General features: G+C 64.2%; 47 protein-coding genes (1 of these 47 cut by a window edge). 36 read left to right on the top strand and 11 right to left on the bottom strand.

Going from position 1 to position 57,671, the window contains the following annotated elements; genetic code table 11:
• Nucleotides 1-420 precede the first annotated feature (420 nt).
• Both BGI01S_RS23430 and BGI01S_RS23425 read left to right on the top strand, forming a co-directional pair.
• Nucleotides 421-855, top strand: coding sequence for a CHRD domain-containing protein (locus tag BGI01S_RS23430; protein ID WP_042328468.1), 435 nt, complete (start codon nucleotides 421-423; stop codon nucleotides 853-855).
• Nucleotides 856-980: 125 nt separating this feature from the next.
• Complete coding sequence (locus BGI01S_RS23425) at nucleotides 981-1,943, top strand: alpha/beta hydrolase (protein WP_042328467.1); 963 nt, start codon at nucleotides 981-983, stop codon at nucleotides 1,941-1,943.
• Here the strand turns inward: BGI01S_RS23425 and BGI01S_RS23420 are convergent.
• Nucleotides 1,940-2,779, bottom strand: a complete 840-nt coding sequence (locus BGI01S_RS23420) for an EcsC family protein (RefSeq protein WP_042328466.1) — start codon at nucleotides 2,777-2,779, stop codon at nucleotides 1,940-1,942. The two genes, BGI01S_RS23425 and BGI01S_RS23420, sit on opposite strands and share 4 nt — an antisense overlap.
• A 153-nt stretch (nucleotides 2,780-2,932) precedes the next feature.
• Here BGI01S_RS23420 and BGI01S_RS23415 point away from each other — a divergent pair, with 153 nt between their 5' ends.
• Both BGI01S_RS23415 and BGI01S_RS23410 read left to right on the top strand, forming a co-directional pair.
• On the top strand, nucleotides 2,933-4,528 hold the full coding sequence (locus BGI01S_RS23415; protein WP_042328465.1) for an MDR family MFS transporter: 1,596 nt from the start codon (nucleotides 2,933-2,935) through the stop codon (nucleotides 4,526-4,528).
• A 30-nt stretch (nucleotides 4,529-4,558) separates the two neighbouring features.
• Nucleotides 4,559-5,077, top strand: coding sequence for a MarR family winged helix-turn-helix transcriptional regulator (locus BGI01S_RS23410; RefSeq protein WP_042328464.1), 519 nt, complete (start codon nucleotides 4,559-4,561; stop codon nucleotides 5,075-5,077).
• Between the two features lie 85 nt (nucleotides 5,078-5,162).
• On the opposite strand, the gene BGI01S_RS23405 is transcribed toward BGI01S_RS23410, so the two are convergent.
• Nucleotides 5,163-6,440 (bottom strand): amino acid deaminase, encoded by a 1,278-nt coding sequence (locus BGI01S_RS23405; protein WP_042328463.1) that lies wholly within the window; start codon nucleotides 6,438-6,440, stop codon nucleotides 5,163-5,165.
• Between the two features lie 146 nt (nucleotides 6,441-6,586).
• Between BGI01S_RS23405 and BGI01S_RS23400 the strand changes: the two genes are divergently transcribed.
• The 3 genes from BGI01S_RS23400 to BGI01S_RS23390 all read left to right on the top strand — a co-directional run bounded on the left by BGI01S_RS23400 (nucleotide 6,587) and on the right by BGI01S_RS23390 (nucleotide 9,426).
• Nucleotides 6,587-7,477, top strand: a complete 891-nt coding sequence (locus tag BGI01S_RS23400) for a MurR/RpiR family transcriptional regulator (protein ID WP_042328462.1) — start codon at nucleotides 6,587-6,589, stop codon at nucleotides 7,475-7,477.
• A 3-nt stretch (nucleotides 7,478-7,480) separates the two neighbouring features.
• Nucleotides 7,481-8,962 (top strand): N-acyl-D-amino-acid deacylase family protein, encoded by a 1,482-nt coding sequence (locus BGI01S_RS23395; protein ID WP_042328461.1) that lies wholly within the window; start codon nucleotides 7,481-7,483, stop codon nucleotides 8,960-8,962.
• A gap of 77 nt (nucleotides 8,963-9,039) precedes the next feature.
• Entirely contained in the window at nucleotides 9,040-9,426 is a 387-nt protein-coding gene (locus BGI01S_RS23390) for a RidA family protein (RefSeq protein ID WP_042328460.1), read from the top strand.
• A 51-nt stretch (nucleotides 9,427-9,477) separates the two neighbouring features.
• On the opposite strand, the gene queF is transcribed toward BGI01S_RS23390, so the two are convergent.
• Genes queF through ilvA form a run of 3 tightly spaced genes read right to left on the bottom strand, consistent with a single transcriptional unit; the run spans nucleotide 9,478 to nucleotide 12,799 of the window.
• Entirely contained in the window at nucleotides 9,478-10,302 is an 825-nt protein-coding gene (gene queF / locus BGI01S_RS23385; RefSeq protein WP_042328459.1) for an NADPH-dependent 7-cyano-7-deazaguanine reductase QueF, read from the bottom strand.
• Entirely contained in the window at nucleotides 10,299-11,201 is a 903-nt protein-coding gene (locus BGI01S_RS23380; RefSeq protein WP_042328458.1) for a 5'-nucleotidase, read from the bottom strand. Before BGI01S_RS23380 ends, queF begins: the two co-directional genes overlap by 4 nt.
• A 32-nt stretch (nucleotides 11,202-11,233) precedes the next feature.
• A complete protein-coding gene (ilvA, locus tag BGI01S_RS23375) occupies nucleotides 11,234-12,799 on the bottom strand; it encodes a threonine ammonia-lyase, biosynthetic (protein ID WP_409372099.1) in 1,566 nt (521 codons plus the stop codon).
• A gap of 500 nt (nucleotides 12,800-13,299) precedes the next feature.
• Between ilvA and BGI01S_RS23370 the strand changes: the two genes are divergently transcribed.
• From BGI01S_RS23370 to BGI01S_RS23280, 19 genes are all read left to right on the top strand, one after another.
• Nucleotides 13,300-17,394: a DUF3683 domain-containing protein gene (locus BGI01S_RS23370; RefSeq protein WP_042328456.1), complete on the top strand. Its 4,095-nt coding sequence runs from the start codon at nucleotides 13,300-13,302 to the stop codon at nucleotides 17,392-17,394.
• A 34-nt stretch (nucleotides 17,395-17,428) separates the two neighbouring features.
• Nucleotides 17,429-17,857, top strand: coding sequence for an HIT family protein (locus BGI01S_RS23365; protein ID WP_042328455.1), 429 nt, complete (start codon nucleotides 17,429-17,431; stop codon nucleotides 17,855-17,857).
• A gap of 7 nt (nucleotides 17,858-17,864) precedes the next feature.
• A complete protein-coding gene (locus tag BGI01S_RS23360) occupies nucleotides 17,865-18,278 on the top strand; it encodes a gamma-butyrobetaine hydroxylase family protein (protein ID WP_042328454.1) in 414 nt (137 codons plus the stop codon).
• Between the two features lie 67 nt (nucleotides 18,279-18,345).
• The gene (gene ubiE / locus BGI01S_RS23355) at nucleotides 18,346-19,077 is read left to right on the top strand and encodes a bifunctional demethylmenaquinone methyltransferase/2-methoxy-6-polyprenyl-1,4-benzoquinol methylase UbiE (RefSeq protein ID WP_042328453.1); all 732 of its coding nucleotides are present in this window, start codon (nucleotides 18,346-18,348) and stop codon (nucleotides 19,075-19,077) included.
• Nucleotides 19,078-19,115: 38 nt separating this feature from the next.
• Nucleotides 19,116-20,111, top strand: a complete 996-nt coding sequence (locus BGI01S_RS23350) for a Tim44 domain-containing protein (RefSeq protein WP_042328452.1) — start codon at nucleotides 19,116-19,118, stop codon at nucleotides 20,109-20,111.
• Nucleotides 20,112-20,264: 153 nt separating this feature from the next.
• Nucleotides 20,265-20,909 carry a ubiquinone biosynthesis accessory factor UbiJ gene (locus tag BGI01S_RS23345; RefSeq protein WP_042328451.1) on the top strand — a complete coding sequence of 215 codons (645 nt, stop codon included), beginning with the start codon at nucleotides 20,265-20,267 and terminating at the stop codon, nucleotides 20,907-20,909.
• Nucleotides 20,910-20,924: 15 nt separating this feature from the next.
• On the top strand, nucleotides 20,925-22,502 hold the full coding sequence (gene ubiB, locus BGI01S_RS23340; RefSeq protein ID WP_042328450.1) for a ubiquinone biosynthesis regulatory protein kinase UbiB: 1,578 nt from the start codon (nucleotides 20,925-20,927) through the stop codon (nucleotides 22,500-22,502).
• A 44-nt stretch (nucleotides 22,503-22,546) separates the two neighbouring features.
• A complete protein-coding gene (locus BGI01S_RS23335; RefSeq protein WP_042328449.1) occupies nucleotides 22,547-23,170 on the top strand; it encodes a class I SAM-dependent methyltransferase in 624 nt (207 codons plus the stop codon).
• A gap of 163 nt (nucleotides 23,171-23,333) precedes the next feature.
• Entirely contained in the window at nucleotides 23,334-23,735 is a 402-nt protein-coding gene (locus BGI01S_RS23330; protein ID WP_042328448.1) for an FmdB family zinc ribbon protein, read from the top strand.
• 74 nt (nucleotides 23,736-23,809) lie between these two features.
• Entirely contained in the window at nucleotides 23,810-24,463 is a 654-nt protein-coding gene (locus tag BGI01S_RS23325; RefSeq protein WP_042328447.1) for a DUF502 domain-containing protein, read from the top strand.
• Nucleotides 24,464-24,539: 76 nt separating this feature from the next.
• Nucleotides 24,540-26,339, top strand: coding sequence for an aspartate--tRNA ligase (aspS, locus tag BGI01S_RS23320; RefSeq protein ID WP_042328446.1), 1,800 nt, complete (start codon nucleotides 24,540-24,542; stop codon nucleotides 26,337-26,339).
• Nucleotides 26,340-26,496: 157 nt separating this feature from the next.
• Nucleotides 26,497-27,036: a dihydroneopterin triphosphate diphosphatase gene (gene nudB, locus BGI01S_RS23315; protein ID WP_408638591.1), complete on the top strand. Its 540-nt coding sequence runs from the start codon at nucleotides 26,497-26,499 to the stop codon at nucleotides 27,034-27,036.
• Nucleotides 27,037-27,059: 23 nt separating this feature from the next.
• Nucleotides 27,060-28,286, top strand: coding sequence for a cardiolipin synthase ClsB (gene clsB, locus BGI01S_RS23310; RefSeq protein ID WP_232624378.1), 1,227 nt, complete (start codon nucleotides 27,060-27,062; stop codon nucleotides 28,284-28,286).
• Nucleotides 28,287-28,531: 245 nt separating this feature from the next.
• Nucleotides 28,532-30,091 (top strand): tetratricopeptide repeat protein, encoded by a 1,560-nt coding sequence (locus BGI01S_RS23305; RefSeq protein WP_042328444.1) that lies wholly within the window; start codon nucleotides 28,532-28,534, stop codon nucleotides 30,089-30,091.
• Nucleotides 30,092-30,534: 443 nt separating this feature from the next.
• The gene (locus tag BGI01S_RS23300) at nucleotides 30,535-31,134 is read left to right on the top strand and encodes a TetR/AcrR family transcriptional regulator (protein ID WP_042328443.1); all 600 of its coding nucleotides are present in this window, start codon (nucleotides 30,535-30,537) and stop codon (nucleotides 31,132-31,134) included.
• 97 nt (nucleotides 31,135-31,231) lie between these two features.
• A complete protein-coding gene (locus BGI01S_RS23295; protein ID WP_042328442.1) occupies nucleotides 31,232-33,019 on the top strand; it encodes an acyl-CoA dehydrogenase C-terminal domain-containing protein in 1,788 nt (595 codons plus the stop codon).
• A gap of 133 nt (nucleotides 33,020-33,152) precedes the next feature.
• Nucleotides 33,153-35,588: a 3-hydroxyacyl-CoA dehydrogenase/enoyl-CoA hydratase family protein gene (locus BGI01S_RS23290; RefSeq protein WP_042328441.1), complete on the top strand. Its 2,436-nt coding sequence runs from the start codon at nucleotides 33,153-33,155 to the stop codon at nucleotides 35,586-35,588.
• Between the two features lie 295 nt (nucleotides 35,589-35,883).
• A complete protein-coding gene (locus tag BGI01S_RS23285; protein ID WP_042328440.1) occupies nucleotides 35,884-37,083 on the top strand; it encodes an acetyl-CoA C-acyltransferase in 1,200 nt (399 codons plus the stop codon).
• A 115-nt stretch (nucleotides 37,084-37,198) separates the two neighbouring features.
• Nucleotides 37,199-37,969: an enoyl-CoA hydratase gene (locus BGI01S_RS23280; RefSeq protein WP_042328486.1), complete on the top strand. Its 771-nt coding sequence runs from the start codon at nucleotides 37,199-37,201 to the stop codon at nucleotides 37,967-37,969.
• A gap of 96 nt (nucleotides 37,970-38,065) precedes the next feature.
• Here BGI01S_RS23280 and fdhD read toward each other — a convergent pair whose 3' ends face one another.
• Nucleotides 38,066-38,905: a formate dehydrogenase accessory sulfurtransferase FdhD gene (fdhD, locus tag BGI01S_RS23275; protein WP_042328439.1), complete on the bottom strand. Its 840-nt coding sequence runs from the start codon at nucleotides 38,903-38,905 to the stop codon at nucleotides 38,066-38,068.
• 159 nt (nucleotides 38,906-39,064) lie between these two features.
• On the opposite strand from fdhD, the gene BGI01S_RS23270 reads away from it, so the two are divergent.
• Complete coding sequence (locus tag BGI01S_RS23270; RefSeq protein WP_042328438.1) at nucleotides 39,065-39,541, top strand: nitrate reductase associated protein; 477 nt, start codon at nucleotides 39,065-39,067, stop codon at nucleotides 39,539-39,541.
• Between the two features lie 197 nt (nucleotides 39,542-39,738).
• Complete coding sequence (locus BGI01S_RS23265; protein ID WP_042328437.1) at nucleotides 39,739-42,855, top strand: sensor domain-containing protein; 3,117 nt, start codon at nucleotides 39,739-39,741, stop codon at nucleotides 42,853-42,855.
• A gap of 82 nt (nucleotides 42,856-42,937) precedes the next feature.
• On the opposite strand, the gene BGI01S_RS23260 is transcribed toward BGI01S_RS23265, so the two are convergent.
• Entirely contained in the window at nucleotides 42,938-43,552 is a 615-nt protein-coding gene (locus BGI01S_RS23260) for a glutathione S-transferase (protein WP_042328436.1), read from the bottom strand.
• Between the two features lie 159 nt (nucleotides 43,553-43,711).
• On the opposite strand from BGI01S_RS23260, the gene BGI01S_RS23255 reads away from it, so the two are divergent.
• Nucleotides 43,712-44,644 (top strand): LysR substrate-binding domain-containing protein, encoded by a 933-nt coding sequence (locus BGI01S_RS23255; protein WP_042328435.1) that lies wholly within the window; start codon nucleotides 43,712-43,714, stop codon nucleotides 44,642-44,644.
• A 223-nt stretch (nucleotides 44,645-44,867) separates the two neighbouring features.
• The gene (locus tag BGI01S_RS23250) at nucleotides 44,868-45,197 is read left to right on the top strand and encodes a DUF4148 domain-containing protein (RefSeq protein WP_042328434.1); all 330 of its coding nucleotides are present in this window, start codon (nucleotides 44,868-44,870) and stop codon (nucleotides 45,195-45,197) included.
• Between the two features lie 130 nt (nucleotides 45,198-45,327).
• On the opposite strand, the gene BGI01S_RS23245 is transcribed toward BGI01S_RS23250, so the two are convergent.
• Entirely contained in the window at nucleotides 45,328-45,723 is a 396-nt protein-coding gene (locus BGI01S_RS23245) for an acyl-CoA thioesterase (protein WP_042328433.1), read from the bottom strand.
• A 317-nt stretch (nucleotides 45,724-46,040) separates the two neighbouring features.
• Between BGI01S_RS23245 and BGI01S_RS23240 the strand changes: the two genes are divergently transcribed.
• Nucleotides 46,041-47,927, top strand: a complete 1,887-nt coding sequence (locus BGI01S_RS23240) for an ABCB family ABC transporter ATP-binding protein/permease (protein ID WP_042328432.1) — start codon at nucleotides 46,041-46,043, stop codon at nucleotides 47,925-47,927.
• A gap of 20 nt (nucleotides 47,928-47,947) precedes the next feature.
• On the opposite strand, the gene murU is transcribed toward BGI01S_RS23240, so the two are convergent.
• The gene (gene murU, locus BGI01S_RS23235) at nucleotides 47,948-48,673 is read right to left on the bottom strand and encodes an N-acetylmuramate alpha-1-phosphate uridylyltransferase MurU (RefSeq protein WP_408638590.1); all 726 of its coding nucleotides are present in this window, start codon (nucleotides 48,671-48,673) and stop codon (nucleotides 47,948-47,950) included.
• Between the two features lie 9 nt (nucleotides 48,674-48,682).
• A complete protein-coding gene (locus tag BGI01S_RS23230) occupies nucleotides 48,683-49,795 on the bottom strand; it encodes an aminoglycoside phosphotransferase family protein (RefSeq protein ID WP_042328430.1) in 1,113 nt (370 codons plus the stop codon).
• 222 nt (nucleotides 49,796-50,017) lie between these two features.
• Here BGI01S_RS23230 and BGI01S_RS23225 point away from each other — a divergent pair, with 222 nt between their 5' ends.
• The 4 genes from BGI01S_RS23225 (at nucleotide 50,018) to rsmA (ending at nucleotide 55,932) form a co-directional block, all read left to right on the top strand.
• Nucleotides 50,018-52,384, top strand: a complete 2,367-nt coding sequence (locus tag BGI01S_RS23225; RefSeq protein ID WP_042328429.1) for an LPS-assembly protein LptD — start codon at nucleotides 50,018-50,020, stop codon at nucleotides 52,382-52,384.
• 67 nt (nucleotides 52,385-52,451) lie between these two features.
• The gene (locus BGI01S_RS23220; RefSeq protein ID WP_084585470.1) at nucleotides 52,452-53,816 is read left to right on the top strand and encodes a peptidylprolyl isomerase; all 1,365 of its coding nucleotides are present in this window, start codon (nucleotides 52,452-52,454) and stop codon (nucleotides 53,814-53,816) included.
• Between the two features lie 16 nt (nucleotides 53,817-53,832).
• On the top strand, nucleotides 53,833-54,843 hold the full coding sequence (pdxA, locus tag BGI01S_RS23215; RefSeq protein WP_042328427.1) for a 4-hydroxythreonine-4-phosphate dehydrogenase PdxA: 1,011 nt from the start codon (nucleotides 53,833-53,835) through the stop codon (nucleotides 54,841-54,843).
• 249 nt (nucleotides 54,844-55,092) lie between these two features.
• Entirely contained in the window at nucleotides 55,093-55,932 is an 840-nt protein-coding gene (rsmA, locus tag BGI01S_RS23210; protein ID WP_042328426.1) for a 16S rRNA (adenine(1518)-N(6)/adenine(1519)-N(6))-dimethyltransferase RsmA, read from the top strand.
• Nucleotides 55,933-55,989: 57 nt separating this feature from the next.
• On the opposite strand, the gene BGI01S_RS23205 is transcribed toward rsmA, so the two are convergent.
• The gene (locus BGI01S_RS23205; RefSeq protein WP_042328425.1) at nucleotides 55,990-56,928 is read right to left on the bottom strand and encodes a DMT family transporter; all 939 of its coding nucleotides are present in this window, start codon (nucleotides 56,926-56,928) and stop codon (nucleotides 55,990-55,992) included.
• Nucleotides 56,929-57,404: 476 nt separating this feature from the next.
• Between BGI01S_RS23205 and BGI01S_RS23200 the strand changes: the two genes are divergently transcribed.
• Nucleotides 57,405-57,671: the 5' end (the start) of a porin gene (locus BGI01S_RS23200; protein WP_042328424.1), read on the top strand. It continues 843 nt past the right edge of the window; 267 of the gene's 1,110 nt are visible here — the first part of the coding sequence; its start codon is at nucleotides 57,405-57,407; the stop codon falls past the right edge of the window.

The following is a 57,671-nucleotide window of genomic DNA, read 5'->3' as shown; positions in this document are numbered from 1 at the left end:
CCTCGATGAAGGAGTCACTTCTCGCAGGCGGAAGCATAACCGGATGCCGCGATTTGATTCACTCCAAAATTCGCAAATAATTGTTCGGATAAATCGTGCAAAGCGTGGCAAAGACAATGCAGGTCGACGGCTAATTTGATTACACGTGATGCCCTGGAATGCGTCGACGTCCAGCGTTTTGCGCTCTCCTTTGCGAACGCATAGGCACCGACGGACCAGCACGAATCGCTACGGACAACTACGAATCCGGCCCACGCTGCAAACACCAGGGCAAAAGCATCGCGCGATTCGCATGAACTCCACGGCTCGTCCGCGCCGCCGCGCGCAGACATGCCCGAAGGATTTGCACTAGTATGTGGTGGCTCCGCACGCGGCCGAATCGTCGGTGCGGCGGCGCATCAAAAAAGTCCGGAGAAGACCATGATTTCGCTGCGAAAATTGAATGTGGCCGTGGTGTTGTGCGCGTTGGCGTCGGGCGCCGCGTTTGCGGACACGGTGGCGTTGAAGGCGGACCTTCAGCCGTCGAGCGAAGTGCCGCCGCGAGTGAGTCACGGGCACGGCATGGTGAATGCCACCTTCGATACGAAGACCCAATCGCTGCAATGGACCGTCACCTACGAAGGTTTGAGCGGCCCACCCACCGCCGCGCATTTCCACGGCCCCGCGCCGGTCGGTCAGAACGCGAAGGTCCAGGTGCCGATCGACAAAGGCGCGCTCGCGAGCCCGATCAAGGGATCGGCGGCGCTCACCGAGCAGCAGGTCACCGATCTGATGGCGGGGCAGTGGTACTTCAACGTGCACACCGCACAGAATCCGACGGGCGAGATTCGCGGCCAGGTTTTGCCGGCGAACTAGACGACGCGCCAAGCCGGTCCGGTCCGGCCCGGCGCAGCGTTCGCCGCGCATTAGAAGCCGCCGCCCACCGGCGTAGCGGCGAACGCAAGTACGATGACGGGACATTATCGAAGGAGCGTGTCCTGATGAGTTGGCAAAGCGCACTCGCATGCTGGTATCTGCGCAGGCAGTTTCGACCGGAAACCCTCAAGCCTCGTATCGATGTCGCGAAAGCGCGTGCGCTGACCGCGAAGCGCGTCTGGTCGCCGCGTGTGCCGCGCGACTGGCGTCTGCGCGAAACATATCGCGTGCACGATGCGCCACTGCGCGGCGAGTGGCTGGAGCGCGTCGATCACGCGTCGACACGCAACGCGACGCCGACCGTGCTGTACTGCCATGGCGGCGGCTACTATTTCTGCTCGCCGGCCACGCACCGCTCGCTTGTGTTTCCACTGGCGACGCGCGCCGATGCGCGGGTCTTTTCCCTCGACTACCGTCTTGCGCCCGAGCATCGCTATCCGGCGGCGCTGGAGGATGCGCTCGCCGCATATCGGCAGTTGCTGGCGATGGGCATCGCACCCCAGTCCATCGTGATTGCGGGCGATTCGGCCGGCGGCGGCCTCGCGCTCGCGACGCTGGTGGCGCTGCGCGACGCCGGCGATCCGCTGCCGGCCGGCGGCCTGCTGTTCTCGCCGTGGACCGATCTGGCCGTGGCCGGCGCGAGCATCCGCGACAACGACAGCGCCGATCCGATGTTCTGCGGCGCGTCGATCGCGCGGGCCGCGAAGGTCTATCTCGGCGACGCGCCGGCCACCGATCCGTACGCGTCGCCGGTCTATGCCGACCTGCGCGGTTTGCCGCCGCTCTTCATCATGGCGGGCAGCACCGAAGTGTTGCTCGACGACTCGCAACGCGTCGCCGACAACGCGCGCGCGGCGGGCGTCGACTGCGAATTCGAAGTGTGGAAGAAGATGCCGCACGTGTGGCCGATGTTCGCGCCGTTCATCCCCGAAGCGAACCGCGCGCTCGATCACGCGGCCGCTTTCGTGCGCCGCGTGACGAGCCGAGTTGTGAACGCGGCACACGCGTCGGCGGAACCGGCCGCTTAGCTGTCGAGCGCAACGTCGAGAGTCTGATACACGGCCTCGATCGTTTCCTGGCCGTATTGCCGTTCCAGCCGCCGCACGGTGAAGTGGCCGTGCGCGACCTGCTGGAAGTGATCGATGAACACCGTGTTGACCATGGCGCCGAGCACCGCGCCGATCGCCGGGATCGATTTGGCGGCGATCTGCTCGCTCACCTGCACCGAGAAGCGCGCGGCGATCGCGTGCAACAGCCGCAGCAGCGCCGCCGAGCCGTGCGAGCTAAAGCCCTTGGTCGCGATCTCGGACGATGCTTTCGACACCGCCTGCGCAAGCGCGCCGCGCATGAAGAAATAGCCGAGCTCGGCGTCGTCGTCCTCGCTCGACGTGCCGCCCATGCCGAGCACCGTCAGACACTGCAATTGCGTGTCGATCGACGACAGATCCTCGCCCTCGCTGCGCGCGATATCGCAGATCGAGCGGAACATCAGCGTGGTCGTGACCGGCAACTCGACCGGCAGCGCGAACAGGCCGAAGGCGCCGCCGGCCGCGCCAGTGGTGGCCACCGCGAACTTGTGCAGCAGATTGCTCGGCTTGTCGGGCGCGATCAGGGACGTGGCGTCGCGCCGGCCCAGCGTGCGCAGTGCGATCGACAGGCATTTGCGCAACGCCAGTTCCGTCGCGTCGGCGACCTTGGTATTGGCGAACGCCGGTAGCCGCGACATCAGTTTCTCCAGCGGCGCACCGACGACGCTTGCCAGCTTCATCGCCAGCGCGGGGCTTTCGAGCTGGTGTTTCGCGCGCCGCAGCGCGTTCAGGTCCTGCTCCGATAAGGATGGTGCTGTGAGCGAACTCGGCTGCATGTGCCTCCCTGGCGTCATGTCGTGTGCATTCTTCGGTCGATTGCCGCCGTGCCGAAGCGTGGCGGCGCGTCCGGATTAGAGCGCCCGACCGTGGTATGATTCCCGATCATTTGACGAGTCAACTGTTGCTTTAGCAAAAGCTCCATTAAAAAAATGGCTGTCCATACCGCGGCCCACCACTCGAGTGGGCAAGTTTTACCTTTTCGTGAATCCTTGCTGGCGATGCTCGGCATCTCGTTCGTCACGATGCTGGTCGCACTCGACCAGACCGTAGTCGGCACGGCGTTGCCCACCATCGTGTCAGAACTGCGAGGCTTCGAGTTGTACGCGTGGGTCGCCACGTCGTATCTGCTGACCTCAGTGATCACTGTGCCGGTCTTCGGCCGCCTCGGCGACTACTACGGGCGAAAGCCGTTCGTGATCGCGTCGATCGTCGTGTTCACCGCGGCGTCGGTGCTGTGCGGCGCGGCCAACAACATGCTGTTTCTGGTGCTTGCGCGCGGTTTGCAGGGCATCGGCGGCGGGATGCTGGTCGGCACCGCGTTCGCCTGCATTCCCGATCTGTTCCCCGACTCGGTCGTGCGGCTGCGCTGGCAGGTGCTGATGAGTTCGGCGTTCGGCATTGCGAACGCCGTGGGGCCGTCGCTCGGTGGCTTTCTCACGCAGTACTACGGCTGGCGTTCGGTGTTCTATGTGAATCTGCCGGTCGGCTTGTTGTCGCTGTTCTTCGTCTGGCGCTTCCTGCCGCATTTGCGCCACGTGGAGCACAAGGGCAAGATGCGGCTCGACTGGCCCGGCGCGTTGCTGATCGCGGTGGCGCTTGGCTCGCTGCAATTGTTCGTCGAGTTGCTGCCCAAACATGGCGTGACCCTGGGCGCGTTCGCGCTGCTCGCGCTGAGCATCGCATCGGCTTACGCGCTCTGGCAGTGGGAAAAGCGTTGCCCGACGGCGATCCTGCCGGTCGACATGTTCCGCAACCGCAGCCTCGCCGCGCTCTTCACGCTCGCCGTGCTGGGCGGCTTCACGATGTTCTCGCTGCTGTTCTACGCGCCGCTGCTGTTCCAGGGCGGCTTCGGGATGTCGCCGAAAGAAGCGGGGCTCGTCATCACGCCGCTGGTCGTGTTCATCACGATCGGCAGCATCGCCAACGGGCGCATCGTGTCGCGCGTGAGCAATCCGAATCTGATGCTGTACATCGGCTTTTCACTGGTGGCGTTGTCGTGCCTCGGCATTGTCGTCGCCACGCGTTCGATGCAGCAGTGGGTGCTGATGTCGTTCATGGTGGTCGGCGGGCTGGGGCTCGGATTCGTGATGCCGAACCTGACGATCTTTGCGCAGCAGACGGCCGGCCGCGAACACCTCGGCATCGCAACCGCGCTGCTGCAATCGCTGCGGATGATCGGCGGGATGATCGGCACGGCGCTGACCGGCACGCTGGTCAGCCACATGTACGCGAGCGGCGTGCGCAGCGCACTCGACAGCGCGAATGCGTCGCACTGGTTCGCCGATCTCGGCGATCCGCAAATCCTGATCAATCGGGAAGCGCAGACCACCCTCGTCGAACAGTTGACGCATGCGGGCCACAACGGCGCGATGCTGCTCGAAAGCGCGCGCGAGTCGCTCGTCGGCGCGATTCATCTGGGTCTCGCGATGGCGGCGATCATCGCCGTGGTGTCCGTGTGGCAAAGCCGCCGCGTGCCGCCGATCAAGCTCCAGCGCAAGCTCGAGCCCGTGATTCACGCGGACTGATTTTAGACTCACCGTATTACCGGGTACATCATGGAAGAACAGGATCGCGTCGCCGTCATGCAGCAATTTGGCCGCACTTATCGGGCGTTCATGTCGGCATTCGAGGCGCACGTCGGCCATCCGTTGCCGCGCTGGCGCATTCTGCTTGCGCTGCACGAGCAGGCGGGCGAGTCGTCGCAGAAGCGGCTGGTGGAGCGTCTGCGGGTCGATCCGGGTGCGCTCACGCGGCAGTTGAAAACGCTCGAAGGATTGGGCTGGATTGCGCGCAGCATGGATACGCGCGATAACCGCGTGACGAATGTGCGGCTGACGGAAGCGGGGCAATCGGCGACTGAAGCGAGCTTGCCGCGTCGCAATGCGTTCTTGCACGACACGATGGCTGGATTGCCGGATGAAGCGTTGGGGGCGTTGTCCGGCGCGTTGAAGATGCTTGAGGTGAGGATCGGCGAAGTGGCGGCTGCGGCGAATGCGGCCAACTCGACTAGCGCCGAAGTGGCGCAACAGGCTGAAGCGACGGAGAGCCGGGCGCGCGCTAATCGTGAGTCCTGAGTCCTGATCCACCGCCGCGCGCTTCAAGCCGTCGAACTGGAAACGGCGCGCCCCATCACTTCCAGGCGCGCCGCTTACGGCCACATCAAAAGAACGTTTCGATCACTTCCGTCACGCGATACGCCGGATCGACCACCAGCACCTGACGCCACTTATCGAACGTCAGGCACGGATGCGAGATGTCGAACGCGATCATGTCGCCCACTTTCAGATCGGCGCCTGCGGGAATCCGCAGATACGCGTGCTGATCCATCAAGCCGAAGATCTCCCAGCCTTCGCTCGCCGCGACATCGCGCGGCGCCTCGTTACCCGGACGATAGTGGCGCGCCGGTTCCGGCATACCCGCGTCGAACGCGGAGTCGCGTTTGCCGAGACCGATGATCGCGCGATCCGGCTCGGGAATCGACTGCACGTAGGCCCACAATTGCAGCGCCGGCAGCAGGCCTTCGCCCATTTTCTTCGCGACCGGATTGCGCGCGAAGATATCCGTCTGCGCCTTGCGATAAATGCCGACATCGTGCGTCAGATAGCAACCGGGGCGCAGCACGACCTCGACCTTGCCGGTTTCCGACGCCTTCACGAATTCTTCGGCCACCACGTCGTACCACGCCGAGCCCGCGCCCGACAGCACCGCCGGCGTACGCGCGAAACGCCCTTCCTCGACGAGCGCACGCGTGACCGCGACCGCGTTTTGCAGGAACTCGCGCACCTCGTGCTCTTCCTTCAGCACGCCCTCGTACAACTCGACGCCCGCGAGCTTCAGCACGTCCGGATAGCGTGCGATCGCGTCGAGCACCGCGTTGCGTTGCGCTTCGTCGCGCACGCCTGTGCGGCCGCCCGGCACGCCGAGTTCGAGCAGCACTTGCAGCGGCTTTTTCACCGACGTGAAGAACTCGCCCAACTGCTCGACGCCTTCGACCGAATCGACGAGACAGAAGAATTCGAAGTCCGGGTCGCTCAACAACTCCGCGACCATCATCATGTTGCGACGGCCGACCAGCTGGTTGGCCATCAGGATTCGCGACACGCCGCCGTGATAAGCCGCGCGCACCTGATGCGCGGTGGCGAGCGTGATGCCCCACGCGCCGGTTTCGAGTTGACGGCGAAACAGTTGCGGCGCCATCGTGGTCTTGCCGTGCGGCGCAAGCTTGACGCCGTATTCCGCGACGAACGCCTGCATCCATTTCAGGTTGTGCTCCACGCGATCCGCATACAGCACGGCGGCCGGCAGGCTCACGTCTTCATTGAGCAGGTTCCATTCGAGGCGCGCGGCATCCGTGAGCTGAATGCTGGTGCCCGGAACCATGCCCAAGCCCTTGCTATAAGGATCAATCGTTGCGCCCTGATAGTTTGTAACTTTCATGTCTCCTTGCTCCATCGTCCAGTTAAATTGAATCAAATTTGACTTTACCATGTTACCGAAAGTACGATGTTCGGAGAAATGTTATTTAGTACCACGGCGCCGCGGAGGCGCGTTGCAGACCTCCGCGCGGCCGCCCATCGTGCGCCATGAACTCAACCGCCGAACCGCTGGCTTTCGACATCGTCGCACGCATCGCCGAATGCGCGCCGGACCTGCGCTCGGCCGAACGCAAGGTCGCCGCGCTGATTCTCGACGATCTGACGGGTGCGTCGCGCGCCAGCATCGGCGCGCTCGCGCAGCAGGCCGAGGTAAGCGTCGCGACCGTCACGCGTTTCGCGAAGGCGGTCGGTTGCCGCGACGTGCGCGAGCTGAAGCTGCGGCTCGCGCAGGCCGCTGCGGTCGGTCAGCGCTTCCTGCAACCGGGCGGTGCGAGCGACGCGCCCGAGCCGATCGCGACCCGTGTGTTCGACGAACTGCAAACCGCACTGGCCCATAACCATCAACTGTTGCGCCAGGCGCCGCTCGGCGCCGCCGCGGCCGCGTTGCGCGCGGCGCGCATGATCTACGTGTTCGGCATGGGCGGCGGCTCGACCGCGCTCGCCGATGAGATGCGCTTTCGGCTCGTGCGCCTCGGCCGTCCGGTCGCCACTTATCAGGACGGCCTGCTGCAGCGCATGGTGGCGAGCACGGTGTCGCGCGAATGCGTGGTGATCGCGTTGTCCACCACCGGGCGCGTGCCCGAGATGATCGAGAACTGCAAGATCGCGCGCAGCTATGGCGCAACCGTGATCGCGCTGACCGCGCCCACGTCGCCGCTGGCGAAACTCGCCGACTGGGTGATCCCGATCGTCGCATTCGAAACCGATTTCATTTACAAGCCGTCGTCGTCTCGTTACGCGATGATGATGGCGCTCGATGTGCTCGTCACCGAACTTGCCGTCAGTCAGGGTGACGAGAGCCGCGAATTGCTGCGCCGCATGAAGCACGCGCTCGACGCGCACCGCGGCGGCGGCGATCGACAACCGTTAGGAGACTGATCCATGCACTCGCATCCCGAAGCCGCCGATACGCTGATCGTCGGCGCGCAACTGTATGACGGCACGGGCGCGCCGCCTGTCGAACGCGACGTCGCGGTCCGCGACGGCCGCATCGTCGCAATCGGCAATCTGTCGAACTGGCTCGCCGAAGAGGTGATCGAGGCCGAGGGGCGCGCGCTCGCGCCGGGCTTCATCGACGTGCACACGCATGACGACACGCATGTGATCCGCTCGCCGCAAATGCTGCCGAAGATTACGCAGGGCGTGACGACGGTGATCGTCGGCAATTGCGGCATCAGCGCGTCGCCGGTGGCGCTGAAGGGCGATCCGCCCGATCCGATGAACCTGCTCGGCGAGCGCGACGCGTTCCAGTATCCGACCTTCGCCGAGTACGTGAAAGCGGTGAACGCGGCTCGGCCGGCAGTGAATGTCGGCGCGTTGATCGGGCACACGGCGTTGCGCAGCAATCAGATGGACCGGCTCGATCGCGCGGCGACGCCGCAGGAAATCGACGGCATGCGCACGCAATTGGAAGAGGCGTTGGCCAACGGCGCGCTCGGTCTGAGTTCCGGGCTCGCGTATGGCTCGGCGTTCGCCGCGCCGACCGAGGAAGTGATGGCGTTGGCCGAGCCGCTCGCCGCGGCCGGCGCGTTGTACACGACGCACATGCGCACCGAGTTCGACGCGATTCTCGACGCGATGGACGAGGCATATCGCGTCGGCCGTCACGCGCACGTGCCGGTGGTGATCTCGCATCTGAAGTGCGCGGGGCCGTCGAACTGGGGGCGCAGCGAGGAAGTGCTGAAGTCGCTCGAAGGCGCGCGTCGGATGCAGCCGATCGGTTGCGACTGCTATCCGTACAACCGCAGTTCGTCGACGCTCGACCTGAAGCAGGTGACGGGCGATATCGACATCACGATCACGTGGTCCGAGCCGCATCCGGAGATGGCGGGCAAGCTCGTGAAAGAGATCGCCGCCGAGTGGGGCGTCACGCAACAGGAAGCGGGCAAGCGCCTGCAACCGGCGGGCGCGGTGTATCACAACATGTCCGAAGAGGACGTGCGGCGCATCCTGTCGCATCCGGCGACGATGGTCGGCTCGGACGGCTTGCCGAACGATCCGCTGCCACATCCGCGTTTGTGGGGCGCGTTTCCGCGCGTGCTCGGCCATTACGCGCGCGATGCCGCTCTGTTGCCGCTCGAAGAGGCGGTGCGCAAGATGACGAGCCTGTCGGCGCGTCGTTTCGGCCTGGCGCAGCGTGGCGAAGTGCATATCGGCTACCACGCCGACCTGGTGTTGTTCAGCCCGGACAAGGTGCTCGACGCAGCGACCTTTGAAAAGCCGCAGCAGGCGGCCCACGGTATCGACGCGGTCTGGGTGAACGGCGTGCTGTCGTATCGCGATGGCGAAGTCACCGGCGAGCGTGCCGGTCACTTCGTCGCGCGCGGTGCGGCGTCGAAGGGTGACGCGCACGGCGCGTTCTGATTTATTTTTGTTCGATCGATGACGGTGCGCGCGGCGCTGGTGCCGGGCACGCGCCGAACTTTTTAAGGAGTGTGATGATGAAGCGTTATGGCGTTGAAGGCGGAAAGGGAACGGGCGGCCAACATATGCCGTTTTCGCGTGCGGTCGAAGCGGACGGGTGGCTCTTCGTGTCCGGTCAGACGCCGATGGAAAACGGCGAAGTGATCAACGGCGGCATCGTCGAGCAATCGCACAAGGCGATTCAGAACGTGTTCGCGATCCTGAAGGAAGCCGGTTATGGCGCGGAGCATGTGGTCCGCTGCGGCGTGTGGCTCGACGATCCGCGTGACTTCGCGTCGTTCAACAAGGTGTTTCGCGAGTACTTCGGCGAGAATCCGCCGGCGCGCGCCTGTGTCGTTTCGTCGATGGTGATCGACTGCAAGGTAGAAGTGGATTGCGTCGCTTATAAGAAGCCGGCGGCTTGAAGCGTGGCGTTCGCCGTGCGTTGACTGATCGCGCGGCGAACGACCTTGTTGTTACTGCCGGGCCAGGCGCATGTTGTCCGGCATCGGCAGGTTGTAGTTGGTGCGGAACGGGTTGATGTCCAGCCCGCCGCGCCGCGTATAGCGCGCATACACCGCGAGCTTGACCGGTTTGCAGGCCTTCAGCACGTCGATAAAAATCCGCTCGACGCACTGCTCGTGAAAGCCCGTGTGATTGCGGTACGAGATGATATAGCGCAGCAGCCCCGCGTGATCGATCTGCGGGCCGACGTAATGAATCTGCACGCTGCCCCAATCGGGCTGCCCCGTCACCGGACAGTTCGACTTCAGCAGATTCGAGAACAGCGTTTCCTCGACCGGCGCTTCATCGTGCGCGGCCTTCAATAGCGAAGCGTCCGGATGATAAACGTCGGTATCCAGATCCAGCCGATCCAGCGACAAACCTTCGAATTCTTCCATCTGCAGCTTGCCGAATTCATACGGCGCGGCCAGATGAACCGACACCGTCGCGCCGCAGGAAGCGGACACGTCGCGCTTGATCGTGTCGCGCACCGCGTCCATCGATTCGAACGCGGTCTGCGCGAACGAGCCCAGATACAGCTTGAACGACTTCGACTCGACGATATTCGGCGAGTCGGCCGGCACGAAAAACGTCGCCACCGCGATCTGCGGCTTGCCGCGCGCGTTCAGCCACGACAGCTCGTAAGCATTCCAGATGTCCGTGCCGAAGAACGGCAACTGCGCGCCAATGCCGATTGCCTCGCGCGCATTTTTCCGCGCGATCGGGAAAAGGAGCGACGCGTCGTACTGTTCGGTGTAAGTGGAGGCTTTGCCCAGCGGTGATTGTTCGGGTGTCATGATGCGTTCACTATGCCACTCATCACATGCCCGGTCGCCGTCACGACGCGGGCCGATTCGCAGTGGCCAATTTGGTCGTCGAAGAAAAAGTCCGGCTCGAATTCGCGCAGGAATGCGCTCTTGTCGAGGCCGCCGAGGAACATCGCTTCGTCGATTTCGATGTTCCACGCCATCAGGGTGCGGATCGCGCGCTCGTGCGCGGGCGCCGAGCGCGCCGTCACCAATGCCGTACGAATATGCATCGGAGCGGCTTCGTCCGCGAGTTTTTGCAGCCGGTGCAGCGCTTCCAGCAGCGGCTTCAAAGGACCGTCCGCGAGCGGCAGGTCCTTGTTGTGAATCTCGTGGCCGACGAAGGCACGCAGGCCGTCTTTCTGGAACACGCGCTCGGCTTCATCGGAGAACAGCACGGCGTCGCCGTCGAACGCGATGCGGATTTCGTCCGGATACGTGCTCGCCATTTTCGCCGATTCGGGCAACACGCGTGCGGCCGGGAATCCGGCAGCCAGAGCGTCGCGCACGTCCTGCTGATTCGCGGACAGAAACAGCGACGCGTTCAGCGGCTTCAGATAACCGAACGGTGCGCGTCCCCGCGTGAAGACGCCTCGCTCGATTGCGAGCCCATGTTCGCGGCACGAATGAAACGCGCGCAGTCCGCTGATTGGATCGCTGCGCGACAGGATCACCACTTCGACGCGATGACCGCCGGTGTTCAACGCCAGCAGCTTGCGGATCAGCGGAAAAGCGACGCCCGGTTTGGCGGGCACTGTCAGCCGGTCGCGCTGCAACGCTTCATATTGCCGGAGGTTGCCATCCTCGTAGACGCGGTTCTCTTCCTCGAAGTCGAACAGCGCGCGCGACGAGATTGCCACCACCAGTTTGTCGACGAGCGAAAGAGCCATCTGCGCGTTTCAATCCTTGATAGATCGGTTTGCTATGCAAGAAACAACCGGTACACCGGGTTCCGCGTCTCTTCCCAGTTCGGATAGCCGAGCGTCGCGAGAAAACGTTCGAACGCGTCGTTCTCGCTCGCGGGCACCTGGATGCCGACCAGGATCGAACTGTAGTCCGCGCCCTGGTTGCGATAGTGGAACAGGCTGATGTTCCAGTTCGGCGCCATCGACGACAAAAACTTCATCAACGCACCCGGCCGCTCCGGAAACTCGAAGCGGAACAAACGTTCGTCATGCGCGAGCGGCGAGCGCCCGCCGACCATGTAGCGGATGTGCTGCTTCGAGAGTTCGTCGAAAGTGAGGTCGACAGTCGCGAAGCCGTGCGCTTCGAACGCGCCCGCGATCTGCGCCGACTCGCTGCGATTCCTGATCTGCACGCCGACAAAGATATGCGCCGAATTCGCGTCCGCGATCCGGTAATTGAACTCGGTGACGCTGCGCGTGCCGACCAGTTCGCAGAAGCGCCGGAAGCTGCCACGCTCTTCGGGGATCGTCACCGCGAACACCGCTTCGCGTGCTTCACCGACTTCGGCCCGCTCGGCAACGAAGCGCATGCGGTCGAAGTTCATGTTCGCGCCCGATGTGATCGCGATCAGCGTCTGGTTCTCGATGCCTTCGCGTTCGGCATACTGCTTCGCGCCGGCTACCGCGAGCGAGCCCGCCGGTTCGAGCACGCTGCGTGTGTCCTGGAACACGTCCTTGATCGCGGCGCACAGCGCATCGGTATTCACGAGCAGCACGTCGTCGAGATATTCGCTGCACAAGCGGAAGGTTTCTTCACCGACCAGCTTCACTGCGGTGCCGTCCGAGAACAGACCCACTTCATTCAGCGTGACGCGCTCGCCCGCTTTGAGCGACGCGGCCATCGCGCACGAGTCGTCGGTCTGCACGCCGATCACCTTGATCTCCGGCCGCACGGACTTCACGTACGCGGCCACGCCGGCCGCGAGTCCACCGCCGCCGATCGGCACGAAGATCGCGTGAATCGGGCCCTGATGCTGACTGAGAATCTCCATCGCGACGGTGCCCTGGCCGGCGATCACGTACGGGTCGTCGAACGGGTGCACGAAGGTCAGCCCGCGCTCTTCCTGCAACTTGACGGCGTGGCCGTAAGCGTCGCTATACGACTCGCCGAACTGCACGACCTCGACCGTCGGGCCACCGTGCGCGCGCACTGCATCGACCTTCACCTGCGGAGTCGTGACCGGCACGACGATGATCGCCTTCACGCCCATCCGTGCCGCCGACAACGCGACACCCTGCGCGTGATTGCCCGCCGACGCGGTAATCACCCCGCGCTCCAGCGCCTCCGCCGGAATATGCGCCATCTTGTTGTACGCGCCGCGCAGCTTGAACGAGAACACCGGCTGGTTGTCCTCGCGCTTCAGATACACCGGATTGCGCAGCCGTGCCGACAGATTCGGCGCGCGCTCCAGTTCGGTCTCACGGGCCACGTCGTAGACGCGCGCGGTCAGGGTTTTTTTCAGGTAGTCGTGGGAAGCCATGCGGGTGGCGCGGTGCGCTTTGTGAGACGGGAAAGGATCAATGATAGCCTCAATGATCTGGGGCAGGCCCTTCCTATTGCTCCGGGCGAGCAGTGTCGTAAGCGTGGTCCGAGCGTGTCGACACGCAGTCAGGCAGACCCGCCCGACCGACCGGTCGGCAAATTCGCCGTATGCCCGCAGCAGGACGCTTCGGCGTGAACACGCCCGAAGCCCCGCCGCTGCTCCGATTGCAGCCGTCAACGCGTAGCGGAATCATGCGGTAGAATTCCGTTTTGGAATAAGGATCGGAAGATGCACTGGCAGCCTCGGATCGCCCACCTGATGCCCGTCCCGCGCGAATCCTGTCCCGCGGCGGAGCGTCACGTCCGCCACGCACGATCGTGTAGTTATATCTGAGCGCCGCGAAGCGACCGATGTGGGTAAGCCGTCGGTCGGGCTTCGCTTCCCCTTAAGAAAAGATTTCCAGGCATTGCGCCCCACGCGCACCGTCAGCCGACGCCTCCCGAAGAGCGCGTCAGGTTGATCTACCGAGTCGTCCGAACATGAACGCACCTCAAGTTTTCGATCCGCACGGGGCCGCCGCTGCGGTGGCCGCCGATCCCGAAGCGCGCCTGCGCGAAATTCCCTATAACTACACGTCGTTTTCCGACCGCGAAATCGTCATCCGTCTGCTCGGCGACGACGCCTGGGCGGTGCTCGCCGAACTGCGCGCGGAACGCCGCACCGGTCGCTCGGCACGGATGCTGTACGAGGTGCTTGGCGATATCTGGGTCGTGCGCCGCAATCCGTATCTGCAGGACGACCTGCTCGACAATCCGAAGCGCCGCGCGCTGTTGATCGAAGCGCTGCATCACCGTCTGTCGGAGATCGAGAAGCGCCGCCGCGCCGATCTGGTCGAACATGGCGATGATGCGGGCGTCGATCGCGCCGCTCGCGTCGAGACGCTGGTCCAGGCCGCGCGCCGCGCGGTCGACGATTTCGCGAGCGAATTCCAGAAGACCTATGATCTGCGCCGTCGCGCGACCAAGGTGCTGGGCAAGGTCACCGAAAAGGACAACATCAAGTTCGACGGTTTGTCCCGCGTGTCGCACGTGACCGACGCGACCGACTGGCGCGTCGAATACCCGTTCGTCGTGCTCACGCCGGATACCGAAGCCGAGATCGCCGGCATGATCAAGGCGTGTTTCGAACTCGGGCTCACCGTGATTCCGCGGGGCGGCGGCACGGGTTATACGGGCGGCGCGGTGCCGCTCACGCCGTTCTCGGCCGTCATCAATACCGAGAAGCTCGAACAGCTCGGTGCGGTCGAGATGACCCAACTGCCGGGCCTCGATCGCAAGGTCGCGACGATTTTCTCCGGCGCGGGCGTAGTCACCCGTCGCGTGACCGAAGCGGCCGAGCAGGCCGGCTTCGTGTTCGCGGTCGATCCGACCTCGCTGGATGCTTCTTGCGTCGGCGGCAACGTCGCGATGAACGCGGGCGGCAAGAAGGCAGTGTTGTGGGGCACGGCGCTCGACAACCTCGCGTGGTGGCGCATGGTCGACCCGGAAGGGAACTGGCTCGAAGTCACGCGCCTCGACCACAACATGGGCAAGATTCACGACATCGAAGTCGCGCGTTTCGAACTCAAGTGGTTCGACGGCAACTACGCGCCGGGCGAAAAGCTGCTGCGCACCGAAGCGCTCGACATCAAGGGCCGCGTGTTCCGCAAGGAAGGCTTGGGTAAGGACGTTACCGACAAATTCCTCGCCGGTCTGCCGGGCGTGCAGAAGGAAGGCTGCGACGGGCTGATCACGTCCGCGCGCTGGGTGCTGCACAAGATGCCCGCGCACACGCGCACCGTCTGCCTCGAATTCTTCGGCCAGGCGCGCGAGGCGATTCCGAGCATCGTCGAAATCAAGGACTATCTGTTCGAGACGTCGCGCCAGGGCGGCGCGATTCTCGCGGGCCTCGAACATCTGGACGAGCGCTATCTTCGCGCGGTCGGCTACGCGACCAAGAGCAAGCGCAACGCGTTTCCGAAGATGGTGCTGATCGGCGATATCGTCGGCGACGACGCGGACGCTGTCGCGCAAGCGACCTCGGAAGTCGTGCGGATGGCCAACGGCAAGAGCGGCGAAGGCTTCGTCGCGGTCAACGCCGAGGCGCGCAAACGCTTCTGGCTCGATCGCAGCCGCACCGCCGCGATCGCGAAGCACACCAACGCGTTCAAGATCAACGAAGACGTGGTGATCCCGCTTGACCGCATGGGCGAGTACACCGACGGCATCGAGCGCATCAACATCGAACTGTCGATCAAGAACAAGCTGCAACTGGTCGACGCGCTCGAAGCTTTCTTCAAGGGCGGCAAGCTGCCGCTCGGCAAGAGCGACGACGCGAACGAAATCCCCAGCGCCGAGCTGCTCGAAGACCGCGTGCAACAGGCGCTCGATCTGCTCGTGCGCGTACGCACGCGCTGGGAATTCCTGCGCGACAAGCTCGACCTGTCGGTGCGCGAGGCACAGCACTATCTGGTCGGCCTCGGCTACGAAGGTCTGGCGGAAAAATTCGCGGATCGCGCCGACGCGCAGCCGGACGCGACCGTGTTTCACATCACGCAGGACCGCACGATCCGTGTGTCGTGGAAGCAGGAAATCCGCGCCGAGTTGCGGCAGATTTTCAACGGCGGCGAGTTCAAGCCGATCCTCGACGAAGCCCAGGCGATCCACAAGCAGGTGCTGCGCGGGCGCGTGTTCGTCGCGCTGCACATGCACGCGGGCGACGGCAACGTGCACACGAACCTGCCGGTCAACTCCGACAACTACGAGATGCTGCAGGACGCGCACACCGCTGTGGCGCGCATCATGAAGCTCGCGCGCTCGCTCGACGGCGTGATTTCCGGCGAGCACGGCATCGGCATCACCAAGCTCGAATTCCTGACCGACGAAGAGATCGGCGAATTCCGTGCGTACAAGCAGCGCGTCGATCCGCATGGCCGCTTCAACGCGGGCAAGCTGCTCGACGGCGCGGACCTGCGCAACGCGTACACGCCGAGCTTCGGCCTGATGGGCTATGAATCGCTGATCATGCAGCAGTCCGACATCGGCGCGATTTCCGAGTCGATCAAGGACTGCCTGCGCTGCGGCAAGTGCAAGCCGGTGTGCGCGACCCACGTGCCGCGCGCCAACCTGTTGTACAGCCCCCGCAATAAGATTCTCGCCACCTCGCTGCTGGTCGAGGCGTTCCTGTACGAAGAGCAGACGCGCCGCGGCGTGTCGATCAAGCACTGGGACGAGTTCAACGATGTCGCCGATCACTGCACCGTCTGTCACAAGTGCGTGACGCCGTGCCCGGTGAAGATCGACTTCGGCGACGTCACGATGAACATGCGCAACCTGCTGCGCAAGATGGGCAAAAAGAAATTCAACCCGGGCAACGCGGCGGGCATGTTCTTCCTGAACGCGACCAACCCGCAGACCATCAACCTCGCGCGCACCGCGATGATGGGCGTCGGCTACAAGGCACAGCGCCTCGGCAACGAAGTGCTGAAGAAGTTCACGAAGAAGCAGACGGCGCATCCGCCGGCGACAGTCGGCAAGCCGCCGGTCACGCAGCAGGTGATCCACTTCATGAACAAGAAGATGCCGGGCAACCTGCCGAAGAAAACCGCACGCGCGTTGCTCGACATCGAGGACAACAAGATCGTCCCGATCATCCGTAACCCGAAGACGACCACCGCCGACACGGAAGCGGTGTTCTACTTCCCGGGCTGCGGCTCCGAGCGGTTGTTCTCGCAGGTGGGGCTTGCCACGCAAGCGATGCTGTGGGAAGCGGGCGTGCAAACCGTGCTGCCGCCGGGCTATCTGTGCTGCGGCTATCCGCAGCGCGGCTCGGGTCAATACGACAAGGCCGAGCAGATCGTCACGGATAACCGCGTGCTGTTCCACCGCGTCGCCAATACGCTGAACTACCTCGATATCAAGACCGTGGTCGTGTCGTGCGGCACGTGTTACGACCAGCTCGCCGGCTACGAATTCGAGAAGATTTTCCCGGGCTGCCGGATCATCGACATCCACGAGTTCCTGCTGGAGAAGGGCATCAAGCTCGAAGGCGTCAACGGCGTGCGCTACATGTATCACGACCCGTGCCACTCGCCGATCAAGACGATGGACCCGGTCAAGCTGGTCAATCAACTGATGGGTTCGGAGAAGGACGGCTACCAGATCGAGAAGAACGATCGTTGCTGCGGCGAATCCGGCACGCTCGCGGTTACGCGTCCTGACATTTCGACACAGGTCCGCTTCCGCAAGGAAGAGGAGATGCGCAAGGGCGCGGCCAAGCTGCGCGGCATTCCTCTTGTGGCCGAAGCCGGCGCGAACGCGATCAATCCGGCCAACGCATCGGCCGGGTCGGCGGGTGCGCCGAACGGCTCCGTGCTCAAGGCCGGCGACGGTCCGCAGCCGAACGGCGCCACCGACGTGAAGATCCTGACGAGCTGCCCGTCCTGCCTGCAAGGGCTGTCGCGTTACAACGAAGATGCGGGCACCGAGGCGGACTACATCGTCGTCGAGATGGCGCGCCACGTGCTGGGCGAAGACTGGATGGCGGATTACGTCCAGCGGGCGAACAATGGCGGAATCGAGCGCGTGCTGGTTTAATGGCACGACTGACGATTTTTGCCTGAGGACGACGATGGACTGCGTTTTTTGCCGTGAAGATGGCGGCGATGTGCTGTGGCACGACGACACGCTGCGTGTCGTCCTCGCCGACGAACACGATTACCCGGGCTTTTGCCGGGTCATCTGGAACAACCACGTGGCCGAGTTTTCCGATCTCGCCGAGAGCGAGCGCGATCGCGTGATGCAGGCCGTGTATGCGGTCGAGCGCGCAATGCGGCGCGTGATGCAACCGGTCAAGGTCAATCTGGCGAGCCTCGGCAACCAGGTGCCGCACGTGCATTGGCACGTAATTCCGCGTTTTTCGAACGACGCTCATTTTCCGTTGCCCATCTGGGCGCCGCGCCAGCGCACAGTGTCCGAAGCGATGCTGTCGTCGCGCCGCGCGCAGGCCACCTTGCTGCGCGAAGCCGTGCGGCAGGAAATCGAACAAGCTCTGAGCTGAGGCCACTATGAGCGGACTGACCCCCGAGACCCCGGTGCCGACCGGTGTGGTCGTGCATTCAAAATCGCGTGTGCTCGAATTGCAGTACGCGAACGGCGAATCGTATCGCCTGCCGTTCGAACTGCTGCGGGTGTATTCGCCGTCGGCGGAAGTGCAAGGCCACGGCCCCGGCCAGGAAACACTGCAGACCGGCAAGCGCGAGGTCACGATCACGATGATCGAAGGCGTCGGCAACTATGCGGTGCAGCCGACTTTCTCCGATGGCCACGCCACCGGCATCTATTCGTGGGACCTGCTATACGACATGGCCCTCCGCCAGGATGAACTCTGGCGCGACTACCTCGCCAAACTGCAAGCGGCCGGCGTCGACCGCGATACGCCGATGGTGCCAGCCGGCGCTGCGCACGGCCACTGTCACTGATACGATTCGCCCCGATCGCCGCACCGATGCGGCGCAACATTTCAGAATACGCGAAAGGACGAGCGCGATGAGCAAAACCCACTTCGGCTTTCAATCGGTCGACGAACAGGAAAAAGCGCAGAAGGTGGCGGGCGTATTCCACTCGGTTGCCGCTAACTACGACTTGATGAACGACCTGATGTCTGGCGGGTTGCACCGGGCGTGGAAGATGTTCACGATCGCCCAGGCGAACGTCCGGCCGGGCTACAAGGTGCTCGACATTGCGGGCGGCACCGGCGATCTATCCAAGGCTTTCGCGAAACAGGCCGGCCAGACCGGCGAAGTCTGGCACACCGACATCAACGAATCGATGCTGCGCGTGGGCCGTGACCGGTTGCTGGACAAGGGCGTCATCACCCCGGCGCTGCTCTGCGACGCCGAGAAAATTCCGTTTCCGGACAACTACTTCGACGTAGTCACCGTGGCATTCGGCTTGCGCAACATGACGCATAAGGATGTCGCGCTGGCGGAGATGCGCCGCGTGCTGAAGCCGGCGGGGCGTCTGCTCGTGCTGGAATTTTCGAAGGTGTGGGATCCGCTCAAGAAGGTCTACGACGTCTATTCTTTTAAAGTGCTGCCTTGGCTCGGCGAGCGCTTTGCGAAAGATGCCGAGAGCTACCAGTACCTCGCGGAATCGATCCGGATGCATCCGGACCAGGAAACTTTAAAAACAATGATGGAACAAGCGGGTCTCGACGGCGTCAAATATTACAATTTGTCAGCTGGCGTGGTAGCTTTACACGTGGGGACCAAATACTAGGGTCCCTAACCCATCGATTTTTAAAGGAAAGTACGAAAATGTCCGATTCAGGTGTGTTATCTCTCCGTAAGGTTAAGCGGTCGCTGGTGAGAAGAATCGGACTGATCGCGATGGTCGGTCTGATCATGGCCGGCTCCCTCGCTTCGCTCGATGCGGAAGCTCGCCGCATGGGCGGTGGCCGCAGTTTCGGCCGTCAGTCGAACACCGTTCAACAGCAACATCAGGCGACGCCGTCGCAACCTTCCCAAAGCAATCAGGCGATGCAGCAGCAACGCGCGCAACCGACGCCGACGCCGACGCCGCCTGCCGCGCCTAACCGCAATCGCTGGCTCGGACCAATCGCGGGCCTCGCCGCCGGTCTCGGCATCGCTGCGTTGCTGTCGCATTTCGGTATGGGTGAAGCGTTTGCCGGCATGATGGCCAACGTGATCATCATCGCGGTGATCGCGATGGTCGTGATCTGGCTGATCCGCCGCTTCATGGGCCGCAAGCGCGATACGGCGCAACCGGCGTACGCTGGCGCGTCGCCGTCGCTGAACACGGGCGGCACCGGCTATACGCAGGAGCCGCGCTATACCGCGCCGCCGTCGGGCTCGTACCTCGAACCGCAGGGCAACCCGCTGACCACGCCGGCCATCAACGCCGCGCCGGCGGTGCCGGCCGGCTTCGATTCGGAAGCGTTCCTGCGTAACGCGAAGGTGTATTTCGTGCGTTTGCAAGCCGCGTGGGACGTCGGCAACATCGACGACATCCGCGAATTCACCACGCCGGAAATGTTCGCCGAAGTGCGCGTGGATCTGGCTTCGCGCGGGTCCGAGACTAACCAGACGGACGTCGTGCAACTGAACGCCGAACTGCTGGGCGTCGAAGAGCGTGCAAGCGAATACTTCGCGAGCGTGCGCTTCTCCGGCTTGATCCGCGAGGCGCCGGGTGCGGCCGCCGAGCCGTTCGTCGAAGTCTGGAACCTGTCGAAAGCGAACCGCGACGGCGAAGGCTGGTTGCTGGCCGGCATCCAGCAAGTCACGCAACACTAAGCTGCGAGCAGGACAGAGCCGTGCGGTGTGGCTCCTCCTGATTTTGCTCATAACGTTGGCCGTTCGGCATAGCAGGCCGCGAAGCGAACGGACGTTACAATAGGAACCCGCGCGAGCACCTCGTTCGCGCGGGTTTTTTCTTGCCCACTTTCGATGACCCTCGCCGCCAAGCCCTTCGCTGCTGCTGTCAATCATCTGCTCGCCCGTGAATCGTGGGCTCGTGAGCGCCTCGTCCCCTACGCGGGCAAGACTGCACGCCTTTCGTGTCCGCCGGTCGTGTTGACGTTGCTAGTGCAACCGGACGGTTATCTGGCCGCGGTCGGCGAAACCGAAACGCATCAGTTCGACGTGACCGTCTCGGTGCCGTCCGACGCGCTGCCGGCCTTTGTGCAAGGCGGCCAGGCCGCCGTCATGAAGCACGTGAAAATCGAAGGCGACGCCGAGTTCGCCACCGTGATCGCGAAACTCGCCGAGCATTTGCGCTGGGAGCCGGAGGAAGATCTGGCGAAGCTGATCGGCGACGGTCCGGCGTGGCGGGTTGCGTCGGTAGTGCGCACGGTCGGTGAGCATGTGCAGCGCACCGGTCGCAACCTGCTCGACACGGCCGCCGAATATCTGCTCGACGAGAACCCGCAGCTGGTGCGCCGCACCGCGCTCGAAGACTTCAACGTCGAACTCGCCCGCGCGCGTGACGCGTTGGCGCGCGTGGAAAAACGCATCGAGCGTCTTGAACAGAAGGTCGAAGCCCGCGGCGCGAATGCGCCGGGCGGCGCCGCCACGTTGCGCGGCACGCGCTAGTCACCGGGCACAACTATGCGTTTTCTGCGCTTCCTCAAGATTTTTTTCACGGTCATCCGTTTCGGCCTCGATGAAATGATGCTGAGCCGCGTCAACGACCGGCGCGTGCGTCTGCTGCTGCGTATCACCACGATCGGCCGCAAGTTCGACGCGCCGCCGGGCGTGCGTCTGCGGCTCGCGCTCGAGAGCCTCGGGCCGATCTTCGTCAAGTTCGGCCAGGTGTTGTCGACCCGGCGCGATCTGCTACCGGTGGACATCGCCAACGAACTGGCGAAGCTCCAGGATCAGGTGCCGCCGTTCGATTCGGCGGTCGCGATCGGGCTGGTGGAGAAGTCGCTCGGCGCGCCGGTCGACGTACTTTTCGACGATTTCGAACGGGTGCCGGTGGCGAGCGCGTCGATCGCGCAGGTGCACTTCGCGAAGGTGAAGGCCGGCCAGCACGCGGGCAAGGCAGTCGCGGTGAAGGTGCTACGCCCGAACATGCTGCCGGTGATCGACTCCGACCTCGCGCTACTGCGCGACATCGCCGTGTGGGCCGAGCGCCTGTGGGCCGACGGCAAGCGCCTGAAGCCGCGCGAAGTGGTCGCCGAATTCGACAAATACCTGCACGACGAACTCGACCTGATGCGCGAGGCGGCCAACGGCAGCCAGTTGCGGCGCAACTTCGTCGGACTCGATCTGCTGCTGGTGCCGGAGATGTACTGGGAGTTCTGCACGCCCACGGTGCTGGTGATGGAGCGCATGGTCGGCGTGCCGATCAGCCAGGTCGAAACGCTGCGCGCGGCCGGCGTCGACATTCCGAAGCTGGCGCGCGAAGGCGTCGAGATTTTCTTCACCCAGGTGTTCCGCGACGGTTTCTTCCACGCCGACATGCACCCGGGCAACATTCAGGTGAGCCTCGATCCAGCGCACTTCGGCCGCTATATCGCGCTGGACTTCGGGATCATCGGCGCGCTGTCGGACTTCGACAAGAACTATCTCGCGCAGAACTTCCTCGCGTTCTTCAAGCGCGATTACCATCGCGTCGCCACGCTGCATCTGGAGTCGGGCTGGGTGCCGCCGACCACTCGCGTCGAGGAACTCGAAAGCGCGATCCGCGCAGTGTGCGAGCCGTATTTCGACCGCGCGCTGAAAGACATTTCGCTCGGCCAGGTGCTGATGCGCCTGTTCTCGACCTCGCGCCGTTTCAATGTCGAAATCCAGCCGCAACTGGTGCTGCTGCAAAAAACCATGCTGAACGTGGAAGGGCTGGGTCGCTCGCTCGATCCGGAGCTGGACCTGTGGAAGACCGCGAAGCCTTATCTCGAACGCTGGATGAACGAGCAGATCGGCGTGCGCGGCTGGTACGAGCGCCTGAAGATCGAGGCGCCGCAGTGGAGCAAGACGCTGCCGCAGCTGCCGCGCCTGATTCATCGCGTGCTTGCCGAGCGGCATGACAACACGCGCGGCGCGAACGACGAGATGATTCGCCAGATCCTGCTCGAGCAGAAACGCACCAACCGGCTGCTGCAAGGGCTGTTGTTGTTCGGCGTCGCGATCGGGGTCGGCGCGGTGCTGGCGCGCGCGTTTCTGGCGCTGGCCTACGGCGGTTGATTGCGACCATCCGCGCGACTTCCGCAACCCCTGCGAGGCATCTGATGAGCGACCCGACCCAACCCACCACGCCCGATTTCACGACACGCGACCCCAACTCACCGGCGTTCTGGGACGAGCGCTTCGAGCGCGGCTTCATGCCGTGGGATCAGGCGGGCGTGCCGTCCGCGTTCCGCGCGTTCGCCGAGCGGCATCGCGGCGCAGCGGTGCTGATTCCGGGGTGCGGCAGCGCGTACGAGGCCGTCTGGCTCGCCGGGCAGGGCAACCCGGTCCGCGCGATCGATTTCTCGTCGGCCGCCGTCGCGGCGGCGCACGAGCAACTCGGCGCGCAACACGCGCACTTGGTGGAGCAGGCGGATTTCTTCACCTATGAGCCGCCTTTCACGCCCGCATGGATTTACGAGCGCGCGTTCCTCTGCGCATTGCCGCCGGCACGTCGCACCGACTATGCGCGCCGGATGGCCGAACTGCTGCCCGGCGGCGCGCTGCTCGCGGGCTTCTATTTCATCGGCGCGACGCCCAAGGGGCCGCCGTTCGGTATCGAGCGAGCCGAACTCGACGCGCTGCTCACGCCATACTTCGAGCTGATCGAAGACGAAGCCGTGAACGATTCGATCGCCGTGTTCGCCGGACGCGAGCGCTGGCTCAGCTGGCGCCGCCGCATGTGACAGCGCGCGCCGCCGCACACTTGATTCGACCGCGTGCCGCCCCCATTTACCGCAACGGCGGTCGCGTCGAGCATCGGTTCCCGAAAACCACGGGGCGGATATCGTTTGCGGCTATAATTCAAGGCTTTGCAAGCGTTTACAAGATTTCAGTAGGGAAAAGTTCATGCCGATCTACGCTTATCGTTGCGAGTCATGCGGCTTCGGGAAGGACGTGCTTCAGAAGATGAGCGACCCCCAGTTGACGCAGTGTCCCGAATGCGGGAAAGACACCTTTCGCAAGCAGGTCACTGCCGCCGGTTTCCAGTTGAAGGGCTCCGGCTGGTACGTGACCGATTTCCGCGGCGGCAATGGCGGCACCAGTGCGCCGGCCAAGCCCGACGCGAACGGCGCGTCGAATGGCGCGAGCGAGAACGCCGCGGCCGCCGGTAACGGCGCCGCCAATTCCGATGCGGGTTCGGCCAGCGGTACGGCCGCAGCCGGTTCATCGAGCGCAGCCGCTACGCCGGCCGCGCCTGCTGCCGCACCGGCCGCCTCGGCTAACTCGAGCGGTCCCGGCAGCGCCTAGTGGACTGCCGCCCTCACGGGCGGCGCACACGCCGCGCGTTGAGCCTCGGCTCGCGCGGCTTTCTGGCGGTACACATGACGACGAAAAAAACGACGCTCAAATCGGTGTTCCTGACCGGCCTGCTGGTGCTGGTGCCTTTGGCTATCACACTGTGGGTGCTCGGTCTGATCATCGGCACGATGGACCAGACGCTGTTGCTGCTGCCGACTTCCTGGCAGCCTGAGCGCGCCATCGGCTATCGGCTGCCCGGCCTCGGCGCGGTGCTGACGCTCGCGTTCATCTTTGTCGTCGGGCTGTTGACGCAGAACTTCATTGGGCAGAAGCTCGTGAAGTGGTGGGAACTGCTGGTCGCCCACATTCCGGTGGTCGGCCCGCTCTACACCAGCGTCAAGCAGGTGTCCGACACGTTGCTGTCGAGCAGCGGCAATGCGTTCCGCAAGGCGCTGCTGATCGAATACCCGCGCCGTGGCTCCTATACGATCGCGTTTCTGACCGGCATTCCGGGCGGCGACGTGGTCAACCACCTGAAAGAAGATTACGTCAGCGTCTATGTGCCGACTACGCCGAACCCCACGTCCGGCTTCTTCCTGATGGTGCCCAGGAGCGAAGTGATCGAACTCGACATGACCGTCGACGCTGCGCTCAAGTACATCGTCTCGATGGGCGTCGTGGCGCCGTCCGCGCCTCCGGCGCCGGTGCGCCGCACGACAGTCGAGCCTCCGCTGTAATGCCGGTGCGCAAAGTTTCACGCAGTGTTCAACTGCGGCGCGCCGATCAATCAATGCAAAACGAAAGACAAACATCATGTCGATGAGAACTGAATACTGCGGTCTAGTGACCGAAGAACGGCTGGGCCAAACTGTCTCGCTGTGCGGCTGGGTGAGCCGCCGCCGCGACCATGGCGGCGTCATCTTCATCGACCTGCGCGATCGCGAAGGGCTCGTCCAGGTCGTCTGCGACCCGGATCGCGCGGAGATGTTCAAGGCCGCCGAAGGCGTGCGCAACGAGTTCTGCCTGCAGATCAAGGGTGTCGTGCGCAGCCGTCCGGAAGGCACGACCAACGCCGCGCTGAAGAGCGGCAAGATCGAAGTGCTGTGCCACGAGCTGATCGTGCTGAACGCGTCGATCACGCCGCCGTTTCAGCTCGACGACGACAACCTGTCGGAAACCACGCGCCTCACGCACCGTGTGCTCGACCTGCGCCGTCCGCAGATGCAGCACAACCTGCGTCTGCGTTACCGCGTCGCGATCGAAGCGCGCAAGTATCTCGACTCGCTGGGCTTCATCGACATCGAAACGCCGATGCTCACGAAGAGCACGCCGGAAGGCGCGCGCGACTACCTCGTGCCGTCGCGTACGAACCCGGGTCAGTTCTTCGCGCTGCCGCAGTCGCCGCAGCTGTTCAAGCAACTGCTGATGGTGGCGAACTTCGATCGCTACTACCAGATCGTCAAGTGCTTCCGCGACGAAGACCTGCGCGCCGACCGTCAACCGGAATTCACGCAGATCGACTGCGAAACCTCGTTCCTGTCGGAACAGGAAATCCGCGATCTGTTCGAAGACATGATCCGTCACGTGTTCAAGGAAACGATCGGCGTTTCGCTGGACGAAAAATTCCCGGTCATGCTGTATTCGGAAGCGATGCGCCGCTTCGGTTCGGACAAGCCGGACCTGCGCGTGAAGCTCGAATTCACGGACCTGACGGATGCGGTCAAGGACGTCGACTTCAAGGTGTTCAGCACGCCGGCCAACACGAAGGACGGCCGCGTCGCGGCGATCCGCGTACCGAAGGGCGGCGAACTTTCGCGCGGCGACATCGACAGCTACACGGAATTCGTGCGCATCTACGGCGCGAAGGGTCTCGCGTGGATCAAGGTCAACGAAGTCGCGAAGGGCCGTGACGGTCTGCAAAGCCCGATCGTCAAGAACCTGCACGACGAAGCGGTCAAGGCGATCATCGAGCGCACTGGCGCGCAAGACGGCGACATCATTTTCTTCGCGGCGGATCGCGCGAAGGTGGTGAACGACAGCCTCGGCGCGCTGCGTCTGAAGATCGGTCACTCGGAATTCGGCAAGGCCAACGGCCTCGTCGAATCCGGCTGGAAGCCGCTGTGGGTGGTCGACTTCCCGATGTTCGAATACGACGAGGAAGACAACCGCTACGTGGCCGCGCATCACCCGTTCACGAGCCCGAAGGACGAGCACCTCGAGTACCTCGAAACGGACCCGGCGCGCTGCCTCGCGAAGGCCTACGACATGGTGCTGAACGGCTGGGAAATCGGCGGCGGTTCGGTGCGTATCCATCGTGAAGAAGTGCAGAGCAAGGTGTTCCGCGCGCTGAAGATCAACGCGGAAGAAGCGCAAGCCAAGTTCGGTTTCCTGCTCGACGCGCTGCAATACGGCGCGCCGCCGCACGGCGGTATCGCATTCGGTCTGGACCGCATCGTCACGATGATGGCCGGCGCCGATTCGATCCGCGACGTGATCGCGTTCCCGAAGACGCAACGCGCACAGTGTTTGCTCACGCAGGCACCGAGCGAAGTGGACGAGCGCCAGTTGCGCGAACTGCACATCCGTCTGCGTACGCCGGAACCGAAGGCTTGAGTCAAGTGCAAGTGATTGCTGTCTGAAAACGACAGCACGAGCAAACGAAAAGGCGCAGGAGGAAACTCCAGGCGCCTTTTTCTTTTTTTGCGTTACAGTCGAAGCAACCGCTTTCGACCGCTCACGCTCTCGACCGCTCATTCGACCACTCGCCGACATGTATCGCGCACGCGTTGCGCCCAGTTTTTACGCCATGCCGAAACCGCCGAAGATTCCGCAATCTGTCCTCGTCATCATCCATACGCCCGCGCTCGACGTGCTGCTGATCGAGCGCGCCGACCATGCGGGTTTCTGGCAATCGGTGACCGGTTCCAAAGACCGGCTCGATGAACCGCTCGTCGAGACGGCCACGCGCGAAGTCGCCGAGGAGACTGGCATCGTGATCGGCGGAACACGGGTGCCGCAGAGCGCGTTGTTCGACTGGCAATACTCGATCGAATACGAGATCTATCCGGAGTTCCGCCATCGCTACGCCGAAGGCGTGATCCACAACACCGAACACTGGTTCAGCGTGCAGGTGCCCGAGCAACTCGAAGTGACGCTCGCGCCGCGCGAGCACACCGCGTTTCTGTGGTTGCCGTACGAGGAAGCGGCGTCGCGCTGCTTCTCGTCGTCGAATGCGGATGCGATCTTGCAATTGCCGAGGCGGCTCGCCGCGCGTTCGGCGAACGCCCATGTCGCGGGGCGCAGCCGGTGAGCGCGGGTGGTCGTTTCTCCCGGCTGCGTCACGCGCTGCTTGGCCGCCGTTATTGGCAGCGTTATCGCTTCACCAGCGGCAACGAAGTCAGGTTGCTGCGCTCGGGTGACGCTTTTTTCGACGCGCTGATCGAACGGATCGATGCCGCGCAGCACGACGTCGTTCTGGAAACCTATATCTTCTGCGGCGACGCCGCCGGGAAGGAAGTCAGCGCGGCATTGCTGCGCGCGGCGTCGCGCGGCGTGAAGGTGCGCGTGATCACCGACGGCATCGGCACCGCGCGTCTGCCGATGTTCAACGAGTGGCCGCTTGCCGGCGTCGATCATCGCATCTACAACCCGCATCTGTTCGGGCGCTTCGGCTTTTCGCGCACGCACCGCAAGCTCGCCGTGATCGACGATCAGTTTGCGTATTGCGGTGGGATCAACATCGTCGACGACTATGAGAACAACGGCGAGACATTGCCCTACCGGCGCTGGGATTTCGCGGTCGAGTTGCACGGGCCAGTGGTCGCCGACGTCCGTCAGGCGTTCGAGGTGCAGTGGCGGCGGATTCAACTCGGGCATCGGCCGATCGAGGCGATGGAACCGGATCTGGGAACGCATACCCCCGCGTCGCTCGGCAGCTTGCGGCGGCGTCGGCGCCGCCGCAACGAGGAGCTGTGGGCCGGCGGGCAGCCATGCGTGGCGTTCGTCGCGCGCGATAACCTGATCAATCGCCGCGCGATCGAAAAGGCGTATCTGGCCGCGATCGGCCAGGCGCGTCACGAAATACTGCTGGCCAATCCGTACTTCATGCCGGGGCGCAAGCTGCGGCGCGCGCTGGTGTTCGCGGCACGACGCGGTGTGGTGGTGAAGCTGATCATCGGGCGCAAGGAGTTCAAGGCGCTTGATTACGCGGTGCCGTTTCTTTACCATGCGCTGCTCAAGGCCGGCGTGCAGATCGCCGAGTATGAGAAGACGCTGCTGCACGGCAAGGTCGCCGTGGTGGATTCGTCCTGGGGGACCGTGGGTTCGTCGAACCTCGATGCGCTGAGTTTGATGCTCAACAACGAAGCGAACGTCGTGCTGGTGAACGACCCGTCGATCGACGCATTGCGCGAGGCGATACTCGATGCGTTCAAGGATTCACGCCGTATCGACGAAGCGCACTACGAGTCGCGTCCGGCCGGCGAGCGTGCGCTGAACTGGCTGGCTTATACGAGCTATCGCGTGGCGATGAAGCTGTTGACGGTGGGTGGGTACGACTAGGCGGTCGTCGTGTGCTTGTGACGATGGTGGCCGGATGCGCGGCAGGCGCGCGCAATCCGCAACGACAACCTCCGCTCCGTTCACTCGCGAGCCAGTCATACGGTGTGCCGCACTGACGCGAAGCGTAGCGCCCGACACCCACGCGTTTCAGAACGCTCCTAAAGACGCCCCCCCGCACCTCACACATAATTTCCGTTCAATAGAAATCGAGCGACCGGTGCGTCATGGACGCTCGGTCGCCAACCATGCCCGTTTCTCAGCCAGCAGATTCCATCGACACATCGAGCCTCCACGACGAAGCCATAGCGGCCTATCAAGCCGGCCGCTTTGACGCGGTGCAAGCGCTCGCCGATCGAATCCTCGCGCATGACAGCGAGCATGTCGGCGCGATCCATCTGCAAGGTTTGCTCGCCCTGGTGGGTGGTCACACACAAAGCGCGCGGGACTGGCTCGAACGTGCGATCCGCATTCGCCCCGAACCGATTCTGTACAACACGCTTTACGCGATTCAACTCAAACTCGGCGACTATCCGCGAGCGGTCGGCAGCCTGCGGCAAGGCCTCGCGCTACAACCGGATTTCGTCGCGCTGCACTACAACCTCGGGCTAACGCTGCAACACCTCGAGCGTCTCGAAGACGCCGAAATCAGCTACCGTCGAACGCTCGAAATCGACCCGCAACACTCGGCGGCGCACAACAATCTGGGGCGCATCCACGCGGATCTCGGTGCGACGGAAGACGCCGAGCGGTACTATCGGCGCGCGCTCGAACTGGCGCCGACGAACCTCGTCGCCCGCAACAACCTCGCAATGGTTTTGCTCGCCACCGGCCGCTACGAAGAGGGATGGCCGTATTTCGAAGACCGCTGGGTCAGCTTCAAACAAGCTGATGGCCGGCCCGCACCGCAGCCCGTGCAAGTCGCGCTGCCGCGATGGTTGGGCGACGGAGCGTTCATTGCCGAAGGCGTGCGCCCCGAGCGCGCATCCGATGAACGTCTGCTCGTCCTCGACGAGCAAGGCTATGGCGACAGTCTGCAGTTCGTACGCTACTTGCCGTTAGCGCTCGGGGATTTTTCCCGAGTGGGGTACGTGTGCCCGCCGCCGTTGCGTCGCCTGTACGAGCAGTCGTTGTGCGCGCGCTGGCCGGGCCTCGTGCTGCTCGACGCGGTGCCGGCCGATCTGAGCCACTGGGATCGTTACTGCCCGCTGATGTCCCTGCCGATGGCTTTCGGCACCCGCGTCGCCACGATCCCGGCCGCGCGTCCCTATCTGCATGCCGACGCCGCGCGCGCCGGCGACTGGCGTGCGCGGCTCGAAGCGCTGCCTGCCGCGCATTTGCCGCGCGTCGGCATCGTGTGGGCGGGCGGCCATTCAGGCATTGCGGTGGACCGCCGCCGCAGCCTCGTGGCCACGCAGATCGCGCCGCTGCTCGCGCTGCGCCACGTGCGCTGGATCAGTCTGCAAAAGACCGACGATCCCACGAAACTCGCCGACGCCGTCAGCCAGGCGCGTTTAACCGACTGGACTGATGAACTCTCGGATTTCGCAGATACCGCCGCGTTGATCGACAACCTCGATCTGGTGATTTCCGTCGATACCTCAGTGGCGCATCTTGCTGCCGCGCTGGGCAAACCAGTCTGGTTGCTGAACCGTTTCGCGGGCTGCTGGCGCTGGCTGCGCGGCCGCGACGACAGTCCCTGGTATCCCGGCCTGCGTCTTTTCACGCAGACACAGCGAGGCGATTGGGACGACGTGCTGGCGCGGGTCGGCGTCGCGTTGAAGCAGGAATTTCCACCGGGCGAATGACTCCGTTCCGCGCAAGCGCGCGAGCATGCGGGCTCGCGCTAGCGCCGCTCCTCGGCCGTCGCCGTGGTTCTGCTCACGCACGCGAAGGCGTTGCAACGATCGCGTCCCACGGCCCGCAAGCCCATCGCAGACCATCACAATCCCCGCAATAAACCGGCTGCCCATCCGCGCATCTCATCAAACCCTTCTTGATTCCCCCCGGCTTGCTGCATCATGTCGGCCGGTTGAAACAAGTCAGAGAAGCACGCACGCTGAATGGCAATGGCTGTCTCAAGGCAAACGCCTCTAAAAAATCTCATTCCTCTGATTGACGAATGTCGCAGAATTGAAACTCGGTTAGAAACCGGTTTCTAATAAAGTCCTTGTTTCGCGGACGGCGGGACTCAATAATAGTACGGCCGTTCGATTTTCTTTCGGTCACATTAGAACGGTAAAAAACAGCTATGCGAAAAGGCGAACAAACGCGGGTCGCGATTCTCGACGCAGCACTCGATCTGGCAAGCCGCGACGGACTGGAAGGTCTGACCATCGGCCTGCTGGCCGAACGCATGCAGATGAGCAAAAGCGGTGTGTTCGCGCATTTCGGGTCGCGCGAGGATTTGCAGGTCGAAGTCGTGCGCGAATATCACCGTCGTTTTGAAGACGAGGTGTTTTTCCCGAGCTTGCGCGAGCCGCGTGGCTTGCCGCGCTTGCGCGCGATGATCTCCCGTTGGATCGAGAAGCGCATTCAGGAAGTCACCACCGGGTGCATCTACATCAGCGGCGCCGTCGAATACGACGACCGCGCCGACAACCCGGTGCGCGAGCAACTGGTGTCGAGCGTGACGATCTGGCGTGCGGCGCTCACGCGCGCGATTTCGCAGGCGATGGAAGAAGGGCATTTGCGCGCCGACACCGACCCGCAGCTGATGCTCTTCGAACTTTACAGCTTCACGCTCGGCCTGCATCACGATGCGCGCTTCCTGCACCTCCCGGATGCCGTGCGTCTCACGTGGGCTGCGCTGGAAAAATTGATTATTTCGTATCAGAGCGAAAGCCGTTAGCAGCGTCGTCGAAACCAACCGGATTCAGCGGCGCAGAAAGTTCCGATCAACGGACTCGGCTAACAGCCTGGCTTCTTGTCAAACTTTGGAGAGAGTCATGGGACAGTACGCCGCGCCGCTGCGCGACATGCAATTCGTGTTGCACGAACTGCTCAACGTGGAAGCCGAGATCAAGCAGATGCCGAAGCACGCGGATCTCGACGCCGACACGATCAACGCCGTGCTCGAAGAAGCCGGCAAGTTCTGCTCCGAAGTGTTGTTCCCGCTCAACCACAGCGGCGATCAGGAAGGCTGCACGTACGTCGGCGACGGCGTCGTGACCACGCCGAAGGGTTTCAAGGAAGCGTATCAACAGTATGTCGAAGCCGGCTGGCCCGCGCTCGGCTGCGATCCGGAATACGGCGGCCAGGGGCTGCCCGCGTTCGTCAACAACGCGCTGTATGAAATGCTGAACTCGGCCAATCAGGCGTGGACGATGTATCCGGGCCTCTCGCACGGCGCGTACGAATGTCTGCACGCGCACGGCACACCCGAACTTCAGAAGGCTTATCTGCCGAAGCTCGTCGCGGGCGTGTGGACCGGCACGATGTGCCTGACCGAGCCGCATTGCGGCACCGATCTCGGCATCCTCCGCACCAAAGCCGAACCGAACAGCGACGGCTCGTATGCGATCAGCGGCACGAAGATCTTCATCTCCAGCGGCGAACACGATCTCGCGGAGAACATCGTTCACCTGGTGCTCGCGCGTCTGCCGGATGCGCCGAAGGGCACCAAGGGCATTTCGCTGTTCATCGTGCCGAAGTTCGTGCCGAACGAAGCGGGCGAGCCCGGCGAGCGCAACGGCGTGAAGTGCGGCTCGATCGAACACAAGATGGGCATTCACGGCAACGCGACCTGCGTGATCAATCTCGACAACGCGAAGGGCTGGCTCGTCGGCGAGCCGAACAAGGGCCTCAACGCGATGTTCGTGATGATGAACGCCGCGCGTCTCGGCGTCGGCATGCAAAGCCTCGGCTTGACCGAAGTCGCGTATCAGAACTCGCTCACGTATGCGAAAGAGCGTCTGCAGATGCGTTCGCTGACCGGCCCGAAGGCGCCCGAAAAAGCCGCCGACCCGATCATCGTGCATCCGGACGTGCGCCGCATGCTGCTCACGCAAAAGGCCTACGCGGAAGGTGCGCGCGCGTTCTCGTACTGGTCCGCGCTGCATATCGACAAGGAACTGTCGCACGGCGACGAAGCCGTCCGCAAGGAAGCCGCCGACCTCGTCGCGCTGCTCACGCCGATCCTGAAAGCGTTCCTGTCGGACAACGCGTTCGAAGGCACCAATCACGCGATGCAGATTTACGGCGGCCACGGCTTCATTGCCGAGTGGGGCATGGAGCAGTACGTGCGCGACGCGCGCATCAACATGATCTACGAAGGCACCAACGCGATTCAGGCGCTCGACCTGCTCGGCCGCAAGATTCTCGGCGACATGGGCGCGAAGATGAAGAAGTTCGGCAAGCTGGTGACGGACTTCGTCGAAGCCGAAGGCATCAAGCCGGAGATGCAGGAGTTCGTGAACCCGCTCGCCGACATCGGCGACAAGGTGCAGAAGCTGACGATGGAAATCGGTATGAAGGCGATGCAGAACCCGGACGAAGTCGGCGCCGCGGCCGTGCCGTATCTGCGCACCGTCGGCCATCTGGTGTTCTCGTACTTCTGGGCGCGCATGGCGCGTATCGCGCTGGACAAGGAGTCGTCGGGTGATCCGTTCTACAAGGCCAAGCTCGCCACCGCGCGCTTCTACTTCGCGAAGCTGCTGCCGGAAACCGCAATGACGATCCGTCAGGCGCGCGCGGGTTCGAAGTCGCTGATGGACGTCGAAGAAGCGCTGTTCTAAGTCCGACGCAAACACTTCGAAGCAGGCGCCGCACGTATCGAAAGCGCGGCGCCTGCTTCCATCCTGTCCAGCCACACATCGCGAAGCATCCTGAAGCTTCGCGACATCCGCATAACTCCACCGGAGGAACGACGTGAGCAATCTGATCATTCGCAAGGTAGCCGTGCTCGGCGCCGGCGTGATGGGCGCACAGATCGCCGCGCACCTGATCAACGCCAAGGTGCCCGTGCTGCTGTTCGACCTGCCCGCAAAAGAAGGCCCGAAGAACGCGATCGCGCTGAAGGCGATCGAGAATCTGAAGAAGCTGTCGCCGGCGCCGTTCGGCGTGAAGGACGACGCGCAATACATTCAGCCCGCCAATTACGACGACGACATCGCGAAACTCGCCGAATGCGACGTCGTAATCGAAGCGATCGCCGAACGGATGGACTGGAAGCACGACCTGTACAAGAAGGTCGCACCGCACATCGGGCCGAACGCGATCTTCGCGACCAACACGTCGGGCCTGTCGATCACGGCTTTGTCGGAAGGCTTTCCCGCTGAGTTGAAAGAGCGCTTCTGCGGCGTGCACTTCTTCAATCCGCCGCGCTACATGCACCTGGTCGAACTGATCCCGACCGCGACGACGCGTCCCGAGATTCTCGATCAACTCGAAACGTTCCTGACGAGCGTGGTCGGCAAGGGCGTCGTGCGCGCGAAAGATACGCCGAACTTCATCGCCAACCGCGTCGGCATCTTCTCCATCCTTGCGGTCATCACGGAAGCCGCGAAGTTCGGTCTGCGTTTCGACGAAGTGGACGATCTGACCGGCTCGCGTCTGGGCCGCGCGAAGTCGGCCACGTTCCGCACCGCCGACGTCGTCGGTCTCGACACGATGGCGCACGTCATCAAGACGATGCAGGACACGCTGAAGGACGACCCGTTCTTCCCGGTCTACGAAACGCCGGCCGTGCTGGCCGAACTGGTGAAGAAGGGCGCGCTGGGTCAGAAGACCGGCGGCGGTTTCTACAAGAAGGAAGGCAAGGCGATCAAGGTGCTCGACCCGAAGACGGGCGAGTACGTCGACGGCGGTGCGAAGGCGGACGAGCTGGTCGGCCGTATTCTGAAGCGTCCGGCGGCTGAGCGTCTGAAGCTGCTGCGCGAATCGGAGCATCCTCAGGCGCAGTTCCTGTGGGCGATTTTCCGCGACGTGTACCAGTACATCGGCGTGCATCTGGAGTCGATTGCCGACAACGCGCGCGACGTCGACCTCGCGATCCGCTGGGGCTTCGGCTGGAACGAAGGCCCGTTCGAAGGCTGGCAGACGGCCGGCTGGAAGCAGGTCGCCGAGTGGGTGCAGGAAGATATCGCGGCGGGCAAGGCGCTGTCGAACGCGCCGTTGCCGTCGTGGGTGCTGGAAGGCGTGGTCGCGGAGAAGGGCGGCGTGCATACGAACGAAGGTTCGTGGTCACCGGCTTCGAAGACGTTCGTGCCGCGCTCGTCGCTGTCCGTCTACGACAAGCAGGTATTCCGCGCACCGCTGGTCGGCGAAACGTCGGCCGATCCGAAGACCTACGGCAAGACGTTGTTCGAGACCGACGCCGTACGCGCCTGGGTCGATGATCGCGCGGGCGAGAACGATGTGCTGATCGTGTCGTTCAAGAGCAAGATGAACACGATCGGACCGTCGGTGATCGACGGCCTGACGCAGGCGATCGAACTGGCCGAGAAGGACTACAAGGGCCTCGTCGTGTGGCAGCCGACGTCACTGAAACTCGGCACGCCTGGCGGCCCGTTCTCCGCGGGCGCGAATCTCGAAGAAGCGATGCCCGCGTTCATGATGGGCGGCGCGAAAGGCATCGAGCCGTTCGTGAAGAAGTTCCAGCAAGGGATGCTGCGTGTGAAGTACGCGAGCGTGCCGGTGATCTCGGCGGTGTCGGGCATCGCGCTCGGCGGCGGCTGCGAACTGGCGCTGCATAGCGCGAAGCGGGTCGCGCACATCGAGAGCTACATGGGCCTCGTGGAAGTGGGCGTAGGTCTCGTGCCGGCGGGCGGCGGCCTGAAGGAAGCGGCATTGCGCGCGGCGGAAGCCGCGACGCAGGTCGGCGCGACCAGCGACCTGCTGAAGTTCGTGCAGAAGTCGTTCGAGAATGCGGCGATGGCGAAGGTCTCGGCGTCCGCGCTCGACGCCCGCGCGATGGGTTATCTGAAGCCGTCCGACACGATCGTCTTCAACGTGTTCGAACTGCTCGACGTCGCGAAGAAGGAAGCGCGCGCGTTGACGGCGGCGGGTTACCGTCCGCCGCTGCGGGTGACGCAGGTGCCAGTCGCCGGGCGCTCGGCTATTTCGACGATCAAGGCGTCGCTCGTCAATATGCGCGACGGGCGCTTCATCAGCGAGCATGACTTCCTGATCGCGAGCCGCATCGCGGAAGCGGTGTGCGGCGGCGACGTGGAAGCGGGCAGTCTGGTCGACGAAGAATGGCTGCTGCAACTCGAGCGTCGTGCGTTCGTTGACCTGCTCGGCACGCAGAAGACGCAGGAACGGATCATGGGCATGCTGCAGACCGGTAAGCCGGTGCGCAATTAAGCGACGACCGCAAACTTATGCATGGGGTGGGAGTAGGCGCTAAAGCGCCAACTCCCACCGACCGCGATAAAACTGCATGGGGTGGGAGTAGGCGCTAAAGCGCCAACTCCCACCGACCGCGATAAAACTGCATGGGGCGGGAGTAGGCACTAAAGCGCCAACTCCCACCGACCGCGATAAAACTGCATGGGGCGGGAGTAGGCACTAAAGCGCCAACTCCCGCCGACCGCGATAAAACTGCATGGGGCGGGAGTAGGCGCTAAAGCGCCAACTCCCGCCGACACAGGAGCTTCAAATGGCAAAGCAATTGCAAGACGCATACATCGTCGCCGCGAGCCGTACGCCGATCGGCAAGGCGCCGCGCGGGATGTTCAAGAACACGCGCCCGGACGAGTTGCTGGTGCACGCGATCAAATCGGCCGTGGCGCAAGTGCCCGGCCTCGACACCAAGGTGATCGAAGACGCGATCGTCGGCTGCGCGATTCCGGAAGCGGAACAGGGGCTCAACGTAGCGCGGATCGGCGCGCTGCTGGCCGGCCTGCCGAATACGGTCGGCGGCGTCACGGTGAACCGCTTCTGCGCATCGGGCCTGACCGCGCTCGCGATGGCCGCTGACCGCATCCGCGTCGGCGAATCGGACGCGATGATCGCGGGCGGCTGCGAATCGATGAGCATGGTGCCGATGATGGGCAACAAGCCGTCGCTGTCGCCGCATATCTTCGATCGCAACGAAGACATCGGCATCGCGTACGGGATGGGCCTGACTGCGGAGAAAGTCGCCGAGCGCTGGAAGATCAGCCGCGAAGCGCAGGACGCGTTCTCGGTCGAATCGCACCGCCGCGCGATCGCCGCGCAACAGGCCGGCGAGTTCAACGACGAAATCGCCGCGTACACGATCACCGAGCGCTTCCCCGATCTCGCGACCGGCGAAGTACGCGTGCAGACGCGTGAAGTGTCGCTCGACGAAGGCCCGCGCGCGGAAACGTCGCTCGAAGGTCTCGCGAAACTGCGCGCGGTGTTTGCGAACAAAGGTTCGGTGACGGCGGGCAACAGCTCGCAGACGTCGGACGGCGCGGGCGCGTTGATCGTCGTGTCGGAGAAGATACTCAAGCAGTTCAACCTGACGCCGCTCGCGCGCTTCGTCAGCTTCGCGGTGCGCGGCGTGCCGCCGGAAATCATGGGCATCGGTCCGAAGGAAGCGATTCCGGCCGCGCTGAAGGCAGCAGGTCTGAAGCAGGACGACCTCGACTGGATCGAACTGAACGAAGCGTTCGCCGCGCAATCGCTGGCGGTGATCCAGGACCTCGGTCTGGATCCGTCGAAGATCAACCCGCTCGGCGGCGCGATCGCACTCGGCCACCCGCTCGGCGCGACGGGCGCGATTCGTGCGTCGACGGTGGTGCACGGCCTGCGCCGCCGCAACTACAAGTACGGCATGGTGACGATGTGCGTCGGCACCGGCATGGGCGCGGCGGGCATCATCGAGCGTCTGTAAGCGTGACCGCCCCGGTCCTTGCGAGGAACACCTAAGGACCGCAGAACGGTTCGCAGGCCGCGTGGCTTGCGAACCGTTTTTACATTCTCAGCAGGAATACGAGGAGATGAAGGAGATGACGATGGATATCCTGGTCGAGCGCGCCGACGGCGTGCTGACGATTGCCTTCAACCGGCCCGGCAAGAAGAACGCGATTACCGCCGCGATGTACCAGACGATGGCCGACGCGCTCGTCGAAGCACACGGCGACGCGTCGGTGCGCGCAATCCTGATCCGCGGCAGCGCAGGTATTTTCAGCGCCGGCAACGATCTCGACGATTTCATGAAGACGCCGCCGATGGGCGAAAGCGCGCCGGTGTTCCAGTTCCTGCGCGCGATCAGCTCGGCGGAGAAGCCGGTGGTGGCGTCGGTGGCGGGGCCGGCGGTGGGAATCGGCACGACCTTGCTGCTGCATTGCGATCTGGTCTATGCGGCCGACACGGCGAGCTTTTCGTTGCCGTTCGCGCAACTCGGCCTGTGTCCGGAGGCGGCGTCGAGTTTGCTGTTGCAGCGGGTCGGCGGCTATCAGGCGGCGGCGGAAAAGCTGCTGCTCGGCGAAGCGTTCGACGTCGCCGAAGCCCAGCGCATGGGCTTCGTAAATCGCGTGCTGCCGGCCGCCGAGGTCGATGCGTTCGCGGCCGCGCAGGCTGCGAAGCTGGCCGCATTGCCGGCGTCGTCGCTGCGCGTGACGAAGAGCTTGATGAAGCGCGCGAGCCATCAGGAATTGCAAACGCAGATGGCGGAAGAGGCGGTGCACTTCGGCAAGATGCTGCTCGCGCCCGAAGCGCGCGAGGCGTTCAAGGCGTTCTTCGAGAAGCGCAAGCCGGATTTTCGGCAGTTCGATTGACGTGGGGTGCCTGAGCGCCGGAGGTTTTGGCGCTCGGGTGTTGGGGGCTCAGACGCTCAAGCCCTCGGATTTCCCACTACCCACGCGCTTCAGTCCTCAAGGCTGCGTCGCTTGCCAGGTGTCGTAATCGACGTAGCTGCCTTCGCGGCAGAAGCTCACCAGCCGCACGCCCGCCTTGCGGGCAATCGCAATCGCCAGCGACGACGGCGCCGAGATCGTCGCGACCATCGGCACGTCGACGCGCGCGGCCTTGCGCACCAGTTCGTAGCTCGCGCGGCTCGACAGAAACACGAAGCCGTCGCGGGTATCCGCGCGATCGAGCACCAGCTGGCCGATCAGTTTGTCGAGCGCGTTGTGACGGCCGACGTCCTCGAACGCATAGCGGATCGCGCCCGCAGCGTCGCACCATGCGGCCGCGTGCAGGCCGCCGGTCAAGCGCGTGAGCGCCTGGTGCTCCGGCAGCTCGCGGGCGGCGCGGGCGATGGCATCGGGCGCGAGCCGTTGCAGAAAGCCGGTGTCGGGCACGCGCTCCGGCTTCAGATCGAGCAGATCGATGCTTTCGATTCCGCAGACGCCGCAACCGGTGCGCCCGGCGAGCGCGCGGCGCTTCTCCTTCAGCGCAACGAACGCCTGTTGCACGACCTGCAATTGCACTTCGGCGTGCGGCAGTTCATCGTCGTCGTGCAGTTCGACCTCGATGTCCTGGATATCGCTGCCGCGCTCGACGATGCCTTCCGAAATCGCAAAGCCCACCGCGAAGGCTTCGAGATCGCGCGGCGTGCACATCATCACCGCATGCGAAATGCCGTTGAAGACGAGCGCGACCGGCCATTCCTGACCGACGTGATCGGTGACGGTTTCGACCGCCGAGCCGCGATGCCGATGCACCTGGCGCTCCACCGCGCCTGGCTGTCCGGCTGTTTCCTGTTCGTTCAATGCTTCACTCCTGTGCGATGCTGCGCGCGCGGGCACGGCTCTCAGCGTTCTTGCTGCGCCGCCGGGCGGCGGCCGTCCATGCCGCCATCGCGCGAATAAGGTTCTAAAATACCTCAAGCCGCGCTCGCACGTTGTGCGCCATTCACGAGGAGCCTTGTCATGGGACTCAACGAAGCACCGCTTCTGTTCGACTTCGAAGTCGCGTCTTCGGAGAATTTCACCTACATCCCGATGTCGGTGCGCTTCAATCTCGACCGTTTCGGGCTGCGCATCACGCTGGCGCAGTGGCAGTTGCTGCCGCTCGAAGACCGCAAGCTGCTGGCGCGTTTCCCGGTCGAGGACGACGCGGAAATCGAGCCGAATTTCGATCACGCGCTGTTCGAGATGCTGCGCACGCACGCGAACGTCGAGCCGGAGTGGTTCACGCCGGAAGAGTCGCCCGCGTGGCGCCGTACCGATAGCGTGCCGGAGGGCGTCGCGTTGCAGGCGGGACGGGCGGGCCTCGTCACGCCGAGCGTCACCCGCTGGGCCGAACTCGATCCCTTCAAGCGCTACGTGCTCGCGAAGCTGTCGCGCAAGCCGGAGGCCAACCACGACTTCGTCCCGGCGATGAAGGAGTTTGGCGCGGCCGGCTAGGCGCGGCCTGCAAGCTGCCGCGCCCAATCCAATCCCACCCACACACCCCTCAATATTTTTCACCCCCACCCTCAACCCTCTGCTGAACGCTGCCGTTATCCATGGGTTGGCGCGTAAAAAGACTCGCATCGATGCGGCCCGACGCACCGAGAACGACCGCGCGCTCCCGCCCTCGGAACGATTGACGTTCGGAATCCATGACTCCTTTTTTATCGAAGCGGCTGCTGATCAACATAGCGGTGGTCGTTGCCGCGGTCGGTGCGAACGCGTTCGTCGCCTACACGCAGATTGGCAGTCAACGCGACGCCGACGCGCTCATGCTGCGTTCGACGAGCGTGCGTGAGAACCTCGACGCGTATCACACGGCGCTCGACAGCGCGCTGGCCGCGCTAGGCCGTTTCGAGGCCTCGGGCGCACCGGCGCCGGTGGGCGCGGCCGCCACGACAGGCACGACGCTCGCCAGCCTGGAGCGCGAGTTGCGTGAGGAACTGGCCGGCGAGCCGCCGATGCTCGACGCGCTCGCCAAACTGAGCGCGGAGAGCCACGCGTTGCAGCACGATATCGACGACGCGCTGCTCAAGAGCGCCAGCGCGGAGCCGGATGCGTCGCGCGCGTGGGCGGCGTCGACGTATACGCATCTCGGGCTCGGGCTCGATCGCGTGGAAGCCGCGCTGGCCAAGCTGCGCAGCGAGGAGAACCGCGCGTTGCAGAAGGCGCTCGCGGTCTCGGCGGGCGAGACCCAGCGCGCGATGTTTCTGCTGATTCTGACGATGCTCACCGGCAGCACGGTCCTGATCTTCACGTTCGGCGCCCGCGAGAGCAGCGCGCGCGAAAAACTGCGCAGCGCTCGCGCGCTTGGCCGCAACGACGAACGTTTTCGCGGGCTGTTCGACGATCATCCGGTGCCGATGTATATCTTCGATCGCGAGACGCTGCGCTTTCTCGCCGTCAACGCGGCCGCGATCCAGCAATACGGCTACTCGGAAAACGAGTTTCTCGGCATGACGATTCGCGCGATCCGTACGCACACCGAGATCGCGCGGCTCGAATCGCATCTGCAACGCAGCGACGCGGTCCCGCACGGCCGCACGATGGCGGGCGTCTGGCATCACCGGCGCAAGGACGGCTCGATCATCAGCGCCGACATTTCGTATCACGCGCTGAACTTCATGGGCCGCGCGGCGCTCTTCGTGCTCGCCGACGACGTCACCGATCAGATCAACGCCGAAGCCGAAGCGCAGCGTTCGAACCAGATGCTCGAAGCGGTGATCGACAACATCCCGCAGCGCATCTTCTGGAAGGACCTGAGCTCGCGCTACCTCGGCTGCAATATGGCGTTCGCGCGCGATGCGGGGCTCGCGTATCCCGAGCAGGTGGTGGGCAAGAGCGACGCCGACATGCCGTGGCGCGCGTTCGCCGAACTGTTGAACGAGCACGACAGGGAAGTGGCGAGCACCGGCGTGCCGAAGATGAACTTCGAAGTCGACGTGGTGATCGACGGCGTGCATCGCACCACGGTCACGAGCAAACTGCCGTTCACCGATGGCGAGGGGCAGGTGATCGGCGTGCTCGGTTCGTACACGGACATCACCGAGCGCAAGCGCGCGGATCTCGCACTGCGTCTGCAAAGCCGCGCGCTCGACGCGAGCGTCAACGCGATTCTGATCACCGCGCCGTCGCCGACCGGCAATCTGATCGAATACGTGAACCCGGCGTTCATGCGTATCACCGGCTACGATCCCGCCGAGGTGATCGGTCACGACTGCCGCGTGCTGCAACGCGACGACCGCGACCAGGAAGGCGTCGCGCTGATCCGCCAGGCGCTCGCCGCGAACCGCGAGGTCAGCGCGGTGGTGCGCAACTATCGCAAGGACGGCGCGCTGTTCTGGAATCAGCTGTTCATCGCGCCGGTGCCGAACGCGGAAGGCGCGATCACGCATCACATCGGCGTGATCAACGACGTGACCGATCTGATCCGCTATCAGGAACAGCTCGAATATCAGGCCAACTACGACAGCCTCACGCGCCTGCCGAACCGCAATCTGCTGCGCGACCGTCTGGAGCATGCGCTGATCGTCGCACAGCGGCATCACAACGGCGTCGCGGTCGTGTTCCTCGATCTCGACGGCTTCAAGAACGTCAACGACACGCTCGGCCATAGCGTCGGCGACCGGCTGCTGCGCGTGGTCGCCGAGCGCCTCGCGCGCTGCTCGCGCACCAGCGATACCGTCGCGCGGCACGGCGGCGACGAGTTCGTGATCGTGATGACCGACACCGTCGACGAACAGTCGTTGATCGCGTGGATGGAGCGCGTGCGCGCGTCGATCGCCGAGCCGGTGTGGCTCGACGGCACCGAGTTGTACGTGGGTTGCAGCATGGGCGCGAGCCTGTTCCCGCAAGACGGCGACGACGCCGAAGCGCTAATGAAAAAGGCCGACCTCGCGATGTATCGCGCGAAGGACATGGGCCGCAACACGTTCCAGTTCTATCAGCCGGAGATGAACGCGAGCGCGGGCGCGCGGCTGAACCTCGAACGGCGTTTGCGCCGCGCGTTGCGCGACGACGAATTCCTGCTGCACTACCAGCCGCAGGTGGATATCGGCAGCGGGCAGATTGTCGGCATCGAGGCGCTGGTGCGCTGGAGCGATCCGGAAGACGGGCTGGTGCTGCCGTCGGCGTTCATTCCGCTGGCGGAGGAGAGCGGACTGATCGGGCCGCTGTCCGAATGGGTGCTGCGTGAAGCGTGCCGCCAGAACAAGGCCTGGCAGGATGCGGGATTGCCGCCGACGCGGGTGTCGGTGAATCTGTCGGCGCGCGTGTTCCAGCAGCGCGATATCGCGAAGCTGGTGATGCAGGTGCTGGCCGAGACCGGACTCGAACCGAAATACCTCGAACTGGAACTGACCGAGAGCACCATCATGCGCAACGCCGAAGAAGCGGTGTCGATGCTCAACGAACTGCGCGCGCTCGGCATCGGCCTCGCAATCGACGACTTCGGCACCGGCTATTCGAGCCTCAGCTATCTGAAGCGTTTTCCGGTGGACCGGCTGAAGATCGACCGCTCGTTCGTGTCGGACATCGGCGTGTCGGGCGACGACGAGACCATCACGTCGGCGATCATCGCGCTCGCGCATTCGCTGAAGCTGCATGTGATCGCGGAAGGCGTCGAGACGTCGGCGCAACTCGACTTCCTGAAAGAGCGCGCGTGCGACGAGATGCAGGGGTTTTACTTCGCGAAGCCGTTGTCGACCGCTGCGATTTCCGAGTTGCTCCAAGGGGGCGTGGGCCGGGAGCGGGAGCTGGAGCCGGCTTGATTCGGTTGGGCCGGCGGCCGTGGGCGTTTTAGCGACGCGTGCCGCCAGGCTCGCCCCCGCTCCGCCAGTCCGCCCGCCATCCTCAAACCGCTGGCGTAGCCACGAAAACCGGCAGGTTCTCCGCCAACGCCGAAAACGCCTGCAAGTGCGGATACGCGGCTTTATCGACGACCTCCGGCAGCATCATCTGCGTGAAGTGCCAGCTCACCGCGACGGTAACGTCCGCCGCGTCGAACTGCTCCTGCTCGGTCGGCAGCGTCGCCGTCGCCACGTCGCGTTCGAGCTCGCCATAAGCCGCGAGCAGTTGCGCGCGCACGCGCTCGAGCCAGGGCTCGTGCCGCTTCTCCTCAGGCCGCAGATTGCATTCGTAGACGATCTGGATGCTCTTTTCGCACGCCGCGAGCGCGAGACCCGAGAGACGGGCGGCGCGCAACGCGTCGTCCGGGCGAGTGGGGAAGAGACGGTGCCCGGGCCCGGCAAGCGTCGCAAGATACTGGAGAATCACCGACGACTCCATCACGACGCGGCCGCTGTCGGTGATCAGCGTCGGCGCTTTCACGACCGGGTTGAGCTTCGCGAACTGGTCGTAGGTGCTGAACACGGAGATCGATTGATGCTCGAAGTCGAGCTCAAGCAGCTTGAGGCAAATGGCGACCCGGCGCACATAGGGTGAGTCGAGCATTCCGATCAGTTTCATTTGATTCCCGTTAGAAGTTCTATCATCGCGCGCCCGAGTCGGCTGCGCAGCGGCGTTTCCCGCCCGGCGCAATTCGTCGCGCACCCAGCCGATAGATTAAGCATCTACGCGCGCCAAAAAAAGCGACAATTAACGACGATTCCCGTCACAATTTCTAACATGAAGCCGATCCCGCCTTTTACCGCGCTCCGCTGTTTCGAGGCCGTCGCCCGCCTGGGTGGCGTCACCCAGGCCGCGCGCGAATTGCACGTCACGCACTCGGCGGTAAGCCAGCAGATCAAGGTGCTCGAAGATGCGATGGGCGTCGCGCTGTTCATCCGCGAGGCGCGCGGGCTGCGGCTCACCGACGAAGGGCGCCTGTATGCGCTCGACATCCGCGCCGCGCTGCGCGATATCACCCACGCGACGCGCCGCGCGCAGGCGCGTCCGCACGAAAGCGAACTGGTGATCTCGACGCTGCCGTCGTTCGCGCAGCATTGGCTCGTGCCGCGCCTCGCGAGCTTTCGCGACGCGCATCCGTACTATCGGGTGCGTCTCATGACCACTCTGCAGGTCGAGGATTTTCGCCAGAGCGCGAGCGACATCGGTATCCGCATGGGACAGGGGCACTGGCCGGGCGTCGCGCAACAGAAACTGTTCGACGACGACATGGTGGTGGTCGCCGCACCGCATTTCGCGCTCGCGCCGAGCGGCCGCTTTCCGCTCACCGCCGACGAGGTGGTCGCCTGTCCGCTGATCTCCAGCCCAGACGCGCCGTGGAGCGACTGGTGCGAGGCGGCGCAGGTGGCGCCGCCGCCCGCCGAAGCCGTGGTGTTGTCGGCCAACGATTCGAACATCGCGATCGGCGCGGTGCTGCAGGGCTTGGGCGTCGCACTCGAACGGCGCAGCCTGGTCGCGCATGCGTTGGCGCAAGGGGCGTTGGTGCAGATCACCGGGATCCGCGTGCCGTACCGCTACCCGTACTGGCTGGTGTGGCAGCAGCGCGAAATCCTGAACGTCCGCCAGGCGCATTTCGCGCAGTGGATCGAAGCGCAGGTCGACGCCTATTTGCGCGGCGACGCCGCGTCCGCGCCAGCGAGCCGGGTGGCCTAGCGCCGCTCGTGCGGGCGACAGCGATTTGCGCACGAATTTCGGTCGGATATATTCGTGGTTCCCATCGGCGACCTTGCCGGGGAATCAGAAATACCCAGGAAGCACCGACGAAGCATCGATCCACGCAGCGCCGCGCCCGTTCGCCCGATTGCCGTTTTCGCTGCTCGTACTTCGTGCCGGACGTTGTGCTGCCGACTTTCCGCCAATCCGAATGGAGAAAACAATGACGTCTTCACCTGCAAAGAAACTGGCTGTGCTGTTGGCAACGGTTGTATTGAGCGTGGCGGCCGCCGCGCCGGCATTCGCGCAAAGCGGCGGCGGAGGGTCGGCGGGCGAAGGCTCGGATGCGGCCAAGGCCGACACCGGCGCGAAGCCGCACACCACGAAGGCGGAGCGCAAGGCCGCGCGCAAACAGGCGCGGGCGAAGAAGAACGCCGAGTTGAAACAACTGGAGGCGCACGGGTATCAGCCGTCGCGCAACGATCCGAACTATCCGGCCGACATCCAGAACGCGCAGAAGAAAGCCGGCATCGGTACGGCGGCCAGCCAGTAAGTCGTAGCGAAGCGGACCGGTTCACCCGGTCCGAAGCGAGTCACGGCGCGTACCACGACGACGTGTGAAACAGAACGAGGCGCCCGGGGCGCCTCGTTCTGTTTGTGCTTCAGCGGCTCGGTTCAGCGTCTCAATCGACTACCGGCAAGGCGCGCGGGCGACGATCGCTGTCGGTGGCGACGTAGGTGAGGATCGCCTCGGTGACCTTCACGAGGTCTTCGGTCAGGCTCATGCGCTGCGCGTAGACCTCGACCGATACCGTCACCGACGTATTGCCGGTCTTGACGATATCCGCGTAAAAGCTCAGCAGATCGCCGACGAACACCGGCTGCTTGAACACGAACGAATTGACCGCGATGGTCGCCACGCGCCCGTTGGCGCGGCGGCTCGCCGGGATCGAACCGGCAATGTCCACCTGAGCCATGATCCAGCCGCCGAACACGTCGCCGTGGACGTTCGCGTCCGACGGTTGCGGCATCACGCGCAGCGCGCAGGGCTTTTGCGGGAGTTGAAGAAGATCGGTCATCGGGGCACCCTTGAGAAACGTATTGGCTCGGTCGGCTCGACCGGCAGGCGGGGATTTCACGACGACTGCACTCATCGGCGGATCGATCCGGCCAGACGAGGCGGCCGCGCGGCCAGCGTGCAACCGGTGGCCGGACAGCCCATGAAAAGCGGCGCCAGCCGGCTTCTGCGACAATAGAAAGATCAGGAATTGTACGGGAAAGCGTTCAGCGAGGTCGTGCGTCAATAAGCGGTGTGCCGGTCGGCATGGCGCGTTCGGCGCGCCGCTTGTGTCGCGGGAGCTCCGGCAGTTCCACACTCTCCCCCTTGCAGATCCCCATGCGCCGCGCTTCCTCGTCCGAACCCTCGCCGATTTCCACCCAGCCTCGCAACGACTGGCAGACGATCCTGTCGCTGCTGCCCTACCTCGCCACGTACAAGTGGCGCGTCGGCTTCGCGCTGAGCTGCCTGATCGGCGCGAAGGTCGCCAATCTCGGCGTGCCGATCGTGATGAAGCGCATCGTCGACAGCCTCGCGTCGGTGCAGCATCTGACCGCGCTCGGCCGCGCGCACGATTCGCCGGCCATTGTGCTGCTGGGCGGCGTCGGTTTGCTGGTGGTTGCGTATGCGGTGGTGCGGCTCTCCACGTCGCTCTTCACCGAGTTGCGCGAGATCCTGTTTTCGAAGGTGACCGAGAGCGCGGTGCGGCAACTCGCGCTGAAAGTGTTTCGCCATCTGCATGCGCTGTCGTTGCGGTTTCATCTCGAACGGCAGACGGGCGGCATGTCGCGCGATATCGAACGCGGCACGCGCGGTATCACGCAACTGATCTCCTATTCGCTGTACAGCATCCTGCCGACGCTGGTCGAGGTCGGCCTCGTGCTCGGCTTTTTCGTCGTCAAATACGAGGCGTACTACGCGATCGTCACGTTCATCGCGCTCGCGGTGTACATCGTGTTCACGGTGAAAGTCACCGAGTGGCGCACGCATTTTCGCCGTACGATGAACGATCTCGATTCGAAGGCGAATTCACGTGCGATCGATTCGCTGCTCAACTACGAGACCGTCAAGTACTTCGGCAACGAAGAGTGGGAAGCGAGCCGTTATGACGAAAATCTCAAGCGCTATCGCACGGCGGCCATCAAGTCGCAGCGCTCGCTGTCAGCGCTGAACTTCGGCCAGCAGGCGATCATTGGTACGGGGCTTGTGTTCATCCTGTGGCGCGCGACGCAAGGTGTGATGGCCGGGCGTCTCACGCTCGGCGATCTCGTGTTGATCAACACGTTCATGCTGCAGCTTTATATTCCGCTGAATTTTCTCGGCGTCGTGTATCGCGAGCTGAAGCAGAGTCTCACCGACATGGACCGCATGTTCACGCTGCTCGGCGCGGCCCAGGAAGTGCCCGACCTGCCCGATGCGCCGGCGCTGCGCGTGAGCGGTGCGCAGGTGCGCTTCGAGCACGTGAACTTTTCGTACGAGCCGGCGCGCCAGATTCTGCACGACGTGAGCTTCACGATTCCCGCGGGGACCACGACGGCGGTGGTCGGCCATAGCGGCTCGGGCAAGTCGACGCTCGCGCGGCTGATGTTCCGCTTCTACGATCTGGACCGTGCCAGCGGCGGCGCGATCACGATCGACGCTCAGGATATCCGCGACGTCACGCAGGATTCGCTGCGCGCGTCGATCGGCATCGTGCCGCAGGACACGGTGCTGTTCAATGATTCGATCTACTACAACATCGCGTACGGCCGGCCGTCGGCGACGCGCGACGAAGTGATCGCGGCGGCGCGCGCGGCGCACATTCACGAGTTCATCGAAGGGCTGCCGAACGGCTATGACACGGCGGTCGGCGAGCGTGGGCTGAAGTTGTCGGGCGGCGAAAAGCAGCGCGTGGCGATTGCGCGGACCATCCTGAAGAATCCGCCGATCCTGCTGTTCGACGAAGCGACCTCCGCGCTCGATTCGCGCTCCGAGCGCGCGATTCAGCACGAACTCGATCAGATCGCTCGCGAGCGCACGACGCTGATCATCGCGCATCGGCTGTCGACGGTGGTGCACGCGCAGCAGATCATCGTGATGGACAAGGGGCGCATCGTCGAGCGCGGCACGCATGTGGAATTGCTGCGCGCGAACGGCCTGTTCGCGCAGATGTGGGCGTTGCAGCAGCGCGCGGCCGCTGCGCCCGAGGTGGCGGAAACGGTTGGGGCGGGCGACGGCGGACGCTGAGCGCGCGGTGCGTCGTTGCTTCAGCCTACCGCTTGCTCTCCGCGCGCCCCCAGCCGTTGATCCAGCGCCTGCAACTGCGCCGGCGTTCCGACGTTCTCCCACAACCCCTCATACAACTCGCCGCTCGCGAGTCCGCGCGCAATCGTCTCGCGGTAATACGGCGTGAGCGCGCGCCGCGTGCCGCGCGGCAGATCGCGGAACATGCGCGTGTCGTAAAGCCCGATGTTGCCGAACGTGAAGCGCGGCTGCGCATCGAGCGACAACACGCCGTCGACCAGACCGAAATCGCCGTTCGGATGAAACGCCGGATTCGGCACCATCACCAGATGCATGCCCGGCTCGGGCAGCGCGCGCAATTGGTCGGCGCGCACAGTCAGCGCGGTGTAATCGAAGTCGGCATACACGTCGCCGCTCACCGCGACGAACACCTCGCTCGCGCCGTCATCTTCGAGCAACGGCAACGCCTGCACGATGCCGCCCGCCGTCTCCAGCGCCTCGCGCTCCGGCGAGTAACGCAACTCGACCTGCCAGCGTGAACCGTCGCCGAGCGCGGCTTCGATCCGCGCGCCGAGCCACGCGTGGTTGATCACGATGGTCGTGAAGCCGGCCCGCGCGAGCCGTTCGATCTGCCGGACGATCAGCGGCTTGCCGCCCACTTCGAGCAGGGGCTTGGGGCACGCGTCAGTCAACGGACGCATGCGTTCGCCGCGGCCCGCGGCGAAAATCATCGCTTTCTTCAAGGACATATGGATGGGTCAGAAGGTGTAGCCGACTTCGTTCGCTCGGCCTTCGAGCTCGTCGAGCAGCTTCGCGAACGGGCGCAGCGGCGCATAGCGGTCGGCCACCTTGCGCGCATAGCCGATGAAGCGCGGCAGATCCTTCATGTAGTGCGGCTTGCCATCCCGGTAGTTGATCCGGCAGAACAGCCCTAGCACCTTGATGTGCCGTTGCAGCCCCATCCATTCGAGCTGCCGGTAGAACTCGCCGAAATCGGCATCGACCGGCAGGCCCGCCTTCTTCGCGCGCTCCCAGTAGTACACGAAGCAATCCAGCTCGAACTCCTCGTCCCAGCCGATGAACGCGTCGCGCAGCAGCGACGCGACGTCGTACGTGATCGGGCCGTACACGGCGTCCTGGAAGTCCAGCACGCCAGGGTTGGCGGCGGGGTGCTGCGCATCCGGCGCGGCAACCATCAGGTTGCGCGGCATGAAATCGCGCAGCATGAACACCTGCGGTTGCGCGCGCGCGCTCGCGATCAGCAACGCAAAGGTGCGATCGAGCATGCCGCGCGTCTTGTCGTCGACCTCGCGACCCAGATGCCGGCCAATGAACCACTCCGGCATCAATTCCATCTCGCGGCGCAGGAACGCTTCGTCGAACGGTGGCAGCACGTTGTCGCGCGAACTCAGTTGCCAGCGGATCAGCGCGTCGAGCGCGTCGCGCATCAGCGTGCGGGCGCGGCGCGCGTCGCCGGATCGTTGAGCCTCATGTTGCGCTTCCGTCAGCGCGCCGAGGTAGGACGCGGTGCCGAGATCGGTGACGAGCATCAGCCCGGCGTCGAAATCCGCCTCCAGCACACGCGGCACGTGCACGCCGGCGGCGTCGAGCAAGCCGGCGATCTGCACGAATTCGCGGCACTTTTCGGGCGGCGGGGCGTCGACGGCGATCAGCGTGGCTGCGCTTTCGCCTTCCGCCGCCTTACCGGCGAGCCGGAAATAACGGCGAAAACTGGCGTCGGATGAAGCCGGGACCAGCGTGTCGAGCTCGAGCGCATAGCGCGCCGCATGGCTTTGCAGCCACGCTTTGAGCAGGGCGAGACGGCTGTCGGCGGAGTCTTGAATGGTGTCTTGGGAAGAGGGGGGCGTCATGAAAACCGGCAGCAAATTCAGAGGGGCAACGTCTTGCCATATAATACCCCACGACTTTTTTGACGCGACTCACGCCGGCTTTCGCGTGGTCCGCTTTACCGCCCGCCTCATCGTTCGACAGATTGTAATTATTGATGTGCAGCCGACTGTCACGGTCGGGGTGTGCAGGCGGTGGATCGTGACTGCAGGAGCTGACGGACGGGCCGATTCGCCAAACGATACATGCCGCCTAGAAAGCTTTCCCAAACGACTCCCTCTTGTGCCGTAGTGCCGCGCAAAAGGCGGCTCGTCGCGGCGTTGATCGCCGCTCCGGGCCTGATGCCCGCGCTCGCGCACGCCCAGTTGGTGGGGGAAGCCGCGCAGCCGCAATCCATCGACATCCCCTGGGGCATGCGGCTTGCCCCGCAACTCGAAGAGCGTCCACTGCAGGCGGGCCAGAGGCCGGCCACGTTCGTGCTCGGCGACAGCGCCGCCGGCACCATCGACCAGGATCTGGCGGTCAAGGGCTCGGGCGAGCTGCGCCGTAATACGGCCGTCATCAAGGCCGACGCGCTGCACTACGATCAGGACACGGACATGGCCGACGCGTACGGCCAGGTCCACGTGATCAATAGCGGCAATACGTTCATCGGTCCGGAAGCGCACCTTCGCGTGGATTCGACCGAAGGCTTCATGACCGCGCCGAAGTATCACTTCAACCTGACGGGCGGCTCGGGCAGCGCGGAGCGCGTCGACCTGCTCGACTACGAGCGCTCGGTGTTCACGCGCGGCACGTACACGGCCTGCGCGTGCGAGGACAACCCGGCCTGGTACATCAAGGGCAGCGAGTTCGACTTCGACACCGGCGCGGACGAAGGCGTCGCGTACAACAGCGTGCTGTTCTTCCAGGGCGTGCCGGTGTTCGCATCGCCGTGGCTGTCGTTCCCGTTGTCGGGCGAGCGGCGCAGCGGGCTGCTGCCGCCCACGTTCTCGCTGAGTTCGAGCAATGGCTTCGAACTGTCGGTGCCGTATTACTTCAACATCGCGCCGAATCGCGATCTGACGGTGACGCCGCGTCTGATCTCCAAGCGCGGTGTGCAGTTGCAGAGTACGTTCCGCTATCTGTCGCCCACGTACTCCGGCTCGATCACTGGCGAGTTCCTGCCGGACGATCACCTGACCAAGACCAACCGCTACGCGCTGTACATCCAGCACAACCAGAACTTCGGCAACGGGTTCGGCGGCTACATCTACTACAACAGGGTTTCGGACAATACGTATCCGGAAGATCTGTCGTCGTCGGTCAATCAGTTCATGAACGGCACCCAGCTCCTGTATCAGCAGGAAGCCGGGTTGACCTATAACAATGGGCCGTGGTCGGTGCTTGCGCGCGAACAGCACTGGCAAACGCTGGAGCCGTCCGTTGCGCCGTATGGCCGCGAGCCGCAGTTGAACGTGAAGTACGCGAAGTACAACGTCGGCGGCTTCGACTTTGGCGCCGAGGCCGACTACACGAACTTCCGCATCACCACGGCCGACGTGACCGAAGGTCAGCGGGTTCTGTTCAACCCGTACATATCGTATTCGGTCGTCGGTCCCGGGTACTTCGTCACGCCGAAGGTGCAGTGGCACTTCGCGTCGTACAACCTGAACAACATCGGCACGGATCTGCCGCCCGGGTCGGCGAAGAACTTCACCGAATCGATCCCGACGTTCAGCTTCGACACCGGGCTGATCTTCGAGCGCTCGGTGCGCGTGTTCGGCGCGGATTACATACAGACGCTGGAGCCGCGCCTGTACTACGTGTACACGCCGTATCGCAACCAGGACAACGCGCCGCTGTTCGACACCGCTGATTCCGACTTCGGTCTCGCGGAAATCTTCACGCCGAACACCTTCGTCGGCAACGACCGGATCGCCGACGCGAACCGTCTGACCGCGGCGATCACCACGCGCTTCATCAACCCGGCCACGGGCGACGAGCGCGCGCGTTTCGTGCTGGCGCAGCAGTACTATTTCCAGGATCAGCGCGTCACGCTGCAGCCGAGCCAGACCAGCACGCAGGCCACGCATTCGGACCTGATCGCGGGTGCGTCGTTCAAGCTCGGCGCCGGTTTCGCCTCGGAAACGGCGTTCCAATATAATGCCGACAACAACCAGCTGGTGAAGACGAGCGTGGGCTTCGGGTTCAGTCCGGCCAGCGGCAAGGTGATCAACGTCGCATATCGCTACACGCGCGCGAACACCACGCTGGACAACCAGCCGATCAACCAGGTGCTGGTGTCCGGACAGTGGCCGCTGACGCACCGGATGTACGGGGTCGCGCGCTTCAATTACGACCTGGGCGGCCATCGGATCGTCGACGGTCTGATCGGCATGCAATACGACGCCGACTGCTGGACGCTCGGCGCGGGTATCCAGCGCTACGCGAACGGCCTGAACACCTCGGGACAGAATCAGTCGAGCACGCGGTTCCTTGCGCAGTTGACGTTCAAGGGCCTGTCGAGCGTGGACAACGGGCTGATGACCGCGTTCCGCAGCAGCGTGGCGGGCTATACGCCGTTGCCGCCGCCGCCGCCGCCGGAATCGCGCTTCACCAATTACGAATGACGTTCGCCCGATCATTTATGGCATGCGAAAAGACGGGCCAGGCGTGCCCGACATCATTGGAGTATCTGTGGCAATCATGAAAAAGCTTCGCTTGGCAACGCTTGCGGCCGGTCTCGTCGCCGGGGCGTCTTTCCTGTCGGTTGCGCCGGTTCAGGCGCAGGCGCTGGGTGGCAGTAACGGCCAGACGGTCGACACGATCGCCGCAGTGGTCAACAACGGTGTCATCACGCGGCGTGAGCTCGACGAGCGCATCAGCCTGATCACGCGCCGGCTGAACCAGCAGAACGCGCCGGTCCCGCCGCTGGACCAGTTGCGCCAGCAGGTGCTCAACCAGATGGTGCTGGAGCGCATCCAGCTGCAGAAGGCGAAGGAAGACAACATCAACATCGACGACGCCACCGTGCAGAAAACGCTCGCGCGGCTTGCGCAGGCGAACAACATGTCGCTCGAGATGTACCGCGCGCGCATCGAGGCGCAAGGGGTGCCCTGGACCACGTTCACCAGCGACGCGCGCACCGAACTCACGCTGTCGCGTCTGCGTGAGAAGGAAGTGGACAGCAAGATCACGGTGTCGGACGCTGAGGTCGCGAACTACATCGCGAGCCAGCGCGGTCCGAACGCCGGCCAGACGAGCGACCTGCATCTGCAGCACATTTTCGTCGCGGCGCCGCTGAACGCGTCGCAAACGGACATCGAAGCGGCGCAGCGCAAAGCGCAGGCATTGCTGACCGAAGCGCAGGGCGGCGCCAATTTCGAAAAGCTCGCGAAGTCCAATTCGCAGGCGCCGAACGCGGCGAAGGACAGCGGCGATCTCGGTTTCCTCCCGCCGTCCAAGCTGCCGCCTGAATTCGTCAAGGCAGCGTCGACGCTGCGTCCCGGCCAGGTCAATCCGGAACTGATCCGCACCAACGACGGCTTCGAGATCGTGCGTCTGGTCGATCGCCGTGCGGGTCAGGGCGCGAGCGCCGATGCGCCGAAGCTCGTGCAGACGCACGTGCGCCACATCCTGCTGCGCGTCGGCGACGGCATGTCGGAACCGCAAGCGCGCCAGAAGCTGCTCGACATCAAGAGCCAGATCGCGGCGGGCGGCGACTTCTCGAAGTTCGCGCACACGTACTCGCAGGACGGTTCGTCGTCGCAAGGCGGTGACCTCGGCTGGATCAGCCCGGGCGAGACGGTGCCGGAATTCGAGCGCGCGATGAATTCGCTGCAGGACAACCAGATCAGCGACCCGGTCCGCAGCGAATATGGCTACCACCTGATCCAGGTGCTGGGCCGCCGCGACGCGGAAGGCTCGGTTTCGCAGCAGATGGATCTGGCGCGTCAGGCGATCGGTCAGCGCAAGGCGGAGCAGGCCTACGCCGACTGGCTGCGCGAACTGCGCGACACCGCGTACGTGGAAGTGAAGCCGACGCTGTCGAGCGTGCAATAACCCCCCCATAGCCATCATGACGAGCGCCGCCCAGTCCACCAGCTTGCCGTTGCAGATCGCGATCACGACCGGCGAGCCCGCCGGCGTCGGCCCCGAACTGACCGCGCAGGCGTTGGCCGGCGCATCGGCGCACTGGCCCGCCGCACAGTTCACCGTGCTCGGCGACGCGGACCTGCTCGCCGAACGCGCGCGCGCCGTCGGCGTCGATTGGGCCGCGCTGCTGGCGCAGGGCCAGCGCGTGCGGGTGCAGCACCAGGCGCTCGGCGCGCCATCGCGCGCGGGCAAGCTGGACGCCGCCAATGGCCGCTACGTGCTCGATCTGCTCGATCAGGCGATCGACGGAGCGGTGGCCGGCACGTTCGACGCGATCGTCACCGCGCCGCTGCAAAAGAGCACCATCAACGACGCCGGCGTGCCGTTCACCGGCCACACCGAATATCTGGCCGAGCGCACCCACACGCCGCGTGTGGTGATGATGCTGGCCGGCACCGGCAAGCGTCCGCTGCGCGTCGCGCTCGCGACCACGCATCTGCCGCTGAAGGACGTGTCGGCCGCGCTATCGGTCGACGGTATTGTCGAGACGCTGCGCATCATCGATCATGATCTGCGGCATCACTTCGGCTTGCCGGCGCCGCGCATCCTCGTGACGGGCCTGAACCCGCACGCGGGCGAGAACGGCTATCTGGGCCGCGAGGAAATCGAGGTCATCACGCCGGCGCTCAAACTCGCGAACGATCAGGGCATCGACGCGCGTGGTCCCTATCCGGCCGACACGCTGTTCCAGCCGCGTTATCTGGAAGAGGCGGACTGCGTGCTGGCGATGTTCCACGATCAGGGCCTGCCGGTGTTGAAGTACGCGACGTTCGGCGAAGGCATCAACGTCACGCTCGGCTTGCCGATCATCCGCACGTCGGTCGATCACGGCACCGCTCTCGATCTGGCCGGCACCGGCCGCGCCGACGCGGGCAGCCTGATTGCCGCGATCGATACGGCGGTGTCGATGGCGCAACATCGTCGCGCGGGTTGAACGCGCGCTATTGCGCTGCGTGAGGTTACGCGGGTCGCGGTTGCCGGACCTGGCAGCGGGCAGGGCGATGCAGTGCAGGCAGCAAGCGTTCGTGCGTGTTCGTAGGTAACTGGCATGTAGCCGATACGTAACCGATACGTGCCCGGCACGTGAGCCATGAGCGATTCCGGCGCGCGCCACATTGCACGTGTGACACGCATGCCGCGTGTTCCTTTTTCTCAAGCAGTTCTCTTTCTTAGCGTTTCTTCGATGTCCACCAGCAGACAGCAACAGGGCCGGCACCAAGGTCATCTCGCGCGCAAGCGTTTCGGTCAGAACTTTCTGGTCGACATGGGCGTGATCGATTCGATCGTCGACGTGATCCGGCCGCAGCGCGGCGAGCGCATGGTCGAAATCGGGCCGGGGCTCGGCGCGCTCACCGAACCGCTGATCGAACGGCTCGCGACGCCCGACGCGCCGTTGCACGCGGTCGAGTTGGATCGCGATCTGATCGGCCGTCTGAAGACCAAATTCGGCGACCTGCTCGAACTGCACGCGGGCGACGCGCTCGCGTTCGACTTCGGCTCGCTCGCCGCGCCGGGCGAGAAGGCGTCACTGCGCATCGTCGGCAATCTGCCGTACAACATTTCGAGCCCGCTGCTGTTTCATCTGGCGTCGTTCGCGGATCGCGTGATCGATCAGCACTTCATGCTGCAGAACGAGGTGGTTGATCGGATGGTGGCCGAGCCGGGCACCAAGGCGTTCAGCCGACTGTCGGTGATGCTGCAGTACCGCTATGTGATCGACAAGCAGCTCGACGTGCCGCCCGAATCGTTCAACCCGCCGCCGAAGGTCGATTCGGCGATCGTGCGGATGATCCCGTACGAGCTGCACGAACTCGCGCCGGTCGACCAGCGCGTGCTCGGCGAAGTGGTGACGGCGGCGTTCTCGCAGCGTCGCAAGATGTTGCGCAATACGCTGGCCGCGTTCCGCGATTCGGTGGATTTCGACGCGCTCGGCTTCGATCTGCAACGCCGTGCGGAAGACGTGCCGGTGGACGAATACGTGCGCGTCGCGCAGATCGTGGCGGGCGCGGGCAAGGCGTCGTGATTCGCGATTGGCGCGCCGCGTCAAGTGTGTTGCGGCCCGCCCGCGGGCCACTAGTTCCTAACCAGCCACTCGCCGCTTCGCCGGCGCATTCACCAGCGCAATACCCGTCAGCACCAGCATCGCGGCCATCAGAAAGCGCAGGCTGAACGACTCGCCGAGCAGCAGCACGCCGAAGGTCACGCCGAACAGCGGCGTGAGAAACGAGAACACCGACAGGCGCGACGCGATATAACGCGTCAGCAGCCAGAACCACACCAGATAGCTGACGAACGCGACGACCACCGCCTGGTACGCGAGGCTCGCGAGTGCCAGCGGTGTGACGGTTTCCACGTGCGCCTGGCCGAGCCCGACGGCAAGCGCGAGCAGCACCACCGCCGACACCATCAGTTGATAGAACAGCGTCTTGCTGGCGCTCGATTGCGCGAGGCGCGTCGCGCGCACCACCACGGTCGTCGCGGCCCACGCGATGCCGGCCAGCACGCCGAGCGCGTCGCCGGCCACACCGGCTAGCGCCGGGCCGTGCGAGGCGGGGCCATGCAGGAAGCCGTCCGCGAAGGCCAGCGTCATCCCCGCGAACGCGACGAAAATGCCGAGCCATTGAATGCGCCGCATCCTCTCGCCGTCGACAAACCAGTGCAGCCCGAGCGCCGTGAAGCACGGCGCCGTGTAGAGAAACACCGCCATGCGCGACGCGCTGGTCAGCGTCAGGCCCAGAAAGATGCAGACGAACTCGCCCGCGAACAGCACGCCCGCGAGCAGGCCTGCGCCCAGCGTGCCGTCGTCGCGAAAGAGCGGCGTGCCGCGTGCGCGCGCCCAGCCCCACACCAGCACCGCCGCGATCGCCGAACGCAAGCCCGCCTGAAAGACCGGCGGCAATGCCGAGTTGGTGCTTTTGATCGCGACTTGCTGGAGTCCCCAGATCGCGCACAAGCCGATCATCAGCAGGATCGCGAAGCTATCCGGGGCGCGGCGTGCGGGCAGGGCGGTGGTGCTCATGGGCAGTGGTGGTGGCGAGGTCGGCGAAGCGGTGAGAGGGCGGAGCACAGTATCGGATGCGGCCGCGCAGCGGGTAATCGGTAATCGGCCGGATAGACCTGCTGCGCACGCGCGACTGCCGCCTGGGTAATAAGCGTGGTCCATACGGCTGGCTCGTACGATAGCAAACCCCACGCGCCGGTCAGCCGAAGCCCCTACCTTCTACGCGTGCTTCCTGGCGGCTGCAAGTTTTTTGTGCACTTAACAACACCGTCATCAGACTAATTTCTTGCCGCTGCCGTTTCGCGCTAAGGTGCGAACACACGTGTTTCGTCAGGACATTCGGAAGGCCGGGTGAACCGATGGACCGACGAACCGCGACAAACGCAGTGCAGCGTTCCGCCATGAAGAACGCGCTGACCGCGCGCCGGCTCGAGGCGCGCCACCCACGCCGACGAACCCCTCCGCGCAACGCGGAGCCGGTACGAGGAGCCGACATGAAGAACGCAACCAGGTGGGTGGCGGCGGTGATGGCGTCGATCGGATGCCAGGTCGTGCACGCGCAATCGAGCGTGACGCTCTATGGCGTGGTCGACGAGAGCGTGCGTTATCTGACCAACGTGAACAAGGCCGGCGACTCGTCGGTCGGGCTCGGCCCAGGCGGTCTCACGCAGAGCCGCTGGGGAATGAAGGGCGTCGAGGATCTCGGCGGCGGCTGGTCCACCTTCTTCAAACTCGAAAACCGCTTCTACATCAACAGCGGC

This window comes from Paraburkholderia ginsengisoli NBRC 100965 (genome assembly GCF_000739735.1).
In the GTDB taxonomy this organism is placed as follows: domain Bacteria; phylum Pseudomonadota; class Gammaproteobacteria; order Burkholderiales; family Burkholderiaceae; genus Paraburkholderia; species Paraburkholderia ginsengisoli.
Note: the sequence above shows the minus strand (reverse complement) of the source record. Positions and strands in the feature narration are given on the sequence as shown.

Excerpts from the sequence above, each read along its gene's own strand:
- BGI01S_RS23430 (WP_042328468.1), top strand. The coding sequence starts at position 421 with ATGATTTCGCTGCGAAAATTGAATGTGGCCGTGGTGTTGTGCGCGTTG.
- BGI01S_RS23425 (WP_042328467.1), top strand. The coding sequence starts at position 981 with ATGAGTTGGCAAAGCGCACTCGCATGCTGGTATCTGCGCAGGCAGTTT.
- BGI01S_RS23420 (WP_042328466.1), bottom strand. The coding sequence starts at position 2,779 with ATGCAGCCGAGTTCGCTCACAGCACCATCCTTATCGGAGCAGGACCTG.
- BGI01S_RS23415 (WP_042328465.1), top strand. The coding sequence starts at position 2,933 with ATGGCTGTCCATACCGCGGCCCACCACTCGAGTGGGCAAGTTTTACCT.
- BGI01S_RS23410 (WP_042328464.1), top strand. The coding sequence starts at position 4,559 with ATGGAAGAACAGGATCGCGTCGCCGTCATGCAGCAATTTGGCCGCACT.
- BGI01S_RS23405 (WP_042328463.1), bottom strand. The coding sequence starts at position 6,440 with ATGAAAGTTACAAACTATCAGGGCGCAACGATTGATCCTTATAGCAAG.
- BGI01S_RS23400 (WP_042328462.1), top strand. The coding sequence starts at position 6,587 with ATGAACTCAACCGCCGAACCGCTGGCTTTCGACATCGTCGCACGCATC.
- BGI01S_RS23395 (WP_042328461.1), top strand. The coding sequence starts at position 7,481 with ATGCACTCGCATCCCGAAGCCGCCGATACGCTGATCGTCGGCGCGCAA.
- BGI01S_RS23390 (WP_042328460.1), top strand. The coding sequence starts at position 9,040 with ATGAAGCGTTATGGCGTTGAAGGCGGAAAGGGAACGGGCGGCCAACAT.
- queF (WP_042328459.1), bottom strand. The coding sequence starts at position 10,302 with ATGACACCCGAACAATCACCGCTGGGCAAAGCCTCCACTTACACCGAA.
- BGI01S_RS23380 (WP_042328458.1), bottom strand. The coding sequence starts at position 11,201 with ATGGCTCTTTCGCTCGTCGACAAACTGGTGGTGGCAATCTCGTCGCGC.
- BGI01S_RS23370 (WP_042328456.1), top strand. The coding sequence starts at position 13,300 with ATGAACGCACCTCAAGTTTTCGATCCGCACGGGGCCGCCGCTGCGGTG.
- BGI01S_RS23365 (WP_042328455.1), top strand. The coding sequence starts at position 17,429 with ATGGACTGCGTTTTTTGCCGTGAAGATGGCGGCGATGTGCTGTGGCAC.
- BGI01S_RS23360 (WP_042328454.1), top strand. The coding sequence starts at position 17,865 with ATGAGCGGACTGACCCCCGAGACCCCGGTGCCGACCGGTGTGGTCGTG.
- ubiE (WP_042328453.1), top strand. The coding sequence starts at position 18,346 with ATGAGCAAAACCCACTTCGGCTTTCAATCGGTCGACGAACAGGAAAAA.
- BGI01S_RS23350 (WP_042328452.1), top strand. The coding sequence starts at position 19,116 with ATGTCCGATTCAGGTGTGTTATCTCTCCGTAAGGTTAAGCGGTCGCTG.
- BGI01S_RS23345 (WP_042328451.1), top strand. The coding sequence starts at position 20,265 with ATGACCCTCGCCGCCAAGCCCTTCGCTGCTGCTGTCAATCATCTGCTC.
- ubiB (WP_042328450.1), top strand. The coding sequence starts at position 20,925 with ATGCGTTTTCTGCGCTTCCTCAAGATTTTTTTCACGGTCATCCGTTTC.
- BGI01S_RS23335 (WP_042328449.1), top strand. The coding sequence starts at position 22,547 with ATGAGCGACCCGACCCAACCCACCACGCCCGATTTCACGACACGCGAC.
- BGI01S_RS23330 (WP_042328448.1), top strand. The coding sequence starts at position 23,334 with ATGCCGATCTACGCTTATCGTTGCGAGTCATGCGGCTTCGGGAAGGAC.
- BGI01S_RS23325 (WP_042328447.1), top strand. The coding sequence starts at position 23,810 with ATGACGACGAAAAAAACGACGCTCAAATCGGTGTTCCTGACCGGCCTG.
- aspS (WP_042328446.1), top strand. The coding sequence starts at position 24,540 with ATGTCGATGAGAACTGAATACTGCGGTCTAGTGACCGAAGAACGGCTG.
- nudB (WP_408638591.1), top strand. The coding sequence starts at position 26,497 with ATGTATCGCGCACGCGTTGCGCCCAGTTTTTACGCCATGCCGAAACCG.
- BGI01S_RS23305 (WP_042328444.1), top strand. The coding sequence starts at position 28,532 with ATGCCCGTTTCTCAGCCAGCAGATTCCATCGACACATCGAGCCTCCAC.
- BGI01S_RS23300 (WP_042328443.1), top strand. The coding sequence starts at position 30,535 with ATGCGAAAAGGCGAACAAACGCGGGTCGCGATTCTCGACGCAGCACTC.
- BGI01S_RS23295 (WP_042328442.1), top strand. The coding sequence starts at position 31,232 with ATGGGACAGTACGCCGCGCCGCTGCGCGACATGCAATTCGTGTTGCAC.
- BGI01S_RS23285 (WP_042328440.1), top strand. The coding sequence starts at position 35,884 with ATGGCAAAGCAATTGCAAGACGCATACATCGTCGCCGCGAGCCGTACG.
- BGI01S_RS23280 (WP_042328486.1), top strand. The coding sequence starts at position 37,199 with ATGACGATGGATATCCTGGTCGAGCGCGCCGACGGCGTGCTGACGATT.
- BGI01S_RS23270 (WP_042328438.1), top strand. The coding sequence starts at position 39,065 with ATGGGACTCAACGAAGCACCGCTTCTGTTCGACTTCGAAGTCGCGTCT.
- BGI01S_RS23265 (WP_042328437.1), top strand. The coding sequence starts at position 39,739 with ATGACTCCTTTTTTATCGAAGCGGCTGCTGATCAACATAGCGGTGGTC.
- BGI01S_RS23260 (WP_042328436.1), bottom strand. The coding sequence starts at position 43,552 with ATGAAACTGATCGGAATGCTCGACTCACCCTATGTGCGCCGGGTCGCC.
- BGI01S_RS23255 (WP_042328435.1), top strand. The coding sequence starts at position 43,712 with ATGAAGCCGATCCCGCCTTTTACCGCGCTCCGCTGTTTCGAGGCCGTC.
- BGI01S_RS23250 (WP_042328434.1), top strand. The coding sequence starts at position 44,868 with ATGACGTCTTCACCTGCAAAGAAACTGGCTGTGCTGTTGGCAACGGTT.
- BGI01S_RS23245 (WP_042328433.1), bottom strand. The coding sequence starts at position 45,723 with ATGACCGATCTTCTTCAACTCCCGCAAAAGCCCTGCGCGCTGCGCGTG.
- BGI01S_RS23240 (WP_042328432.1), top strand. The coding sequence starts at position 46,041 with ATGCGCCGCGCTTCCTCGTCCGAACCCTCGCCGATTTCCACCCAGCCT.
- murU (WP_408638590.1), bottom strand. The coding sequence starts at position 48,673 with ATGTCCTTGAAGAAAGCGATGATTTTCGCCGCGGGCCGCGGCGAACGC.
- BGI01S_RS23230 (WP_042328430.1), bottom strand. The coding sequence starts at position 49,795 with ATGACGCCCCCCTCTTCCCAAGACACCATTCAAGACTCCGCCGACAGC.
- BGI01S_RS23225 (WP_042328429.1), top strand. The coding sequence starts at position 50,018 with ATGCCGCCTAGAAAGCTTTCCCAAACGACTCCCTCTTGTGCCGTAGTG.
- pdxA (WP_042328427.1), top strand. The coding sequence starts at position 53,833 with ATGACGAGCGCCGCCCAGTCCACCAGCTTGCCGTTGCAGATCGCGATC.
- rsmA (WP_042328426.1), top strand. The coding sequence starts at position 55,093 with ATGTCCACCAGCAGACAGCAACAGGGCCGGCACCAAGGTCATCTCGCG.
- BGI01S_RS23205 (WP_042328425.1), bottom strand. The coding sequence starts at position 56,928 with ATGAGCACCACCGCCCTGCCCGCACGCCGCGCCCCGGATAGCTTCGCG.